Annotated in this window: 45 protein-coding genes and 3 pseudogenes (2 of these 48 only partly in view); 21 read left to right on the forward strand and 27 right to left on the reverse strand. The window is 58.2% G+C overall.

Going from position 1 to position 57,671, the window contains the following annotated elements; translation table 11 throughout:
- Both AC007G_RS12080 and hglS read right to left on the reverse strand, forming a co-directional pair.
- Nucleotides 1–1,392, reverse strand: partial view of a carboxylesterase/lipase family protein gene (locus tag AC007G_RS12080; protein WP_046852586.1) — the 5' portion only. The gene continues 117 nt to the left of window position 1, outside the view; 1,392 of the gene's 1,509 nt are visible here — the first part of the coding sequence; its start codon is at nucleotides 1,390–1,392; its stop codon lies off the left edge, out of view.
- Nucleotides 1,393–1,448: 56 nt separating this feature from the next.
- A complete protein-coding gene (hglS, locus tag AC007G_RS12085) occupies nucleotides 1,449–2,792 on the reverse strand; it encodes a 2-oxoadipate dioxygenase/decarboxylase HglS (protein WP_032687922.1) in 1,344 nt (447 codons plus the stop codon).
- 242 nt (nucleotides 2,793–3,034) lie between these two features.
- Here hglS and pcaH point away from each other — a divergent pair, with 242 nt between their 5' ends.
- The 4 genes and pseudogenes from pcaH to AC007G_RS12105 form a co-directional block, all read left to right on the forward strand.
- A complete protein-coding gene (pcaH, locus tag AC007G_RS12090; protein WP_032687924.1) occupies nucleotides 3,035–3,775 on the forward strand; it encodes a protocatechuate 3,4-dioxygenase subunit beta in 741 nt (246 codons plus the stop codon).
- Nucleotides 3,772–4,392 carry a protocatechuate 3,4-dioxygenase subunit alpha gene (gene pcaG, locus AC007G_RS12095; protein ID WP_049267992.1) on the forward strand — a complete coding sequence of 207 codons (621 nt, stop codon included), beginning with the start codon at nucleotides 3,772–3,774 and terminating at the stop codon, nucleotides 4,390–4,392. The genes pcaH and pcaG overlap by 4 nt, the downstream gene beginning before the upstream one ends.
- A 170-nt stretch (nucleotides 4,393–4,562) precedes the next feature.
- The gene (locus AC007G_RS12100; protein WP_004861430.1) at nucleotides 4,563–5,486 is read left to right on the forward strand and encodes a LysR substrate-binding domain-containing protein; all 924 of its coding nucleotides are present in this window, start codon (nucleotides 4,563–4,565) and stop codon (nucleotides 5,484–5,486) included.
- Between the two features lie 32 nt (nucleotides 5,487–5,518).
- A pseudogene (locus AC007G_RS12105) lies at nucleotides 5,519–5,629 on the forward strand (hypothetical protein); the annotation flags it as partial.
- 926 nt (nucleotides 5,630–6,555) lie between these two features.
- Here AC007G_RS12105 and AC007G_RS12110 read toward each other — a convergent pair.
- From AC007G_RS12110 to cybB (AC007G_RS12125), 4 genes are all read right to left on the reverse strand, one after another.
- Nucleotides 6,556–7,674 carry an S-(hydroxymethyl)glutathione dehydrogenase/class III alcohol dehydrogenase gene (locus AC007G_RS12110; protein WP_032687926.1) on the reverse strand — a complete coding sequence of 373 codons (1,119 nt, stop codon included), beginning with the start codon at nucleotides 7,672–7,674 and terminating at the stop codon, nucleotides 6,556–6,558.
- Between the two features lie 24 nt (nucleotides 7,675–7,698).
- Nucleotides 7,699–7,974, reverse strand: coding sequence for a metal/formaldehyde-sensitive transcriptional repressor (locus AC007G_RS12115; protein WP_004861424.1), 276 nt, complete (start codon nucleotides 7,972–7,974; stop codon nucleotides 7,699–7,701).
- A 105-nt stretch (nucleotides 7,975–8,079) separates the two neighbouring features.
- Nucleotides 8,080–8,553 carry a GNAT family N-acetyltransferase gene (locus AC007G_RS12120; protein ID WP_046852588.1) on the reverse strand — a complete coding sequence of 158 codons (474 nt, stop codon included), beginning with the start codon at nucleotides 8,551–8,553 and terminating at the stop codon, nucleotides 8,080–8,082.
- A 100-nt stretch (nucleotides 8,554–8,653) separates the two neighbouring features.
- Nucleotides 8,654–9,181, reverse strand: coding sequence for a cytochrome b561 (gene cybB / locus AC007G_RS12125; RefSeq protein WP_032687928.1), 528 nt, complete (start codon nucleotides 9,179–9,181; stop codon nucleotides 8,654–8,656).
- Between the two features lie 581 nt (nucleotides 9,182–9,762).
- Between cybB (AC007G_RS12125) and AC007G_RS12130 the strand changes: the two genes are divergently transcribed.
- The 5 genes and pseudogenes from AC007G_RS12130 to AC007G_RS12150 form a co-directional block, all read left to right on the forward strand.
- Nucleotides 9,763–9,906: a YnfU family zinc-binding protein gene (locus AC007G_RS12130; protein ID WP_232640664.1), complete on the forward strand. Its 144-nt coding sequence runs from the start codon at nucleotides 9,763–9,765 to the stop codon at nucleotides 9,904–9,906.
- A 157-nt stretch (nucleotides 9,907–10,063) separates the two neighbouring features.
- Entirely contained in the window at nucleotides 10,064–18,646 is an 8,583-nt protein-coding gene (locus AC007G_RS12135) for a glycoside hydrolase family 94 protein (RefSeq protein ID WP_142631009.1), read from the forward strand.
- 296 nt (nucleotides 18,647–18,942) lie between these two features.
- On the forward strand, nucleotides 18,943–19,119 hold the full coding sequence (locus tag AC007G_RS12140; RefSeq protein ID WP_213084091.1) for a YnfU family zinc-binding protein: 177 nt from the start codon (nucleotides 18,943–18,945) through the stop codon (nucleotides 19,117–19,119).
- A 71-nt stretch (nucleotides 19,120–19,190) separates the two neighbouring features.
- A complete protein-coding gene (locus tag AC007G_RS12145; RefSeq protein WP_046852589.1) occupies nucleotides 19,191–19,463 on the forward strand; it encodes a hypothetical protein in 273 nt (90 codons plus the stop codon).
- A gap of 290 nt (nucleotides 19,464–19,753) precedes the next feature.
- A pseudogene (locus AC007G_RS12150) lies at nucleotides 19,754–20,074 on the forward strand (DUF1294 domain-containing protein); the annotation flags it as partial.
- A gap of 63 nt (nucleotides 20,075–20,137) precedes the next feature.
- On the opposite strand, the gene AC007G_RS12155 reads toward AC007G_RS12150, so the two are convergent.
- Nucleotides 20,138–21,025 carry a LysR family transcriptional regulator gene (locus tag AC007G_RS12155; RefSeq protein ID WP_032687932.1) on the reverse strand — a complete coding sequence of 296 codons (888 nt, stop codon included), beginning with the start codon at nucleotides 21,023–21,025 and terminating at the stop codon, nucleotides 20,138–20,140.
- 97 nt (nucleotides 21,026–21,122) lie between these two features.
- On the opposite strand from AC007G_RS12155, the gene AC007G_RS12160 reads away from it, so the two are divergent.
- Nucleotides 21,123–22,181, forward strand: coding sequence for an SDR family oxidoreductase (locus AC007G_RS12160; protein WP_032687933.1), 1,059 nt, complete (start codon nucleotides 21,123–21,125; stop codon nucleotides 22,179–22,181).
- A gap of 116 nt (nucleotides 22,182–22,297) precedes the next feature.
- Here AC007G_RS12160 and cybB (AC007G_RS12165) read toward each other — a convergent pair whose 3' ends face one another.
- Together cybB (AC007G_RS12165) and AC007G_RS12170 are read right to left on the reverse strand one after the other, a co-directional pair.
- On the reverse strand, nucleotides 22,298–22,834 hold the full coding sequence (gene cybB / locus AC007G_RS12165) for a cytochrome b561 (protein WP_032696309.1): 537 nt from the start codon (nucleotides 22,832–22,834) through the stop codon (nucleotides 22,298–22,300).
- Between the two features lie 30 nt (nucleotides 22,835–22,864).
- Nucleotides 22,865–23,554, reverse strand: a complete 690-nt coding sequence (locus AC007G_RS12170; protein WP_032687936.1) for a VIT1/CCC1 transporter family protein — start codon at nucleotides 23,552–23,554, stop codon at nucleotides 22,865–22,867.
- Nucleotides 23,555–23,710: 156 nt separating this feature from the next.
- On the opposite strand from AC007G_RS12170, the gene AC007G_RS12175 reads away from it, so the two are divergent.
- Nucleotides 23,711–24,619, forward strand: a complete 909-nt coding sequence (locus AC007G_RS12175) for a cation diffusion facilitator family transporter (protein ID WP_142631008.1) — start codon at nucleotides 23,711–23,713, stop codon at nucleotides 24,617–24,619.
- A gap of 186 nt (nucleotides 24,620–24,805) precedes the next feature.
- Here the strand turns inward: AC007G_RS12175 and AC007G_RS12180 are convergent, their stop codons facing one another.
- The 3 genes from AC007G_RS12180 to AC007G_RS12190 all read right to left on the reverse strand — a co-directional run bounded on the left by AC007G_RS12180 (nucleotide 24,806) and on the right by AC007G_RS12190 (nucleotide 27,322).
- Entirely contained in the window at nucleotides 24,806–25,612 is an 807-nt protein-coding gene (locus tag AC007G_RS12180; protein WP_228724098.1) for a M14 family metallopeptidase, read from the reverse strand.
- Nucleotides 25,613–26,002: 390 nt separating this feature from the next.
- Nucleotides 26,003–26,413 (reverse strand): DUF2000 domain-containing protein, encoded by a 411-nt coding sequence (locus tag AC007G_RS12185; RefSeq protein ID WP_032687940.1) that lies wholly within the window; start codon nucleotides 26,411–26,413, stop codon nucleotides 26,003–26,005.
- 54 nt (nucleotides 26,414–26,467) lie between these two features.
- Nucleotides 26,468–27,322 (reverse strand): AraC family transcriptional regulator, encoded by an 855-nt coding sequence (locus AC007G_RS12190; RefSeq protein ID WP_032696313.1) that lies wholly within the window; start codon nucleotides 27,320–27,322, stop codon nucleotides 26,468–26,470.
- 302 nt (nucleotides 27,323–27,624) lie between these two features.
- On the opposite strand from AC007G_RS12190, the gene AC007G_RS12195 reads away from it, so the two are divergent.
- On the forward strand, nucleotides 27,625–28,653 hold the full coding sequence (locus AC007G_RS12195; RefSeq protein WP_032687943.1) for an LLM class flavin-dependent oxidoreductase: 1,029 nt from the start codon (nucleotides 27,625–27,627) through the stop codon (nucleotides 28,651–28,653).
- Between the two features lie 68 nt (nucleotides 28,654–28,721).
- Here AC007G_RS12195 and AC007G_RS12200 read toward each other — a convergent pair whose 3' ends face one another.
- Nucleotides 28,722–29,057 carry a gamma-glutamylcyclotransferase family protein gene (locus AC007G_RS12200; RefSeq protein ID WP_142631006.1) on the reverse strand — a complete coding sequence of 112 codons (336 nt, stop codon included), beginning with the start codon at nucleotides 29,055–29,057 and terminating at the stop codon, nucleotides 28,722–28,724.
- A 250-nt stretch (nucleotides 29,058–29,307) separates the two neighbouring features.
- Between AC007G_RS12200 and gap the strand changes: the two genes are divergently transcribed.
- Nucleotides 29,308–30,306, forward strand: a complete 999-nt coding sequence (gene gap / locus AC007G_RS12205) for a type I glyceraldehyde-3-phosphate dehydrogenase (protein ID WP_032687945.1) — start codon at nucleotides 29,308–29,310, stop codon at nucleotides 30,304–30,306.
- A gap of 66 nt (nucleotides 30,307–30,372) precedes the next feature.
- On the opposite strand, the gene aldA is transcribed toward gap, so the two are convergent.
- The 8 genes from aldA to AC007G_RS12245 all read right to left on the reverse strand — a co-directional run bounded on the left by aldA (nucleotide 30,373) and on the right by AC007G_RS12245 (nucleotide 40,697).
- Complete coding sequence (gene aldA / locus AC007G_RS12210) at nucleotides 30,373–31,812, reverse strand: aldehyde dehydrogenase (protein WP_142631005.1); 1,440 nt, start codon at nucleotides 31,810–31,812, stop codon at nucleotides 30,373–30,375.
- 198 nt (nucleotides 31,813–32,010) lie between these two features.
- Entirely contained in the window at nucleotides 32,011–32,811 is an 801-nt protein-coding gene (locus AC007G_RS12215; RefSeq protein ID WP_047664831.1) for a YdcF family protein, read from the reverse strand.
- A gap of 367 nt (nucleotides 32,812–33,178) precedes the next feature.
- The gene (locus AC007G_RS12220) at nucleotides 33,179–34,615 is read right to left on the reverse strand and encodes an amino acid permease (protein ID WP_099001021.1); all 1,437 of its coding nucleotides are present in this window, start codon (nucleotides 34,613–34,615) and stop codon (nucleotides 33,179–33,181) included.
- Between the two features lie 10 nt (nucleotides 34,616–34,625).
- Entirely contained in the window at nucleotides 34,626–35,621 is a 996-nt protein-coding gene (astE, locus tag AC007G_RS12225) for a succinylglutamate desuccinylase (protein WP_142631004.1), read from the reverse strand.
- Between the two features lie 10 nt (nucleotides 35,622–35,631).
- Nucleotides 35,632–36,972: an N-succinylarginine dihydrolase gene (gene astB, locus AC007G_RS12230; RefSeq protein WP_032687950.1), complete on the reverse strand. Its 1,341-nt coding sequence runs from the start codon at nucleotides 36,970–36,972 to the stop codon at nucleotides 35,632–35,634.
- Between the two features lie 22 nt (nucleotides 36,973–36,994).
- The gene (gene astD, locus AC007G_RS12235) at nucleotides 36,995–38,461 is read right to left on the reverse strand and encodes a succinylglutamate-semialdehyde dehydrogenase (RefSeq protein WP_142631003.1); all 1,467 of its coding nucleotides are present in this window, start codon (nucleotides 38,459–38,461) and stop codon (nucleotides 36,995–36,997) included.
- Nucleotides 38,452–39,474, reverse strand: coding sequence for an arginine N-succinyltransferase (gene astA / locus AC007G_RS12240; protein WP_162180100.1), 1,023 nt, complete (start codon nucleotides 39,472–39,474; stop codon nucleotides 38,452–38,454). The genes astD and astA overlap by 10 nt, the downstream gene beginning before the upstream one ends.
- Before the next feature lie 17 nt (nucleotides 39,475–39,491).
- On the reverse strand, nucleotides 39,492–40,697 hold the full coding sequence (locus tag AC007G_RS12245; protein ID WP_032687954.1) for a bifunctional succinylornithine transaminase/acetylornithine transaminase: 1,206 nt from the start codon (nucleotides 40,695–40,697) through the stop codon (nucleotides 39,492–39,494).
- A 528-nt stretch (nucleotides 40,698–41,225) separates the two neighbouring features.
- Here AC007G_RS12245 and AC007G_RS12250 point away from each other — a divergent pair.
- The 6 genes from AC007G_RS12250 to AC007G_RS12275 all read left to right on the forward strand — a co-directional run bounded on the left by AC007G_RS12250 (nucleotide 41,226) and on the right by AC007G_RS12275 (nucleotide 47,998).
- Nucleotides 41,226–42,500: a Glu/Leu/Phe/Val family dehydrogenase gene (locus AC007G_RS12250; protein WP_004861355.1), complete on the forward strand. Its 1,275-nt coding sequence runs from the start codon at nucleotides 41,226–41,228 to the stop codon at nucleotides 42,498–42,500.
- 249 nt (nucleotides 42,501–42,749) lie between these two features.
- The gene (locus AC007G_RS12255; RefSeq protein ID WP_142631001.1) at nucleotides 42,750–43,181 is read left to right on the forward strand and encodes a MarR family winged helix-turn-helix transcriptional regulator; all 432 of its coding nucleotides are present in this window, start codon (nucleotides 42,750–42,752) and stop codon (nucleotides 43,179–43,181) included.
- Nucleotides 43,181–44,833 carry an MFS transporter gene (locus AC007G_RS12260; RefSeq protein ID WP_032687958.1) on the forward strand — a complete coding sequence of 551 codons (1,653 nt, stop codon included), beginning with the start codon at nucleotides 43,181–43,183 and terminating at the stop codon, nucleotides 44,831–44,833. Before AC007G_RS12255 ends, AC007G_RS12260 begins: the two co-directional genes overlap by 1 nt.
- A gap of 28 nt (nucleotides 44,834–44,861) precedes the next feature.
- Nucleotides 44,862–45,947: an HlyD family secretion protein gene (locus tag AC007G_RS12265; RefSeq protein WP_032696322.1), complete on the forward strand. Its 1,086-nt coding sequence runs from the start codon at nucleotides 44,862–44,864 to the stop codon at nucleotides 45,945–45,947.
- Nucleotides 45,944–47,323 carry an efflux transporter outer membrane subunit gene (locus AC007G_RS12270; protein ID WP_032687960.1) on the forward strand — a complete coding sequence of 460 codons (1,380 nt, stop codon included), beginning with the start codon at nucleotides 45,944–45,946 and terminating at the stop codon, nucleotides 47,321–47,323. The genes AC007G_RS12265 and AC007G_RS12270 overlap by 4 nt, the downstream gene beginning before the upstream one ends.
- Before the next feature lie 15 nt (nucleotides 47,324–47,338).
- Nucleotides 47,339–47,998 (forward strand): O-methyltransferase, encoded by a 660-nt coding sequence (locus tag AC007G_RS12275; protein ID WP_479466602.1) that lies wholly within the window; start codon nucleotides 47,339–47,341, stop codon nucleotides 47,996–47,998.
- 119 nt (nucleotides 47,999–48,117) lie between these two features.
- Here the strand turns inward: AC007G_RS12275 and hrpA are convergent, their stop codons facing one another.
- Complete coding sequence (gene hrpA, locus AC007G_RS12280; RefSeq protein WP_142631000.1) at nucleotides 48,118–52,020, reverse strand: ATP-dependent RNA helicase HrpA; 3,903 nt, start codon at nucleotides 52,018–52,020, stop codon at nucleotides 48,118–48,120.
- Between the two features lie 201 nt (nucleotides 52,021–52,221).
- Here hrpA and azoR point away from each other — a divergent pair, with 201 nt between their 5' ends.
- Nucleotides 52,222–52,827: an FMN-dependent NADH-azoreductase gene (azoR, locus tag AC007G_RS12285; protein WP_032687963.1), complete on the forward strand. Its 606-nt coding sequence runs from the start codon at nucleotides 52,222–52,224 to the stop codon at nucleotides 52,825–52,827.
- 72 nt (nucleotides 52,828–52,899) lie between these two features.
- Nucleotides 52,900–53,067, forward strand: a pseudogene (locus AC007G_RS12290) (NadS family protein); the annotation flags it as partial.
- Nucleotides 53,068–53,096: 29 nt separating this feature from the next.
- Here the strand turns inward: AC007G_RS12290 and paaY are convergent.
- The 5 genes from paaY to paaI form a co-directional block, all read right to left on the reverse strand.
- On the reverse strand, nucleotides 53,097–53,693 hold the full coding sequence (gene paaY, locus AC007G_RS12295; protein WP_032687964.1) for a phenylacetic acid degradation protein PaaY: 597 nt from the start codon (nucleotides 53,691–53,693) through the stop codon (nucleotides 53,097–53,099).
- Between the two features lie 9 nt (nucleotides 53,694–53,702).
- The gene (paaX, locus tag AC007G_RS12300) at nucleotides 53,703–54,629 is read right to left on the reverse strand and encodes a phenylacetic acid degradation operon negative regulatory protein PaaX (RefSeq protein ID WP_479466603.1); all 927 of its coding nucleotides are present in this window, start codon (nucleotides 54,627–54,629) and stop codon (nucleotides 53,703–53,705) included.
- 129 nt (nucleotides 54,630–54,758) lie between these two features.
- Entirely contained in the window at nucleotides 54,759–56,075 is a 1,317-nt protein-coding gene (gene paaK, locus AC007G_RS12305; RefSeq protein ID WP_032700076.1) for a phenylacetate--CoA ligase PaaK, read from the reverse strand.
- 26 nt (nucleotides 56,076–56,101) lie between these two features.
- Complete coding sequence (gene pcaF, locus AC007G_RS12310) at nucleotides 56,102–57,307, reverse strand: 3-oxoadipyl-CoA thiolase (RefSeq protein ID WP_046852603.1); 1,206 nt, start codon at nucleotides 57,305–57,307, stop codon at nucleotides 56,102–56,104.
- Nucleotides 57,307–57,671 carry the 3' portion of a hydroxyphenylacetyl-CoA thioesterase PaaI gene (gene paaI / locus AC007G_RS12315; RefSeq protein ID WP_032687967.1) on the reverse strand. Its footprint extends 58 nt past the window's final position, so only the last 365 of its 423 coding nucleotides appear in the window; its start codon lies off the right edge, out of view; its stop codon occupies nucleotides 57,307–57,309. The genes pcaF and paaI overlap by 1 nt, the downstream gene beginning before the upstream one ends.

The following is a 57,671-nucleotide window of genomic DNA, read 5'->3' on the forward strand; positions in this document are numbered from 1 at the left end:
ATCGCGCCCGCGCAGGCTGGCGGGCCAGCGTACCGCCCCCGGCAGTTCGCTACAGCGATGCCCGGCAAGGCGGGCGAAGTTCGCCCAGTAATCGGCGACCTGGGCGGCAAACGCGCGGTCTTCCTCGTCGGCATAGGTGCGCACCGGCTCGGCCAGGGTGAGCGTGTCAAACACATAGGGCACTTCATCGCCGTGCCACGCCCCGTGCGGACAGGTTTCATCGGCGGCACGGGGAACATAGTCAAACCAGTAGCGCCAGCACGGCTGCCCTACCCGCTGCTGGGCCTGCATCACCACATAGCCCAGCGTGGTGAAGGCCATATCGCGGCACACTTCGCGTCCCAGATTCTCATCCCCCTTCACGCCGGGATAGAGTAGTTTGATCAGGCCGAGGCCAAACCGCCGCTCGCGGCGCAGTTTCTGGATCTGCCCGGCGATATCGACGCCGAATACCGCCATCACGCTGGCCTCGTCGCTGTTAGAGCCAACCATCACCGGCATCGGGTGCTGGCGGCCGGCAAAAAACGCCTCCAGCATCGGCTGCGGTAACACCGCATCGCCGACGATCGGTACCGGTCCGGTATTCAGCGGCGCGGTCAGCGACCAGAATGCCTCCGCGGGAATCGCCCGCAGCTGTGCGGCGCTGGCCTGAGGCAGCGAGAAGTGTTCCGCCAGCAAACGCCCTTTCTCCAGCGCGTTTTCTCGCGGCAGATCCGGCAGCGTATAGCCGCTCTGGATGATGGCCTTATGGAACAGTCCGCGGGATTTCGGCGATACCATTAGTGAGAGCACGCTGCGCGCCCCGGCCGACTCGCCAAACAGGGTGACGTTGGTGGCGTCGCCGCCAAAAGCGTGAATATTATCCTGCACCCATTGCAGCGCGGCAATTTGGTCAAGGAGGGCGAAATTATAGACTCGTTCGCCGTCTTCCCCTTCCAGCGCCGGATGGGCGAAGAACCCCAGATGCCCCAGCCGATAGTTGACGGTCACCACCACCACGTCGCGAGCCGCCAGCGCTTTACCATCGTAAGGGGGCAGGCTGCCGGCGCCAATGGTAAACCCGCCGCCGTGCAGCCAGACCATGACCGGCAGCGGCTGAGTGCGTCCGGCGGGTGCCCAGACGTTAAGGTAGAGACAATCTTCTGAGAAGCGACCGGGATCGCCGCCGCCCAGCTCGCGGCAGTACTCAATATCTTGCCAGCTGGCGGCGGAGAAGGTGTCGGCCTGGCGGACGCCCTGCCAGCGCGCGGGCGGTTGCGGCGCGCGCCAGCGGAGTTCGCCGACCGGCGGCGCCGCAAAGGGAATGCCGCGCCAGAGATGAATGCCCTGTTCAGTGATGCCGGATAACGTCCCCTGCCGGGTTTTGACCAGTGGGGTAGACGGGTTCTGCATGACCTGCTTCCTTTTACTGACTGTCGTCAATGATTCATGTCAGCAGAGTACCGGTTTCAGAGCAGACCGCAACGACGTTTACTGCGCTCCTCGGCCTGTTGATAGAGAGCAAACTCGTCCAGCACCGGGCAACCCAACGCCGTTTCAAAGGCGTCACGGCTGGCATTGCCATGGCTGCGGGCCTGAATGTCATTGCCAAGATTTGACTGGAAAATCCCTGCCGCGCTCACCGGTAAAAAATCTTCATAAATAATCGGTTGCGCCACCACCCAGCCGCGTTCGATTAACGGCTGCGGATCGTCGCCGGGGCCAAAGGCATGACGATGGGCTTCCCCGGCGGGGGTCAGGCGATAGCGGAACCACGCCAGCCCCTGCTGACGCAGCAGGAATTCGCTGTCCGGGAACTGGCTGAACACCTCCTGCAGATGGCGCTGATGGTGGAGGTTGTCTTTCCCGACGCCAGCTTCGTTCAGTAAGCGATCGTACAGCGCCCGGCCTTTCGGCGTCAGCGCAATCCCGCGTTGCTCTATCTCGCCAAAACGCGCGCTGTGGGTCCCCTGGTGCTCCCCGGCAAACACCACCGGTTCTTCGAGGGCCTTAAAACTGGTCTGGCGCAGCAGAATCGGCACCTCACGACGCGGCGGCCCTTCAATTAATGCCTTCGGTACCATCCCGCACTCCGGCATCAGCGCCTGAACCCGGTCGATATCCAGCGTGCGCGGCGTCAGGTGGTTGATATGGCAGCCGGGGAAGCAGACCACATCGGCAATCAGCCGGTGCTCATTATGCAGCGCATAATAGGTGTCGGCGTCCACCGTTGCGTGGCTGTGCCAGCGGAACGTCTCCAGCGCCTGGTGGACAAATTCCCGAGCCTGCGCCGGCGAAAAGTGGCCCTGCTCTTCGTGCACAGCGATGAGCTCACGACAGCGGGGAGTAAAAATATCGCGCCGGGCGAGGATCGCCGCCGCACGCTGGCGCAGCTCAACGTTGGCAATCAGTTCCAGACGCAGCAGCGAGGTAAAAATACGAAACGGATTGCGCGCCAGCGCCGCGTCATCAATCGGGCGAAACGCGGTAGAGTGCACCGGCACGCCGGCCTGCGACAGATCGTAATAGCTGACGGGGAACATCCCCATAATGGCAAACATACGCCGCAGCGTCGCCAGTTCTTCCGCCGTGCCAACGCGGATCGCGCCGTGGCGCTCGACGTTAAGTCGCGACAGCTCATCGGCATTCGCCAGTTGCTCATGCAGTTTAGGATTATGCTCCAGCACCGCCAGATTTACGTCCGCCACCAGCTCCAGTAACGTCCCGTACTGTGGAACTTCCTGCTGGTACATCGCCGACATTGCCTGCGAAAAGTTTTCCCGAATCTCATCAGCCGTGATGGTGTTCGCCATGATGCCTTACCTCCAGTGAATACTTCCTGGAGTGTAGAAAAGGCCCATGGCAACGGCGGGAAGAATTTACAAATTGTGATGCGGATAACCTGCCTCACTCCTCGGTGCCGTCCTGAGCATAACCGTGGGTTATGCAAAACGACCATTAATTTCACTTTAAATTAACAAAGCATTTACACACACTGTTTCTGGCGATATGACAATAAAAAGCCCTCTACCGATAAAAACGGAGCCACTACCCTATGAATGATAAATGGTCACCGCGCGAGGTTGTGCATCGCGACTATAGCAGTCACCCGCCCGCCTTTGCGCCGGGCTACAAAACCAGCGTCCTGCGCTCACCGCGCAATGCACTGATCTCGCTACAGAATTCCCTGTCTGAAATTACCGGCCCGGTATTCGGTCACGACGATCTCGGGCCGCTGGATCATGACCTGATCCTTAATTACGCCAAAGAAGGTCTGCCTATTGGCGAGCGTATTATTGTCCACGGCTACGTGCGCGACGGCTTCGGCCGGCCGATGAAAAACACGCTGGTCGAGGTGTGGCAGGCCAACGCCGGCGGCCGCTATCGGCATAAAAAGGATCAGTATCTGGCGCCCATCGACCCCAATTTCGGCGGCTGCGGTCGGGTACTGACGGATGAAAACGGCTATTACTGCTTCCGCACCATTAAGCCAGGCCCCTATCCGTGGCGTAATCAGGTCAGCGACTGGCGCCCGGCACATATTCACTTTTCCCTCTCCGGGGAGGCGTGGGCGCAGCGCCTGATTACGCAAATGTATTTCGAGGGCGACCCGTTAATTAAACAGTGTCCGATCGTCAAAACCATTAATAACGACGATGCGGTTCGCACGCTGATTGCCGAACTCGACACCCATGCCGCCGTACCGCTGGATTGCCTCGCCTATCGCTTTGATCTTGTGCTGCGCGGCCATCGCGCCACGCTGTTTGAAAATCGTACCCAGGGGGCCGCCCGATGAAAGACTATTTAGCCGAAACCGCCTCGCAGACCGCCGGGCCCTATGTGCATATCGGCCTCGCCCCCGACGCCGCCGGTTTTCATATCTTTGAAAACAATTTCGGCCCGCAGCTCACCACGCCGGACACCGAAGGTGAGCGCATTACTATCGAAGGCCGGGTAATCGATGGTTCCGGAACGCCGGTGCGAGATGTGCTGCTGGAGCTCTGGCAGGCCAACGCCGCCGGGCGCTATCACCACCCCGACGATCGTCAGCAGCACAAAAAAATCGATCCGACCTTTCGCGGCTGGGGCCGCAGCTGCTCGGACTTTTCCTCGGGCATCTGGCGCTTTGAGACCATCAAGCCGGGAGCCGTCGTCGGCCGCGATGGCCGGATGATGGCGCCGCACGTCAATTTGTGGGTGGTGGCGCGAGGCATCAATATTGGTCTCAACACGCGGATGTACTTTTGCGACGAGCAGGAGGCGAACCTGACCGATCCGGTGCTGAATCTGATTGAGTGGGAGGTGCGTCGCCAGACGTTGATTGCCCAACGCGAAGTGCGCGGCAATGAAATCGTCTACCGTTTTGATATTCACCTGCAGGGTGAGAACGAAACCGTCTTCTTTGATATCTGAGTGACTTTCCGCCTGATTTTGCCCCGACCCGGATCGGGGCGTCTGTTTTTTCAGCAAAATAAAAAATTTGTAATACAAGAGAGTGAAATGTTAATAATATTTTGCTATCAGGTTATCAAATTTCAATAACTTCGCTTGTCACCCACAGCGCTCTGTTTTTAACATCAACTATGGAAAAAAATGGTCTTTTTAGTCAGCGCATTCGCTTGCGCCATCTACACACCTTCGTGGCCGTCGCTCAACAGGGAACGCTGGGGCGTGCGGCTGAAACACTCAATCTAAGCCAACCTGCCTTATCAAAAACGCTCAATGAGCTGGAGCAGTTGACCGGTACGCGACTGTTTGAACGCGGGCGGTTGGGCGCTCAGCTGACGCTGGTCGGCGAACAGTTTCTCACCCATGCGGTTAAGGTCCTCGACGCGCTGAATACGGCAGGCCAGGCGCTTAACCGCAAAGAGGGGCTGAATAACGATGTGGTACGCATCGGCGCACTCCCGACCGCCGCCTTAGGTATTTTGCCCACCGTCATCGGCCAGTTTCACAAGCAGCAAAAAGATATCACCCTGCAGGTGGCGACCATGAACAACACCATGCTGCTGGCGGGCTTAAAATCGGGAGAAATCGATATTGGGATCGGCCGCATGTCTGACCCGGAGCTGATGAGCGGCCTCAACTACGAGCTGCTGTTCCTCGAATCCCTGAAGCTGGTGGTGCGTCCCGGCCATCCGCTATTGCAGGAAACCGTAACCCTCAGCCGGGTGATGGAGTGGCCGGTCGTCGTCTCCCCTAAAGGCACCATTCCGCGGCAGAATGCGGAAACGCTGCTGCAAAGTCAGGGGTGTAAAATCCCCGCCGGCTGTATCGAAACCCTCTCCGCGTCGCTCTCGCGTCAGCTGACCGTGGATTATGACTACATCTGGTTCGTCCCTTCCGGCGCGGTCAAAGACGACCTGCGCCGCGGGCTGCTGACCGCTCTGCCGGTGCCCACCCAGGGGGCGGGCGAACCGATCGGCATTTTGACGCGCGTCGATGCCACATTCTCCTCCGGCGCACAAACTTTACTCAGCGCCATTCGCAAATCCATGCCGGCATAATGAACGCCGGAGAGGGCATCTGATACCCTCTCCGGCATTTGTCGCAGTTAGGTATTCCGTGCCAGAAACCGCCGTGCGGTACCCTGTCCGCGGTGGATCTGAAGAGCGGTAAACAGGTGCGGCAGATGCCGATAGGCACCGTAGTACCTTTATCATCAACGCCGGCGGTGCTCATCAGTCTCCGGATCGCGGCGATGGCCTCATTGCCTGTGCGTTACCGGAACAGAAGTAAGCATCAGGGCCCCGGACGGGGTACTGATGACTGGCAACGCATGCGCTTCTGCAATTTGCCCGGCGGCGCTACACTTGCGCGGGCCTACCCGGACCTACCCGGAACAACGCTTACGCGGTCCTGCCGGAACAGCGCTTGCACGGACCTGCCGCGAACAACGATTACGCGGACTACCGGAACAGCGCTTTTGTAGGTCGGGTCAGGCGTCAGCCGCCACCCGACGGAAGCCAGCGCAATCGCTAAACCATTTTATCTCTGCCCCGGACGAGGTCCTGACGGCTGGCAAGGCATGCGCTTTTGCAATTTGCCCGGCGGCGCTACGCTTGCACGGGCCTACCCGGAAACAACGCTTGCACGGGCCTACCCGGAAACAACGCTTGCGCGGGCCTGCCGCGAACAACGCTTACGCGGACTACCGGAGCAGCGCTTTTGTAGGTCGGGTCAGGCGTCAGCCGCCACCCGACGGAAGCCAGCGCAATCGCTAAACCATTTTATCTCTGCCCCAGACGAGGTCCTGATGACTGGCAAGGCATACGCTTCTGCAATTTGCCCGGCGGCGCTACGCTTGCACGGGCCTACAGGAACAGCGCTTACGCGGACTACCGGAACAACGCTTACGCGGGCCTACCCGGACAACGCTTACGCGGACCTGCCGCGAACAACGATTATGCGGACTACCGGAACAGCGCTTTTGTAGGTCGGGTCAGGCGTCAGCCGCCACCCGACGCAGGGGCGTCGCGAACCGCCGCGATGGCTGAGCGGGTATGAAAATCTGCGGCAGAGTCATCTCTGTTTAGCAATAACCCGGGCATGCCCGGGTTATGTTTGGTCTGAAAATCAATTCTCGCCGAAATGAATGACGGTACGAATTGATTTCCCTTCATGCATCAAATCAAAAGCCTCGTTAATCTGCTCCAGCGGCAGGCGGTGGGTGATAAACGGATCGAGGTCGATTTTACCGGCCATCGCGTCTTCAACCATACCCGGCAGCTGGGTGCGCCCTTTCACCCCGCCGAATGCCGAACCGCGCCATACGCGCCCGGTCACCAGCTGGAACGGACGGGTTTTGATCTCCTGGCCCGCACCGGCAACGCCGATAATCACGCTCTCACCCCAGCCTTTATGGCAGCACTCGAGCGCCGCACGCATCACGTTCACGTTGCCGATACATTCGAAGCTGAAGTCCACGCCGCCATCGGTGAGCTCAACGATCACATCCTGAACCGGCTTATCATAATCCTTCGGGTTGATAAAATCGGTCGCCCCCATCTCTTTGGCGAGGGTGAATTTTTCCGGGTTGGTATCCACCGCCAGAATGCGCCCGGCTTTCGCCTGCACCGCTCCCTGGATGACCGCCAGACCAATCCCGCCGAGGCCAAAGACCGCCACGGTATCGCCCTCTTTAACTTTCGCGGTGTTGTGAACGGCGCCGATACCGGTGGTCACGCCGCAGCCCAGCAGACAAACTTTATCCAGCGGCGCCTGCGGGTTCACCTTCGCCAGTGAAATTTCGGCGACCACGGTGTATTCGCTGAAGGTGCTGGTGCCCATGTAGTGGTACACCGGCTCGCCGTTATAGGAAAAACGGGTGGTGCCATCCGGCATCAGGCCTTTCCCCTGGGTGGCACGTACCGCCTGGCAGAGGTTAGTTTTACCGGATTTACAGAATTTGCACTCGCGGCACTCTGCGGTATACAGCGGGATAACGTGATCGCCAGGCTGCAGGCTGGTGACGCCTTCGCCAACTTCGACCACGATACCGCCACCTTCGTGACCCAGCACGGCCGGGAACACCCCTTCCGGATCGTCACCGGAGAGCGTAAACGCATCGGTATGACAGACGCCGGTGTGGGTAATTTTGACCAGCACTTCACCTTTTTTCGGCGGAGCAACGTCAATTTCAACAATCTTCAGCGGCTGGCCTGGGCCAAACGCGACAGCTGCACGTGATTTCATAACCGTCTCTTCCTTCGTGATGATTTATTTTAAATAGGATCGTAGCAGATGACCGACTTCCGCCATTCTGGCCGCTCGCTGATCCGGGGTCGTTTCGCCGCTGACCAGCTCGTCCTGGAGGTGGATTTCCACCATTTCGCCCATCAGGCCGTTGGTCGCCCCGCGGATGGAGGCAATCTGCTGCAGAATCGACATGCAGGATTCGCCGGACTCCAGCGCCCTTTCCAGGGCTTCAACCTGCCCGCGAATGCGACGTACGCGGCTGAGCGCGCGTTTTTTGTCTTCAGGTGAATGTGGCACGATGACGCCCTCAATATTGTATAGGGGGGTATACTATATTTTATTAAGCAAAGTGGCAAACTAAAACGCCGCTTTAAACCGTAGCACAGCGGCGAGCCGTTGAGGTTAGTTGAGCCGGAGCACCATCTCCACGCAGCGTAAATCCGCCTTCGCCAGCTTAGACGGCAGCAGCTTTTCGCGCACGGCGACAAAACCATGGCGCAGATAAAAACCGGCCGCATTCGGCGTCGCTTCCAGCGTCAGGCGCTGGAGATTCCGCCGCCGCGCTTCGGCGATGATGGTCGTCAAAATCATTCCGGCGCAGCCTTTTCCGCCCCATGCGGGCAAGGTAAAGATGGCTTCCACGCTGGCCGCGCGCAGATCAAGATAGCCGGTCGCCACCGGGCGCCCACTCTCTTCCTCAACGACAAAAAAGGGGTTGTCGCGCACCGCATGGCGATACCCTTCCGGCATCGTATCCGGCGTCCAGGCCTCGAGGACCGCGGCTGCGTAGCTCTCACGACAGCCGTTGCGAATGGCCTGATTGCGGATGATCCATAGCGCAGGTGCCTCATCCGGCACGGCAAGTCTGACCTTCATGTTGGGCTCCTTTTTCCTCAGTCCGTCTCAGATCTACCACAGCCAGCGGCGAAAGAATAAAAAAACCCCGCTCGGCAGCGGGGTCAGGGGGTCGAGGTGATTAGCGCTTACGCGGCATCATCCGCAGCAGCGTATTATCTTTCCACAGATAGTGGTGCAGCAGCGCGGCCAGCGCGTGCGCGCCAATGATAAAGTAGCCGGTATTCGCCAGCAGGCTATGTACGCCCTTCAGCGTATCCACCAGCTCGAACTGACTTTGCGCCGCAAACGGCATGGTCAGGCCGAAGGCAAACCACGGATTACCACGGTAATACATCATCACCAGACCGACGATCGGCTGGGCGATAAACAGCAGATAGATAATCAGATGCCCCAGATGGGCAAAACCGGTCATCATCGGCGACGGTTTCGGTACAATCGGCGGCGCCGGGTACTTCAGGCGGACCAGCAGGCGCGCGACCATCAACACAAGGATGGCCACCCCGCAGGAAACGTGAATCATATTAATGACCGGACGGTCGCTGCGGGGAAAAAAACCGCGAAGTTCCATGGTGGCATAGGCGCCAACCACCAATAAAAAGACCAGCCAGTGGATACCTGTTTGCAGGCCAGTGTATTTATCGCGCATGGTAAACCCTTAACAAAACTGTGATGCCGACAACATAACGACCTTTCCTGAGAAATTCATTAACTTTTACGTACTTATAAGAAACAATTGCCGGTAAGCATCTATTTTCAACAAAAGCAATGAGTTACTCGTGTTTCCCGTGGCCTGTGCAAGGTGCTTTGCCGCCATTCAACCGCGCCAAAACCGGCTCCCACTCCCGCTGTTATCGCCAAATCTCCCCCCATGAATAGCGCCGCGCTCTTTTGCTTTATTCCGCAAGATATTGATGTACCGGCAGATTTATCCGTTTCAGGTCATGATCTTGCCGTCAGCCCTGCCCCTTTGACGTGACAACGTCACACATCACGTCACCGTCCGGCTGCTGATGTTACGGTTTTTGCTTGCGATGACGACAGATTGCGATAACGGTCCGCACGGCGGCAATCGAGGAGATGAAAAACAATGCCTTAAGCAAAACCGGCTGCAGAGAAGATCCCTACAGGATGGGGGCACACATTAAACAGATTAAATTTTAGCCATACGTGGTACACTGGCGCACATTCATTGAAAGGTTAATCATCATGTCTTTTCTCGATTACGCAATGAAGTTCATCGGTAGCGCATCCACGTCCACCATCACCTGTCCCGTCTGTGGCTTATCATCAACCCAGTCCACCTCTAAGATTCGCTTAAAACAGGCCATGCTGTGCCCCGGATGCAAGGCCATTTTTGTCTCGACACGCTAGCCAGCTTCTTACGCCGACCCACTTATACCCCGTGTTCTATACTGAATAAAGACCGGCAGCTGTTAAATCCCTGATGCCTCACGCCCATCCTGAGAGAACGTTTCTGAACTGATTTCGCAACTGCTCCTGCGCGTTAATGTCGCATCAGAGCAACGCTATGAAAATGAATCCCCGAGCATGGTTTAGCCGCGCTCACCCCTTTACGAAAATCCCTGGACGGGCGCCATTCCCGGCCAACGACCCGAGCGGTGAAAATAGTCTGCGGCCAGAGCTGTTTTCGGCCCTCCAGATGGAACGTTACGGCCAAAAACTGGCGCATACACATAAGCTGTCGCCGGACAAACTGCCTTACTATCTTCTCAAACGGCTTGGCGATAACGAGGCCGTGATCACCCATAACTGTTATGCGCTCAATGCCGGGAAAAAATCGAGTATTATGCCCGCAGGCGAGTGGCTTCTTGATAATTATTACCTGATTGAGGAGCAGATTCGTATTGTCCGCCAGCACCTGCCGAAAAGCTTTGGCAAAGGTCTCCCCGCCCTGATATCGCCACACCAGTGCCCGCGTATTTACGATATCGCCTCTGAAGCGATTGCCCACGGGGACGGACGCTGGGACGTAGCCAGCCTCACCAGTTATATCGCCGCCTATCAGCAGGTGACGCCGCTGACTTTAGGCGAGGTCTGGGCTTTACCCGGCATGCTGCGTCTGTCGCTGATCGAAAACCTGCGTCGTGTCAGTATCGAAGTGGTAAAAGCCCAGCAAGAGCGCAGCCTGGCGGACACATGGCTCACGCGGATTTTTGAATGTGCGGAGAATACGCCCGCCGATTTAATCATGGTGGTTGCCGACATGGCGCGCGCTCGACCGCCGCTCAGCAGCGCGTTTGTCGCGGAACTGGTACGCCGCCTGCAGGGGCATGGCAATGCGCTGGCGCTGCCGTTGACCTGGGTGGACCAACGTCTTGCTGAACAGGGCGTGACGACCGAGGTTCTCATTCACCGCTTCAATCAACAGCTTGCCGCCAGCCAGCTTTCTGTCAGCAACAGCATCGCGGGTTTACGTTTGCTGAGCGAAACAAACTGGGCCGATTTTGCCGAGACGATCAGCGTCGTGGAGCAGACATTGCGTCTTGACCCAGCCGATACCTATTCCCGGATGCACTTTGATACTCGGGATCATTACCGCCATGTCATCGAGATTCTGGCCAGAGACAGTCGGTTCAGCGAGCCCGAAGTCGCCAGGCGGGTGCTGGCGCTTTCTCAGGAAAACGCGCCCGCCACGCCGGGACATCATGTGGGTTATTATCTGGCAGGTGAAGGCCGCGAACAGCTGGAAGTGCAACTCTGCGCTGACACTCCAGGACTTATCCGGCTGCGGCACAGTTTCAACAAAATCCCCTTGTTGTCATGGCTCGGCAGTCTCAGTTTGTTAACGACGGCCGTAACGGCCGGAATCCTGCACGCCACTGCGCAACAGGGAATGGGCTGGATACTGATCCTTTTGGCGGTGCCGCTGATTGTGGCGGTGAGCCAGTTAATCAGCGATCTGCTCAGCGAAGCGACCACCCGTTTTCGCACTCCCCGGCCTTTGCCACGAATGGATTTTTCCGCGGGAATTCCCGCTGACTGTGCGACGATGGTGGTTATTCCCTGTATGCTGACCAGCCACGCAAGCATCAGTCAGCTCCTCACCAGTCTTGAAGTGTGCTGGCTGGGCAATCAGAATGAACACCTCCGCTTCGCTCTTCTCACTGATTTTGCTGATTCAACGGTTGAAAATCCGCCGGGAAACGCCCTGCTGCTCAGGCAGGCCATCACGGAAACAGAGGCGCTTAACCGACGCTATCCCGGCAACCGCCCACGCTTTTATCTTCTGCACCGTCAGCCTGAATGGATCCCGGCACAGGAAACATGGATGGGTCATGAACGTAAGCGGGGAAAACTGGCATTGTTGAACCACTGGTTGCGCCACCCGGCAAACCAGTTTTCCAGTGTCGCCGGGCTGCCTGCGCACCAGCTGCCGGGCCCGATTAAATATGTCATCACCCTGGACAGCGATACGCTTTTGCCACGCGACACCGCGCATAAACTGGTGGCAACCATGGCACACCCGCTCAACCAGCCAGTGTATGATCCGCTGCGACAGAGGGTCGTCAAAGGGTATGGTATTTTACAGCCCGGACTGGCAGAGGAGATGCCGCGTAACGGACAGGGGCGCTATGCTGCCCTACGCAGCAGCGTACCGGGTAATAATCCCTATTCGATGATGTCTTCGGATATCTATCAGGATCTCTTCGGCGAAGGGTCGTTCGTTGGTAAAGGGATTTATGACGTCGATATCTTTGTCCAGGCCACAGCCAACGCCTGCCCGGAAAATCTGGTTCTCAGCCATGATTTACTCGAAGGGTGCTATGCCCGCTCCGGGCTACTCAGTGAAGTCTTACTCTACGAACAATACCCAAACAACTATCTGTCAGACGTTGCGCGCCGTACGCGCTGGATCCGTGGCGACTGGCAGCTGCTTAACTGGCTCAGCCCATACGTCAGAAAAGCGGATGGAACGCGGGATAAAAATCCGTTATCTCCGCTCTCCTGGTGGAAGTTATTTGATAATTTACGCCGCAGCCTGGTCGCCCCGTCGTTACTGGTACTTCTTTTTTGTTCCCTGCTCTGGGTTCCCAACCCGCTCTACTGGCTTGGCGCGCTGACGCTGGTGTGGTTATTGCCGGCGGCTCTGAGTATCCTTCACGACCTTCTTCATAAACCCCCTCGTCGCCCGTTGCGGCTACATCTTCCGCTGGTCGCCGCCGGCGCGCTGAAGCGGCTCTCCCGGATCGCACTCAATTTTGTTCTCCTGCCGCACGAGGCCGGATATTCATGCTATGCCATTACGGTGACGCTCTGGCGTCTTGCTATCAGTCAGCGCAATCTCATCCAGTGGGCTAGCCACGCGCCGGACAGCCAGCGGTCCCACCTTTCGGTGCTGCGTTTTTATCGGGCGATGTGGCTTAATGTGGTCTCCGGGGTCGCCCTGGCGATGATGACGTATCATTTTGCCCCACCGCTGCTGGCTATCGCCCTGCCCGTTGCAATGCTGTGGTGTCTGGCGCCGCTACTGATGAGCGGGTTAAGCCGCCAGCCTGTGCGTAAGACGATAGCACTGAATCCGGACCAGAAGCAGCTGCTGCGTCAGACGAGCCGCGAAATCTGGGCCTTCTTTGAGACCTTTGCCACGGCAAAAGAAAACTGGCTTCCCCCGGATAATTATCAGGAAATACCGCAGCCCACCGTCGCACATCGCACCTCCCCCACCAATATCGGGCTCTCCCTGATGGCCAACCTGACCGCCTGGGATTTTGGCTACCTGCCCGGGGGCGAGGTGTTGCAACGCGTGACGCTGACGCTCGACTCGCTGGATAAAATGGAACACTTCCGCGGCCACCTCTTTAACTGGTATGACACCCGCACGCTCGCCCCGCTCAACCCACGCTATGTCTCAAGCGTTGACAGCGGCAATATGGCGGGTCATTTACTGACATTACGCGAAGGCCTGTCCGCGATGCGTTATCAGCCGGTGTTGAACAGCGAGCAGCTGCTGGCCGGGCTGAACGACACGTTGATTATTCTGGAAAAATACTGGGGGCAAAACGCGCCAACCGGCCTGCGACTGCTGCGCAAGCACTGTCTGAATGCGGTGTCGTTGCCTGCGGGCCAGCTGTTCGGCGAACTGAAGAAAATGCGCGCCCAATGTAACCATCTGACGACGCAGTGTGCTCAGGAAAACCCGCGGGTGGTGCGCTGGACAGCGCATCTTGAACATCAGCTGGTGCAACTGTGCCATGAATGGTCGCATCTACTGGGCTGGTTACCCCAGACGTATAATGAACCGCAGCTACCGACGCTGAGCTGGCTCGCCAGCGCGAGCTATAGCGGCGAAGGAACGCCTCCGGCATCGGTTACGGCGCTGGCCCGCATGCGGCTGAAGATTCTCACTGAACTTGAACAGCGGTTGAACGATCATGCGAGAATGGATTTTGCCTTTCTGTACAGCGAAGCGACCTGTCTGCTCAGCGTCGGCTATAACTGTGATACCAATACTGCGGATAAAAGCCATTACGATCTGCTGCCCTCTGAAATCCGCCTGACCAGTTTTCTCGCCATCGCGACGAATCAGTTACCGTTAAAAAGCTGGTATGCCCTGGGGCGGCTGTTCACCACCATTGATCATGACACCGCGCTGATGTCATGGAGCGGTTCGATGTTTGAATACCTGATGCCGAATCTGGTGATGCCCACCTGGCCCGGCTGCCTGCTGGATGAAATGAGCCAGTCAGCGGTGAAACGTCAGATACACTGGGGCAAAGAGCGTGGCGTGCCATGGGGGGTCTCGGAGTCCGGCTATCATGCTTTTGATGTTCAGCACAATTATCAGTACCAGGCATTTGGCGTACCGGGCCTCGGTCTGCGGCGAGGACTGGCCGACGATATGGTGATCGCCCCGTACGCCACGCTGCTGGCACTGATGGTCTCCCCGTACAAGGCCTGCGACAATTTGCTCAGCCTGGAAAAAAACGGCGCGCGCGGCGAATACGGTTTTTATGAGGCGCTGGACTATACCCCCTCCCGCCTCGCGACCGGACAACTGTATGCTGTCGTCCAGTCCTGGATGGCGCATCATCAGGGGATGGCATTTCAGGCGCTGGCTCACGTGCTGCTTAACGCCCCGATGACCGAGCGATTCATGTCCAGTACCGCCTTCCGCTCGGCGAGCCTGTTGCTGCAGGAACGCGTCCCGGATGCGGTCGATCTCTACAGCCCGCGCCGTCATTTCGAATCCCATGAAGGGAGAGTCAAACCGGTTCGCTATGAACCGCGTATTTTCAGCGGAGCAGATACCCCGGTCCCTGAAGTGCAGCTGTTGTCCAACGGCCATTACCATCTGATGCTGACCCCTGGCGGCGGCGGTTACAGCCGCTGGAACAATCTTGCCCTCACGCGCTGGCGCAGCGATACGACCCGCGATAACTGGGGAGCATTCTGCTATATCCGCGATTCGCAAACGGAGGAAGTCTGGAGCAACACCTGGCATCCCATCGGCACAGATGCCGATAGCGGCGACGAAGCGATCTTTACCGATGCCGGCGCTGAGTTCCGGCGGACTTTCGGATCGCTGAGCGTCAGAACTCAGATTGTGGTCTCCCCGGAAGATGACATTGAACTGCGGCGGCTCACCCTGGTACACAGAGGACGGCTGCCCCGTGACCTTGAACTGACGACCTATTGCGAAGTGGTGCTGGCGCCCGACGCCAGCGACCGGGCGCATCCGGCATTCAGCAATTTGTTCATTCAGACGGAGATTAACCCCGATCGTGAGGCGATCCTCTGTCATCGCCGCCCGCGCTCGCCGGATGAACAAACCCCCTGCATGCTGCACATGGTGGTCGTGCATGGTAACAGCAGTAAAAGTATCTCGTTTGAAACGGACAGAGCCCGGTTTCTGGGTCGCGGCAGAACCCCTTCAGATGCGCAGACAGCCGGGAAAAATGGCGCGCTCAGCAACACCTCTGGGGCGGTACTGGATCCGATACTGGCGATACGCCACGCGATTACGCTGCTGCCGGGACAACCGGTTACGATTGATATCGTCTATGGCATCGGCGAAAGCCGCCAGCAAAGTCTGGCGTTACTGGAAAAATATCGGGATCACCCCATCGCTGACCGTATCTTTGAGCTGGCGTGGTCCCATAGCCTGGTGGTATTACGCCAGATGAATGCCAGTGAAGATGATGCCACGCTGTTTAACCGTCTCGCCAGTGCGGTGCTTTATCCCTGTCAGGAACTGCGGGCCGACGGCCAGATTATCAGCCGTAACCGACGAGGCCAGTCCGGCCTGTGGGGTTGGGCTATATCTGGCGATCTGCCGATAGTGCTGCTCAGCATCACCAGCGAAGAGAGCATCGCCTCGGTCACTACCCTTGTGCAGGCGCACCGATACTGGCGGCAGAAAGGACTGGAGGTCGACCTTGTGATCCTCAATGAGAGTCCCGGCGGCTATCAACAGATACTGCAAAACCAGATTATGGATTTGATTTATGCCCGCTCTGGAGCCAGCCTGCTGGATAAGTCGGGCGGCATTTTTGTCCGCAATGGCGAACATCTCTCCGCCGAAGATAAGCAGCTTCTGATGAGCGTGGCCTGTTTGTATCTTGATGATCGCGCCGGCGGACTCAGTGAACAGCTTAACCAGCGCATTCATACGTTGACCCCGCCGACCAGGCGATTCATTGCGCACGCGGCGGTACAGAGAAACCAACATGTCGACTGGACACCGGATAGCGGTAAGTTACGCCACTTCAACGGCTACGGAGGCTTTTCAGAGGACGGGCGGGAGTATCAGATTGTCCTCAGCGAAAACCAGCCGACGCCAGCGCCCTGGTCAAATATCCTGGCTAATCCCGGTTTTGGCAGCGTTATCTCGGAGGCGGGACAAGCCTACAGCTGGTATGAGAATGCGCATGAGTACCGGTTGACGCCGTGGGAAAACGATCCGGTAAGCGATCGCAGCGGCGAAGCCTTTTATCTGCGCGATGAAGAGAGCGGCGCATGCTGGTCGCCGACGGTATTGCCGGTGCGCGGACACGGTGATTATCTCACCCGCCACGGGTTTGGCTACAGCGTGTTTTCCCATCGTGAAAGCGGGATAGACAGTGAACTGACGGTACTGGTCGCCGAACAGGCGGCGGTTAAACTGGCGATCCTGACGCTCAGTAACAACTCCGGGCGAACACGGAAACTGTCGGTCACCGGCTATGCTGAATGGACCCTCGGAGATTTACGCACCCGCACCGCCTCCCATATCGTGACGTATCCCGTCACCCTTTCCGCGGGTTGCGGGGTGCTGGCCAATAATTTTTACGCTGCTAACGGCGGCGAGCGCACGGCATTCTTTGCCGTCAGCGGTTCTTACTGCTCGCTGACGGGCGACCGCCGCGAGTTTATTGGACGCAATGGCTCATTGCAAAATCCGCAGGCGATGGCACTGCGCAGGCTCTCGGGTAAAACAGGCGCCGGCCTGGATCCCTGCGCCGCAGTACAATCCGCGGCAACCTTAATTGATGGCGATCAGCGGACCTTTATCTTCGTCCTTGGCGCGGAAGAAAACCATAGCCGCGCTCAGGAGACGCTTGCCCGCTATCTCAATGAAGATACCGTCCGCCAGGAACTGAATAATGTTCACCGCTACTGGCATAACGCGCTCGATAAAATCGTGGTGACGACCCCGGATACCACCGTGAATTTACTGGTCAACGGCTGGCTGCTGTATCAGACGATGGCCTGTCGCCTGATGGCGCGTAGCGGATACTATCAATCCGGCGGCGCATTTGGTTTTCGCGATCAGCTGCAGGATACACTGGCTCTCAGCCACGCCGCCCCGGAAAAAATGCGCGAACAAATTGTACTCTGCGCCTCCCGGCAGTTTATTGAAGGAGATGTGCAGCACTGGTGGCATCCCCCGCACGGTAACGGCGTACGGACACGTTGTTCTGATGATTACCTCTGGCTGCCGTTTGCCGTCTGTCACTATGTCGAAACGATCGGTGACCCAGAAATACTGGACCTGAATATCCCTTATCTGCAGGGGCGTCCGCTCTCCGCTGGCGAAGAGTCGGTTTACGATACCCCGGTCCAGAGCAGTAGCGAAGAGACGCTCTGGTTACACTGCGTCAAAGCCATTGAGCACGGATTACAGTCCGGACAGCACGGTCTCCCGCTAATGGGCGCGGGTGACTGGAATGACGGGATGAACCGGGTTGGCATTGAGGGTAAAGGTGAAAGCGTCTGGCTGGGCTTCTTCCTGTACGATATTTTACAACGCTTCGCTTCACTTGCCGATCGGCGCCAGGATGACGCAGTCGCGTCCCTGTGTCGTCGCGAGGCGCTGCGTTTGCAAAACAATCTCGAAGCCTCCGCCTGGGACGGCGAATGGTACCGGCGAGGATATTTTGACGATGGGACTCCCCTCGGGTCAAAAGCTTCGCAGGACTGCCGAATTGATGCGATTGCCCAGAGCTGGTCGGTGCTCTCCGGCGCGGTCAGCCGGACGCGCAGCGAGCTGGCGATGCAGGCGCTGGATAAGTACCTGGTGGATAACGAGGGCGGATTAATAAAACTATTAACCCCGCCGTTCGACGGCCACGGCCCTAATCCGGGCTATATCCAGGGCTATCTGCCCGGCGTGCGGGAAAACGGCGGGCAGTATACTCACGGCGCCATCTGGGCGGTCATGGCGTTTGCCCGCATGGGGAACGCGGAACGCGCGTGGCAACTATGGTCGATGATCAATCCGATAAACCACGCGCTGGATGCCGATGGCGTGGAAAAATATATGGCGGAGCCCTATGTGATGAGTGCGGATGTCTACAGTGTCTCCCCGCATAGCGGCCGGGCCGGGTGGAGCTGGTATACCGGTTCAGCGGGCTGGGCATATCGTCTGCTGACAGAGGAGCTGCTGGGAATAAAACGCGGCGCGACGTCCTTCACCGTTCACCCGCTGCTGCCGACCAGCTGGCCCTCTTTTGCCCTGACTTATCAATACCGCGATAGTCAGTATCGCATTACCGTCTCACGTGGCGACGGGCAATACCAGGCCACCCTGGATGGCCTGCTCCTCGCCGACGATACCATTCCGCTGCTGGATGACGGACAGCCCCATAGCCTCGATATCATTCAGAACTGATGGCAAACAACCCGCGCATTAACGCCAGTCGTTAATGCGCGAATTATTTTGGCCAATATTCATTGGCGCGCTGCATCGAGAAATTATCCAACTTTTATTTGGCTTAGCTATTTGGCTTAGCCGGTTAACTGCGGTGAGACAATATGATTTCGTTATCAATTTCTCCCCGCCGCGTGCAATTGCGCGAGGATCCGTTAACGGCTCGTCTTTAGCCTCTTCAGCGCAGAAATATAATAAAAAGAATAACCGTCAAGAAAGGCGTATAATAAATAACACACCCCTCAGAGAATAAATTTATGTCTTACACCAGTGGAATCAGACAGTTCAAAGAAAGACCTGTCCATGTCACTTGCCCCGCCTGTTCCTGCATAGCAGACCAGAAGGCCGGTAAATTACGCAAAGATGCGATTCTGCACTGCCCGCAATGCGGATTACACTTCCGCCCCTCAGAATGCTGGTGTATTGGCGGCTGAGCAGCAAGTCAATCTCAACTCTTTAAAAACAGCAACATACCTGTTTTACCACGGCGATAAAGGAAAGGCTTATGAAAACCAGAAAAGATGTTTTTATTGAAGGCGATATTCTTGCCAGCCGTCATCCTGGAGAATCGAACCAGCCTTTCTGCATCCATAGGGTAAGGTTTAGCAATGGTAAATATGCGATTATTCGGGCAGCAACAGGGCGATGCTTCATTCCCGGAGAAATGATCCAACGACAGGGTAACGAATGGTTTTACAACCATGTAAAAATTCGTTTGCTCGGCTTTGAATATCTTGATGAAAAAGAATCCGCCAGACAATTTATTGAGTGTTTTTGATATTCATGAACGCGCTATCAGAAATAACATCTGCGCTGTAAACTCACGTCATTAAACCGACGCTGCGTCCGGCGTTTTTGCCACCCGGTTCACCCGGCGCCCTGGCCTGCCAGTGTGCATAAACCGTTTGAAGCACCTTAACGCGTTGGTGGAAAGGATGAGTCCTGCTTGTCGCGCTGATTTATGTCCGAGGCGCAACGGGCGGCGAAGGCCATCAGCAGATTTTTCTTCCGGTCGCATGGTGAGTATAATTCGCCCTCTACATTCACCGATCGCTGCTGGCTCATGGTATGAATCTCAATCGCTTCTGTTATTTACTCCTCGTTTGCGCGGCGACCGCGAGCCTGTTGACTCCGCATCCTTATGTTACGTGGTTCCTGCTCGTCAGCGTACTGACGCTGGTGATTTACGGCATGGATAAAATGGCGGCGCGCAAGGCCTGGCGTCGGGTGCCGGAATCGACCTTGCTGGTATTCGGGTTTGTCGGCGGATGGCCTGGTGCGATTGTCGGTCAACAGATCTTCCGCCATAAAACGCAAAAACAGCCCTTTAAAACCTACTTCATCATCAGCGTGATAGTGAGTATTCTCGCGACGCTGGCGGTTTATCAGTTCTCTTCGCACTCTGCTTCGACCGTTTCCCGTTCGGTTTTCCCCAACGCGAATGTCTCGCCTTCAGATATTGCCCGTAATGTCAGGCAGTAAGGATTCGATGGCGCTGATAATGCTTCTGACCCTCTGGGGGATAAAGCGGGCGTCGGGATAGACGGCGTAGAGGAAGCGGTCAGGTAAGCGCCACGCGGGTAACACCGGTACCAGCCTGCCGGATTGCACCGCCCTGGCCGCAAGCGGGAGCTGCATACCGCCGATACCGAGGCCGGATTCAATCGCCTGGCGCAGAGCCTCACTGGTATTGGCCCGGAAAACGGTATTCACCTTCACATCGAGAGTATTCTGACCCGAAACCAGGCGGAGCGGTGCTTCCAGCGGGATAGCGCTGAAGCGCACGTGCGGATGCATCGCCAGCTCGCTGACGGAGTGCAGCGGTGTAAAATCAGGTGCCGCAAAGAGCGCCGTTTCAATACGCGCCAGCACGCGCGCCGCGTGCGTTTGCGGTGGCTCATGGCTCAGCCGCAGCGCGACATCGACCCCTTCAGTAACCAGATCGGCGATGCGGTCATCCAGTGACAGCATCAGATGCAAGCCGGGATTCCTTTTCTGCAGCGCCAGCAGGTGGGGCATAAAAATCTGCCCCAGACCGCTCGGCAACTGCACATGTACCCGGCCCTGAAACTGATGATCGGCAGGGTTCAACCGCCTTTCCGCTTCCCTCATGGCCTCGAGCAAAAGCTGCATATCACGCCGGTAGCTTTCCCCCTGTTCAGTCAGCGCCATCACCCGCGTAGTACGATGCAGCAATACCACGCCGAGCTCCTCTTCAAGCGCCGCAATCTGTTGACTGACGGCAGATTGCTTCATCCCGCTCTGGCGAGCGGCCGCAGAAAAAGAACCCGCCTCGGCGACGCGTAAAAAAGTGGCTATCGCATTAAGCTTATTATTCATTTAATGATTCTGCTTATAAGTGCCATCAGTTTCAGGGGATATGTGTGAAAAAAATAATATATCACACTGTTTCTGCCACCTTCCCTGGAGAAACACGATGAATAAGATACAGCAACAGAAAGTCGCGCTGGTCGCCGGCGCCAGCGGTATTATCGGCAGCCAGCTTGTCAAAACGCTTCTGCGTAATGGCTGGGAGGTCATCGGACTGAGCCGCCATGCCCTCTCCCACCCTGACGGCATTCCGCTGGTCGAGGTTGATTTACTCGATGCCGAGGACAGCGCGCGGGCGCTGCGGCCCCTTAGCAATATCACCCATATTTTTTACAGCGCCTGGGTGAATGCCGCAAACTGGACGGAGATGGTTGCCCCGAACGTTACCATGCTGCGTAATCTGGTCAGTCAAATCGAGGACCGGGCTCCGCTGCAAACGGTCAGTCTGATGCAAGGATACAAGGTCTATGGCGCGCATCTTGGGCCGTTCAAAACCCCGGCGCGTGAAAGCGATCCTGGCGTCCCGGGCGCTGAATTTAACGCCGCCCAGCTCACGTGGCTCAGCCATTTTCAGCGTGGAAAAACGTGGCACTGGAATGCCATCCGCCCTGGCGTAGTGGGTAGCGCGGTGGCGGGCAATACCATGAATCTCGCCCTGAGCATCGCCCTGTACGCCTCGCTGTGCCGGGCGTTGAATCTGCCGCTGCGTTTTCCCGGTTCACCACAGACCTGGCACAGCATCGTCGATTTCACGGATGCCGGATTGCTGGCAGAGGCGACCCTGTGGGCGGCAACCTCGCCCGTGGCGCAGAATCAGGCTTTCAATGTCAATAACGGTGACGTCTGGCGCTGGAGCGAACTATGGCCGCAGATCGCACGCTGGTTTGGGCTGGAGGTTGCCCCGCCGGTCAGGCTCTCCTTTCAGCAGTTATTTAAGGACTATCGCGCGCAATGGCGCGACCTTGCCGGGCAGCGGCTGGTGGAGCCGGAACTTTTACGGCTCAGCGACGGCAATTTTGCCGATTTCGTCTTTGGCTGGCATTACGACATGTTTGGCGATGGCAGTAAACTGCGTCGGGCGGGCTTCTCCCGAATGCAGGCAACCGACGAAATGTTTTTCAGTCTCTTCGCGCAGCTGAGAGAGGCACGCATTATCCCCCGATAGCGCGTGGCGCTGAAATACAAACCGGAACGCGCCGGCGTGTTCCGGAGAACGGCCACCGGGGGAGGTTGCGCGCGACGCTCTCCCGGCATGACCCAGGGAGGGGGCAGATTACCGGCTCAGTCCCGATGTTTTCCTGGCATCATTCGGAGTAAGGTGTTGTCACGCCATATATAGTGGTGCATCAGGGCGGCCGCGGCATGTAAACCAACGATAAAATAACCGGTATTGGCCAGGAATTCATGAACGTCTTTCAGGCTGCTTTGCAGCAGACTGTTTTTCACTGCTGAAATCGGCATATTAATAAAAATAAAGCTCCATTCTTTTTGGCCAAAATAGAGCGACAGAACCCCCAGCGCCGGAAGGATAATAAAAAGGCAATATAAAATAAAATGCATCAACGAGGCGCTGAGTTTCTGCCACTGGGGGAGCGCCGGGACCACCGGTGGTTGCGGAGAAAAAAGCCTGACGACCATTCTGACTAACATCAGAATAAATACGCTGACCCCACAACTGTAATGCGCGGTCGCCATCCAGTAACGACCTGGGGAATTTTTAGGGAAGATCCCCTTAAACTCCATCGCCGCGTAAGTGATGACGATGAGCAGCAACACCAGCCAGTGCAGCGCTATCTGACTCCCTGAATATTTTTTCAATTTTATGTTTCCTTATCGCTTAACGGTCATTCAGGCCATCGCCTGACCGGCGAGAGAACCGGCCCCCATGGATAAAGCCATAGCCATTGCGCTCCAGAACGTGATTCTTATTATTGCCTTCAGCGGTGACGCATTCCCCGCAACCGAGGAGATATAGCCAAGAATAACCAGCGAAAAAAGCGTGGCGAGAATCACGAACGGAAAAACCCGCGTTGCCGGCGCTAGCCAGGCGATGATGACAGGCAGCAGCGCGCCGGCGGAAAAGCTAAACGCTGAAAATATCGCGGCCTGCAGCGGCTGCGCCGAATTGGTCTGCGTCAGCCCCAGCTCTTCCCGGGCATGAGCGTCCAGCGCATCCTTCGCCATAAGCTGTTCCGCGACCCGCTGCGCCAGGGCCGGCTCCAGGCCGCGCTGCCTGTACAGCGAAGCCAGTTCCTGCACCTCTTCCTCGTAATTTGCCGCCAGCTCTCTTTTTTCCTGACTGAGCGCCGCGTGTTCGCTATCCGCCTGCGATGAAACGGAAACATATTCGCCGGTTGCCATCGACATGGCGCCCGCAACCAGCCCGGCCACCCCGGCCAGTAAAATACCCGACGGCGAAGTGCCCGCCGCGGCGACCCCGAGAACCAGACTGGCGGTCGACACGATGCCATCATTCGCGCCCAGCACTGCCGCTCTCAGCCACCCTACTTTGCCGATACTGTGTCGTTCCAGATGCATAGTGGTTTTCCTTGTGATCAGGAAATGAGTCATCCTGGCATGACGGATATATATAAATCAGCTCACCCGTAACTTATTCTTTTATCATTAACCTTACATTAAGATTACGCCAGTATAATCCAGTGCCTGATGTTAATTATTTAAACGGACTGTTTTATGCGAAATGATAATGGGTATCATGAACGTTCAGCCATCGCACAAAAAAGCACATTAATCAGCGCCGCGGTTAATATTACCTTGTCATTCATGCAAATTCTTAGCGGTATATTTTATGGCTCTCAGGGTTTAATTGCTGATGGTATTCATTCTCTTTCTGATTTAGTGGCAGATGCGGTGGTGCTGCTGGCAAATAAAAAAAGCCGTAAACCCTCGGACAACGATCACCATTACGGCCACTGGCGATACGAGAACGGCGCGTCATTGATTCTCGGAATGATGCTGGTTGCCGTGGGCGTCGGTATGCTGTGGTCGGCTGCCGGGAAATTGCTGCACCCTGAGTCACTCTCCGAGGTACATGTTACCGCGCTGTGGGTCGCGCTTACCGCTCTCGCGATCAAGGAAACGCTGTTCCGCTATATGCGCAGGGTGGCGATCCGCCTCCAGTCCTCTCTGCTGATGGCCAATGCATGGCATGCCCGTTCTGATGCCGCTTCATCGGTGGTTGTCGCTATCGGTATTACCGGGACGCTGGCCGGCTACCCGTGGTTTGATCCGGCGGCGGCTTTGGTGGTCGGGCTGCTGATCCTGCGCATGGGCTACGCATTCGCGGCTGACGCGATGCACGATCTGATGGACCGCGCGGCGGATAGCGATAAAGAACATGAAATCAAAGCGCTGCTTCTGTCAACACCGGGGGTCGCCGGGCTTCATGATCTGAAAACGCGTAAAGCGGGAGATCTTATCCTTGTCGATGTGCATCTGGAGGTGCCGGAACATCTCTCCGTCCGCGATAGCCATAACATCGCCGTCGCGGCGCGGGAAAGAGTGTTGCAAACAAACGGCATTCTCAATGTCATGGTGCATATCGATCCCTTTTCAGCAAACGCGCCAAATCAGTGCCTGTAGTCCGCTGTTGGGTCTGCTCTTCGCTCGAGGCCGCCGCCGATGGCGCCAGAATGCGCATCGGCGTGATGAGAATGCGGCCAGGACATGACCTGCGCATGCAGCATAAAACGCATCGTCGTTAGCCCAGGGGAAAGGATCGGCAAAACCTGGCGGGCAGAGCGGGCGATATCTGCCCGCTCCGATCACTCAGCGTGATAATGCAAATTCAATGGCCCGCCGGACGGTGACAACCTGCGCCCGGGTACACTCCTGCGGGGAAGTTTTCGCGCTATCGGGATAGACTTCGGTTGTGGTGGTAAACGGCGCGCCGGTTATGGTCGAGCACAGGTGCCAGGCATTATTGTCATACTCAACAATGCCATGACCGATGACCGGATAACCGAGCACGGTCTCCCCAGGCACCGACGGAGCAATGTGCGTCACCTGCGCAACCGCAGAAATCAACGCGCTCTGGAAATCCAGTCTTGAATTGCGCTCGTCGCTGACCAGATAGAAACCGTCAGGAATATTCTCTGGTTTATAGGCCACGCCGTCCCTGGCAGCCCGCGCGGGGCTGAACTCACTTTCGTCCGTATCGGTCGTTTCATGCAAATCAACGTGCACGGCGAAGCGGCCTTGCAGCGGCGAAATGAGCCTCATCAAGGCCTGGGACTCCTCCGCTGTGCCCTCGGGGAAAAATTGCCGGTTAGGGTCGACGGCATCGTAGTTCCAACGGGAAATACGCTCATAGGCCCAGGGGCTGACGCAGGGCGCCACCAATAGATTGATTTTTCCCGCATACTCATCCTGATATTCAGTCAAAAACGTCAGGGCGCCCATCACGCCGCTGGTTTCATAACCGTGGACGCCGCCGGTAACGAGAGCCACCGGCAGAGTATCGTCCCAGTTTTTTGATTTTGCCGCCCTCAACGGATAAACATCATCGGCGTAACGCAATTCGCCATACTGAATGACATCGAACCGCTGCTTCAGGCCATCAAGTACAGCGGACACATCGCGCTGATAGCTCCGGGATCGCCTCTGATTCTGCCGCCAGCGTTGTATTTCGACTGCTGTCCAGGGTTGCCCCGGGGTACCGATTGGATAAAACTGATTCAGGGTCATATTTCACTCAGAGAATAAAAGAGAGTATCGGGTGCGGGAAGAGAGGGATGCAGCGCAACTCCCGGAACCGTCGATGAAAACATGTCGGCAATCAGGCCGTTGGCCAATTGCGCCATCTCTGAATTAAAGCACAGATCGCCGCAAGGACAACAGCGACTGAAGGCAGGTCAATACGCGATTCCCGTCGAAGCAGGATGGTAGATGGGGGCGGACAGGGTTTCTGCCGCCCGAGGCGGCAGCGACCTGGGGCAATCCGCCCTCGTGGCAACGGCAGGCAAACTAACCGTGGAGAGAAAGTCCCTTGATCACTTTATCCACCATTTTTTTCGGGCCACGGATCCCGAGCCCGACCAGATCCAGATTCTCCGCATCGGCGCTGATAAACACCTCACGATTGGCCTCATCGTACCCGGTGGCAAACATGGCGTGAATGTAGGGAATAATGGTCACTTCCCGCTCAAGCGCTTTGCGATGCACAACCTGTAATTTTTCCAGCCCGCCCTCAAATATCAGCATGGGCTGGCCAGACATATTGCCATACTGCCGGCCCAGTGAATCGATATAGGGTTGGCCGAGGATCTCGGGAGCCGCAGAGGCAATCCCCGTCGCCAGAAACGCCACCACATTCAGTCGCTGCCATGTCGCTAAATCATCGCGCACGATATAGGCAATCTTCGTGTCAAAGGTCATCAAAATACTCCTGTCTGTACCGCGAAAATATTATCTTCACGTAAGCCCGGGGCATCAGTATAGAACGTTTGAGCAGCGGCTCTGAAAGGCCACCGGCGAGATCCGGTAAGCGCGCCGGAACCAGCGACCCAGATGGCTCTGATCGGCAAAACCGGTCTCTGCCGCAACCTGCGACACCGCGAGGCCTCCGGCCAGCAGCCGTCGCGCGGTGCGCAGGCGCAGCCTGACCAGATAGGCATGGGGCGTCTGCCCGAAGGCCGCCTTGAATTGCCGGCTCAGGCGGAACCGGTCGATACCGCTGATCTCAGCCAGCTCATCGAGGCCGGTATTCCAGGCGAGATGGTCGTGCAGATACTCGCGGACCCGGTTCATCCTGACCAGTGAATCGGTCATCGCCGTCGCCGGCTTCACGGCAACGTGAGGAGTCAGATGCGCCACCAGACGATCGAGGCTCTCATCACACGCCAACCGACCTTCCCCATGATGAATGGCCGCAAACGCCTGCGAGATGGCCATGATCAAGTCGCGATCGTCGGTCAGCGTATGGCGAAAGGCGGCTTCCACCAGAGAAATATCGCCCATGCCGCGCTGACGCAGACTGTCGGACATCCAGCGCTGCGGGATGTAGAGCATGGCATAGGTGAATCCGCTGGGCTGCGGGGCATGGCCATCATGCACGGCTCCCGGTTCGATAAGGATCGCTTTCCCCGGCGTACTGGTATGCACAGCGCGGTGACAGCTGAAGCGCTGTGAACCCTGTAAAGTGACCCCCAGCAGCAGCTCCTCGTGGTCGTGGCTGTCGTAAGCATGGCCTTTAAAGTGCGCGTTGACACTTTCAATACCCGTAGCGGCATCCCGGCGAAAGTCGACCCAATCGCCGGATGTCGCCGGCGGCGTTTTTTCTGACATCATCACACTCTGACAACGTTGACGGGACAATAAGCTTAACAGGGAACTGAGCGACGAATTGGCCTAAAATGCGCCACATATTATCGGGGTTCAGCGGCGCATCACCCCAGCCACTCTCTCCCGGACGGCGCTACCGGCGCCCCGTTTCAATCAATTTATTTGATGCATTATGTTAAACAAACGTTATTTATTCTCCTCAGGGAATACGTAAAGTAGTGATTATGCCAAACGAGAACCGGCCGGCTTCACCGAGGCCGGCACCCGTCTACTGAACATTCCCTGCAAACCAGGATAAAGACGTCATGAAAAAGATTGGATTTTTGTCATTCGGACACTGGACGCCATCGCCGCAGTCCGCTACCCGCTCTGCCGCTGACGCATTGCTGCAATCCATCGATCTGGCGGTGGCCGCTGAAGAGCTGGGCGCTGACGGCGCCTGGTTCAGAGTGCATCACTTTGCCCGTCAGCTCAGTTCGCCGTTTCCTCTGCTGGCGGCGATCGGCGCCAGAACCCGGCGTATTGAGATAGGTACCGGCGTTATCGATATGCGCTATGAAAACCCGCTGTACATGGCCGAAGATGCCGGCGCCGCGGACTTGATCTCCGGCGGACGCCTGCAGCTGGGTATCAGCCGGGGCTCCCCGGAGCAGGTGATCGACGGCTGGCGCTATTTCGGTTACGTCCCTGGCGAAGGTGAAAATGAATCCGATATGGCGCGCCGGCATTCTGAGGTGTTGCTGGACGTCCTGCGCGGCGAAGGCTTTGCGAAACCCAATCCGCAGCCGATGTTCCCGAACCCGCCGGGTCTGCTGCGCCCGGAACCCTATTCCGCAGGCCTGCGCGAGCGCATCTGGTGGGGCGCCGGTTCGAATGCAACGGCGGAGTGGGCCGCCAGACTGGGAATGAACCTGCAAAGCTCGACCTTAAAAGACGATGAAACCGGCGAACCGTTCCATATTCAGCAGGCGAAACAGATCCGGGCCTATCGCGACGCCTGGGCGCAAGCCGGGCATACGTGGACGCCGCGCGTCTCCGTTAGCCGCAGCATTTTTGCCCTGATGGACGATCGGGACCGGCGCTATTTTGGCTCCAGCCATGACGACAGCGATAAAGTCGGTTTCCTCGACGAGAAGACCCGCGCAATTTTCGGTCGCAGCTATGCCGCCGAACCGGACAAGCTGATTGCGCAGCTGCAGCAGGATGAGGCGATTGCCGAGGCGGATACGCTGCTACTGACCGTGCCAAACCAGCTCGGCGTCGATTACAACGTGCACGTCATCGAGTCCATCCTGCAACATGTTGCGCCGGCGATGGGCTGGCGCGACAAATAAGTTTGCCACGTCCACGCCCTGCCCGCCGCTGGCGGAGCACATGGCCTGGAGCAGCCCGCCGGGATGCGTTATCGGCGGGCTGGCGGCTGAAGCTGATAGATCCACGCGGTCACGCGCTGCTCCTCTGCCATCGTCACCTCCACCGCCACCCGGTCGTAGCCCTCTTCGAACTCATCCAGCATCAGCCAGTGCGCGGCAAGTTTATCCGATATAAAGAGATAACCGTCGACCCGGGGCCCCTGTTTATCGAGGACGATACCCGGGAAATCGGCAGCGGCCCCCCAGCCGCGCGCATAAAACGTGCCGTGCACCCAACCCGGCAGCCACTCGCCGCCGATATTTTCCAGAATGGGGGCATTTTCATGGCCCGGACGCAGCGTGCCGTAAACAAATAAACGTTCCATGATTCCTCGTCGCAAAGTCACTCATGCCCGACGGGCGGTGAAAAGGTTCAAAATACGAGGGAACACCGCGCTTAGCAAGATGCGGGAAACGCGACTAGCCCGCGGCAGAGAATACATTAATTTTTCTGTAGTGTTTTTCAACCGCTTAGCGGATGGCGAGACTTTCCGGGTTGCCGATTCGCCATGAGTAGAGTATGCCTGGAGTGTCTTATACCCTCAACCTCACTCACTATCCTACCGGAGGCTTTAGATGAGCAAACTAGGGATTAATGGCTTTGGTCGTATCGGACGTCTGGTATTACGCCGTTTACTGGAAGTGAACAGCCCGCTTGAAGTGGTGGCGATCAACGATCTTACCTCGCCGAAAGTGCTGGCCTATTTGTTAAAACATGACTCAAACTACGGGCCGTTCCCGTGGAGCGTTGATTTTACGGAAGATGCGCTCATCGTGAATGGCAAAAAAATTACCGTCTATGCCGAGAAAGAGGCCCGGCATATTCCGTGGACAGCGGTGGGTGCGGAACTGATTGTCGAGTGTACCGGCTTCTACACATCCACCGAGAAGGCGCAGGCGCATCTCGATGCCGGGGCGAAAAAAGTCCTGATCTCCGCCCCTGCCGGTGACATGAAGACCATCGTCTATAACGTCAACGACGATACCCTGACCGCCGATGACACCATCATTTCCGTCGCCTCCTGTACCACCAACTGCCTGGCGCCGATGGCCAAAGTCCTCAACGATGCTTTCGGCATTAAGCTCGGCACCATGACCACCATTCATGCCTACACCGGCACCCAGTCGCTGGTTGACGGCCCGCGGGGGAAAGATTTACGCGCCTCGCGCGCGGCGGCGGAAAACATCATCCCGCACACCACCGGGGCGGCGAAAGCCATCGGGCTGGTTATTCCTGCGCTCAGCGGCAAGCTGAAGGGTCACGCCCAGCGCGTGCCGACCAAAACCGGCTCAGTCACCGAACTGGTCTCCATCCTGGAGAAAAAAGTCACCGCCGATGAGGTCAATCAGGCGATGAAGAAAGCGGCGGAGAACAACGAATCCTTCGGCTACACCGAAGAAGAGATCGTCTCTTCTGACATTATCGGCAGCCATTTCGGCTCGATTTACGATGCCACCCAGCTTGAAGTCGCCGAAGCCGGCGACGTTCAGCTGGTCAAAACCGTTGCCTGGTACGATAACGAGTACGGTTTTGTCACCCAGCTAATCCGCGTGCTGGATAAATTTGCCCACTAGCCATCGCGGCGACGCAAAAAAGCGGATAGCCTGGCTATCCGCTTGTTGGTCAGCCGAAACCGGCGCTTAAGACTGTAAATAGACGACCTGGGTTTGCAGATACTCATTCAACCCATGACGACCGTCGGCACCGCCGATACCCGATTTTCGCCATCCGGCATGAAAGCCCTGCATCGCTTCAAAGTTCTCACGGTTAATGTAGGTTTCACCGAACTTCAGCCCCTTTATCGCCTTCATCGCCACGTTCAGATCCCGGGTATAGATCGAGGAGGTCAGGCCATAGTCGCTGTCATTGGCCATCGCCAGCGCCTCATCCAGGGTGTCAAACGCCACCACCGGCAGCACCGGACCAAAGGTCTCTTCATGAATGATGTCCATCTCCTGACGCACGTCCAGCAGCAGAGTCGGCGGATAAAAATAGCCCTGGCCCGCTACCGCGCTGCCGCCCAGCGCCAGACGCGCCCCCTGCGCTAACGCCCTGGCCACTTTCTGTTCGACGCGTTCCCGCGCGGCGGCGTTGATCAACGGCCCCATGGCGATATCGTCGCGGGTAGCCGGGTCGCCAAACTGTACCGCCTTTAAGGCTTCGCCCAGGCGATTCACAAATCGATCGTAAATGCCTTTTTGCACGTAGACCCGCTCCACGCAGTTACATACCTGCCCGCTGTTAATGACCCGGGAATCCACCACCGCTTTTACCGCCAGCTCAAGGTCGGCATCATCCATCACGATAGCCGGCGCCTTACCGCCCAGTTCAAGGCACACTTTGGTGATGTTCTTCGCCGCGGCGGCCATAATCTTCTCGCCCGCGCCGACGCTGCCGGTCATACTGACCATCGCCACTTTGGCATTTGCCGCCAGCTCGTGACCAACGGTTTCGCCGCGGCCCAGCACCAGATTAAACACCCCTTTCGGCAGGCCGATGTCATCGACAATCTGCGCAAATGCGACGGCGTTGTTGGGGGTAAACTCGCTGGGTTTAATGACGATGGTGTTGCCGGTAATTAGCGCTGGCGCCAGCTTGCGGGCGATGAGGAAGAACGGGAAGTTCCACGGCAGAATTCCGGTGGTGACGCCCAGCGCGCGTTTGAAGACGAGGATATTTTCCCCTGGCCGATCGCTCTGGACGATTTCGCCTTCATAGCGACGCGCCCACTCGGCCATATAGTCAAGATAATCGGCGGTAAATGAAACCTCCACCGCCGCCAGCTGCTGGATTTTGCCCCCTTCCGCCACGATCAGCGCGGCAATCTCCTGCGCGCGCTGGCGAATGCCGGCGGCAATTTTTCGCAGCCAGCCCGCGCGCTCAATCGCCGGCAGCGCCTCCCAGGCCGGCTGCGCACGCTCTGCCGCCTCAATAGCCCGCCGGGCATCGTCAGCCGTACCATCGGGGATACGGGAAAGCAGCGCTTCCGTTGCCGGGTTGAGTACATCGATCCAGGCGTCGCCACGCCCAACCACAAACTGACCATCAATATACATCGGGTGCTGAACGGGTACTGTCATGGCCTGCTCCTGTAGATTTAGTGTTTTTAACAAGTAACTTATTTGTTAAAAATCTACCCACGCGCAGCGCCAGAAGCAGACGGTCAGCATGATTTTGTGAAACAGCTCATGAAAACGCGCCGACATCACGGCGATAAAGTTACATATTGGCAACAAAAACTGCCCGTTTGCGAAAAACGCGCCGCAAACGGGCAACACTCATCCGGGAGCGCGGGCGTGCAGCGCTTCACCCAGCAGGTTGTCCTCACTCAACCGTTGTCCGGCTTCGAGGATCCGGGCGGGGATATCCACATGGACGATAAAATCTTTTCCGCGCGGGCCGTATCCCTGGGGGGCATCCAGCAACCGCGGCAGCTCTCCCAGAATCAGCGACAGATAGCGTCCGACCGGCCACAGCCCGGCAGCGTCACCGCGAAAAGCCAGCCCGTTCGCCGTATTGCCCAGCAGCGGCGCACAGCCCGGCGTACTGTACCACTGCGGCGCGACCGTCTCGTCCTGCCAGACGCGGGCAAAGGTCGCCATGGTCCGCCGCTGCATCGTCGGATCCTGGAGCACCACGCCAGCGCGGGGAGCGATTCCCGTCGCCGCCAGCATCTCGCGGGTAAAGCGCGCGTTCTCGCCGCAGTTGGTGGAACGATCCTCAACCACGATCCTGTCTCGGGGGATATGCCAGAAACGGTGGGCGATATCGGCGAGGATATGCGCCTCCGGGCGCCCGTCGACCGGCAGCGACCGATAGCGCGGCTCGTTGCGTATCGCGTCGTAAAGAAAGGCCGTGGAGTGGCCAACCCCGCCGCTAATCAGCAGCGGCACCCCGGCGTCAGCCGCCAGCCGACAGGCGGCGTCAATGGTCGGGATCACCGCGTTGCCCGCCAGCACCACAATATCCACCGCCGGCGTCGGCGCCTGTGCGGTAAAATCATCCAGCGCCAGCCACTGGCCCAGGCAGTTGGCCGCCGCCAGCGTGGCATCCGGCAGGGATGGAAACTGCTCACTCATACTCGCTCCTTTCGTGCCATCTCATCCGTCAAGGACGTCGGCCATATCATAAACCGCCGCCCACGGTGGCGGCGAATAAACGGCAATACGTCACTAAAAAAGAACCCACAATAGCGAAAAACGCTGGCCTGCGCCCGAATCATGGCCGCAATGATGCCATTAACGCGCAGAGGCTCGCTAATAATCATGTTGGCCACGCGAAGATCGATAACAGGCGCTGAGGACGGTCGCGGGGGTATCTGGCAGGAACGGCGGGCTTGTCGACAGCCGCCCTCTTCTGTGGCAGCAGACGGAATACGATGCCTGCGGGCAGGTCATGATTGGCTAAGACCACGCCGACAGCAGACTTGCTGCTGTCGGCGTCAGGTCAGGCGTTCAGCTTCTCCAGCTGCGTTTGCCCTTCCCGCTTCTGTTTTATCTTCCAGAACAACCACAGCGCCACAAACCACAGCGGCGTCGCCATCAGCGCTTTCAGCGTATCCGGATCGAAGATCATGATAAAAATCGAGAAGGCGAAAAACAGCAGGCTGATCCAGCTCATGACAATCCCCGCCGGCATCTTAAACATCGATTGCTGATGCAGATCCGGACGCTTGCGGCGGTACACCAGATAAGCCACCAGAATCATCCCCCAGCTGAATACCACCATAATCGCCGCCAGCGTCGAGACAATGGTGAACAGCGTCATCACGTTCGGCACGAGGAACAGCAGCAGCGTACCGCTGAGCATGCAGAAGCAGGAGAACAGCAGGCTACGCACCGGAATACGCGTGGTGCGCGACAAAATGCGGAACTGGCCGTGGGCATGTTTCTCTACCGACAGGCCGTACAGCATGCGGGTACTGGAGTAGACGCCGCTGTTGGCCGATGACATCGCCGAGGTCAGCGCGACAAAGTTAATCACCGCCGCCGCCGCCGGCAGCCCGGCATTAGCAAACAGTGTCACGAAGGGGCTGGCATCCGGCGAGACGCCAGGCCAGGAAGCTACGGCAATAATCACCACCATCGAGAGCAGATAAAAAATGATAATCCGCAGCGGCAGCGCGTTAATCGCCTTCGGTAAAATCTTCTGCGGGTCACGGGTTTCGGCGGTCATCGTTCCGAGCAGCTCAATTCCGGTAAAGGAGAAGATAGCTATCTGGAAACCGGCAAAGAAGCCGGTGACGCCATGCGGCATAAACACCGTCGGGTCGGTGATGTGGCTCAGCGAAGCTTTCACGCCATCAGGCGAGGTCCAGCCGGTCGCCACCATCCACGCGCCGGTGACGATCAGCGCAATAATCGTAATGACCTTGATCAGCGCAAACCAGAATTCGGCCTCGCCGAACATTTTGACCGACAGCAAATTGAACAGGAACAGAATGCCGAGGGTGCTGAGCGCCGGCATCCAGGCTGACATCTCCGGAAACCAGTACTGCATATAGCTGCCGCACACCACCACATCGGCGATGCAGGTCACCACCCAGCTCAGCCAGTAGGTCCAGCCTAAATAGAAGCTGGCCTGCGGACCGAGATAATCGCCGACGAAATCGGCGAAAGAACGGTAATCAAGCCGGGTGAGCAGCACCTCGCCCATAGCCCGCATCACCATATAGGTAAAAAACCCCACCAGTAGATAAATCACGAGGATTGACGTCCCCGCCACCGCAATATTTCTTCCCGCCCCCATGAACAGGCCGGTGCCGATAGCGCCGCCCAGCGCAATCATCTGAATGTGCCGGGCGCCAAGGCCGCGTTTGAGTTGCGACGGGCACTCCCCGTCGATGGCAGGATTCACCTGCCCCTCGCGTTGATGTTGAGTCATGTCGATTCCTTCAAGCAGGCAAAGAAAGGCATGGCGCGGCTGACTTCAGCAACAAACCGGCGCGTTGCCCGGTTGCCACTCCCGCATTCGGAAATAAGATGTACGGCGCGTGAGCCGGAACAACCCACGTTTTATCCGGCTGGCGGGCAATTTCATACCCGGCAGGCAGCGCGGTGAAGTTGTCAATTTTCGGGTCAAGGTTGAGCGTAAAATCGCTGTCGCTCTTGATGATGCTCTCCTGCACCAGAAAATAGTCCGCCGGCGCTTTGGTCCGCGCAGGTAGCGCAGCGTCGGCAATCAGCGCGCGCACCGTGGCGTCGGTCCCGGCAAACAGACGGAGGTCGTTTTCGCCAAAAGCCAGCACCTTGCCCAGCTCCAGGGTGGCACTTTGCGCGCCGAATTTTTCGCTGGTGTAGTGCGTAAAGGTGCCGCCCGGTTCGGTATGACGCACTATGGCATCCATATCGCTGGCCTGCAGCAGCGCGTAAAACCCGGCGTCATACTCGCCCTCGCGGGCCGGGAGCAGCGCAAACTGGCGGTAGCGCGAACCGCGTATCGCGGTATGCAAATCCAGATGCAGACGGCGCACCTGGCCCTGGCGATCCGCGGTCGCAAAGAAGGCCGCGACCGCCCCCTCCAGCTCCGCCGCACGCCGGGACTCATTCCCCGGCGCCACCGCGAAATGCCGCCCACCGAACAGGCGGTTCAGGTCGTTATGTAAATAGCGGCGACCGGCGCGAATGGCCGGCAGATTGCCGAACACCAGCAGCAGCGCATGGCTGAGCGGCTGTTTACCCTCGCTCAGCGCCTGCATGATCTGCAGCAGGATCTCAATCGGCGCGGTTTCGTTGCCATGAATCCCCGCCGACACTACCGTAGCCTGCGTCCAGGGCGTCTGCGGCAGCAGTTGCAGCACGCCATCGGCTAACCAACTGGCCTCCATCGCCGCCGGAAAAGGCCAACTGCTCAGCTTGCAGTGGAGTAAATCATTGACTGTATTTTCCATTCCCGGCCCCTTAGCGCTGGAAGTCATAGACCGAACCCAGACCTAAAATCTGCGTCAGTTCATCAAGGGCCTGGTAAACCTCGCTCAACAGCTGCGGGTCGCCGAGGTCGCTGGCATGCAGACGGTCGCGGTAATGTTTTTCAACCCAGCCGGTCAACTGCTGATAGCGTTCGTCATTCATCAGGCTACGTGGATTCACCGCCGCCAGTTCGTCATGATTCAGCACGACACGCAGGCGCAGGCACGCCGGGCCGCCGCCGTTACGCATGCTTTCTCGCAGATCAAAGACCGCCACTTCGTTGATCGGCGAAGCGCCGCTGCTGACCAGTTCATTCAGGTACTGCCAGACATTACTGCGCTGGCGACACTCTTCCGGCACCACGATCAGCATCGAACCATCCGCTTTACTGAGCAGCTGACTGTTGAACAGATAGGAGGCCACGGTATCGTCGAGACTGACCTGCGCCTGGGGCACTTCGACGCTGGTAAACGGGATATCCAGCCGTGCGGTTTTCTCCCGCAGCGTGTCCAGCACCGCCTGCTGATTTAAAAAAGCATGCTGATGATGGAACAGCACGTGGCGGTTGCTGACCGAAATCACATCGTTATGGAACACGCCGTGGTCGATGGCCGCCGGATCCTGCTGGGCGAATACGGTATATTCCGGATTCAGCCGATGCAGCCGCGCAATCGCCTGGCTGGCTTCGAGGGTCTGGCGGGCCGGATATCTCGACGGCGCCACGCCGCCGCTGGCGCGCTTACCGTAGACAAAAAACTGTACCCCCTGGCGGCCATAGTCGGTGCAAAAGCGGTTATGGTTCGCCGCCCCTTCGTCGCCTAAATCGCCATGCTGCGCCAGCGCGTCGTGGTGGCTAAAACGGGTCTCATCGGCAAAGGTGGCGCGCAGAATCGACGCTGTGGTCGGCGCCTCCTGAGAACGATGCAGCTTGTTGTTCAGGTTGGCGACCGTGAAATGCAGCTTCCCGTCGGCGCTGTCGGCGGAAGGCGATACCGTGGCGGCGTTAGCGGTCCACATCGACGACGCAGAGCTAAATGCGGACAGCAGGTGCGGCGCTTCGACTGCGGCCTGCTGAATCACCTGCGCATCGCTCCCCTGAAAACCCAGTCCGCGCAGAGCGGAAATATTCGGCCGCGGCTGCGGCGGTAAAATACCCTGAACGAAGCCTTTATCGGCCAGGGTTTTCATTTTAAACAGCCCCTGCAGCGCCGCTTTCTTCGGGTTGGATAAGCCGTCGCGGTTGTTTTGCGAGGCTTCGTTGCCGACCGAGAGACCGGCATAATGGTGCGTCGGCCCAACCAGGCCGTCAAAATTAGCTTCAAAACCAGACATGGTGTCCTCACAGAATCCGTTATCAGAATGACAGGCCAGGCGAGAGGGTCGCCGGTAGCGTCAGCGTTTCGCTGACCAGGGAGGCCATTGGCCACGCGCAGTAATCGGCGGCATACCACGCCGAAGCGCGATGGTTGCCGGAAGCCCCCACGCCGCCAAAAGGCGCTTTACTGGAGGCGCCGGTCAGCGGCTTGTTCCAGTTAACGATCCCGGCGCGTGCCTCGTCGGCAAGCTGTGCAAACAGCGCCGGATCGGCGGAAATGAGCCCTGCGGCCAGCCCATAACGGGTGTGGTTAGCAATGCGGATCGCCTCATCAAAGGTGTCATAGCGGATCACGGTCAACAGCGGGCCGAAGTACTCTTCATCGGGAACATCCAGGCCGGTGACGTCGATAATGCCCGGCGTTAAGACCGTGGAGCGAGGATCCGGCTGACGCAGGCGCAGCAGGATATTGCCGCCCAGTTCTTCCAGTTTGTCCTGCGCCGCCAGCATCCCCTGCGCCGCCTGAAGCGAGATCACTCCGCCCATAAACGGCTGTGGTTCGGCGTCCCATTTTCCGCTGCGAATCCTCGCGCTGGCCTCAACCAGCCGCTGCAGCAGCGCATCGCCTTCGGCGCCGCGTTTGACCAGCAGCCGACGCGCGCAGGTGCAGCGCTGTCCGGCAGAGATAAAGGCGGATTGAATAATCACGTTCAGCGCCGCGTCGCTGTCGATCACGTCGGCGACGATCAGCGCGTTGTTGCCGCCCATCTCCAGCGCCAGCATTTTCTCCGGCTGGCCGCTGAGGTAGCGATGGAAATGGAACCCGGTAGAAGCGCTGCCGGTAAACAGCACGCCGTCGATATCCCGGTTTTCCAGCAACGCCTGGCCGGTCTCTTTCCCCCCTTGAATCAGGTTGATAACGCCGTCCGGGATCCCGGCCTGCAGCCACAGCTGCACCGTCAGTTCGGCGGTGGCGGGGGTCAGCTCGCTCGGCTTAAACACCACGGTATTCCCGGCAATCAGCGCCGGAATAATGTGTCCGTTCGGCAGGTGACCGGGGAAATTGTAGGGGCCGAAAACGGCCATCACGCCGTGCGGCTTGTGGCGCAGCAGCGCTTTACCGTCCGGCATCGCCGTTTCGCGCTGGCCGGTACGCTCGCTGTAGGCTTCAATCGAGATGCCCGCTTTGCCAATCATCGCCTGCACTTCGGTCCGGGTTTCCCACAGCGGCTTGCTGGTTTCCCGGGAGATAAGCGTCGCCAGCGCCTCTTTTTGCGCTTCCAGCAGGGCCGCAAATCGCTGAATGCAGGCGATGCGCTCCGCCAGCGGTCGGTGGGACCAGGCATAGAATGCGCCGCGCGCCGCCGCGCAGGCCGCCTGCACCTCCGCCGCACCGGCGCTGGCCGCCTGCCACAGGACGGATTGATCTTCCGGAGCCAGTTTGGTCAGCGTTGCGCCGCTCCCCTGCTGCCACTGCCCTGCGATTAACTGTGCATTTATCGCCATGATGTTCTTGCCTCCGGATGTAAAGTCACCGCATGAACCCGGTCGGTTTCATTCACCGCCAGTGCGTCCAGCGCGGCCTGATTAAGTTGCGGTTGATCGTCCGGCGATATCAATACCGCGCGGAACTGTTCGAACTGGTTGTTGGCGACGATAAGCGGCGTCGAGCGCTCCGTCATCAGCTGCATGGCCGGAATAAACTGGCTCTCGCTGATGGCCCTGATGGCGTCAGTTTCGGCTTCCAGTACCGGGCCGGCATCAAAAATGTCGACCGAACCGCGCCAGCTGAATCCCTCTTTCTCGAGAATCGCCCGCGCCGGCGAGGTATTGGCATGCACCTGGCCTATCGCTTCGCGGGCGTCATCCGGCAGCAGCGACACGTAAATCGGGTACGCCGGCATCAGTTCGGCAATAAAGGTTTTCATTCCCGTACCGGTCAGCCGGTCGGCATCGGCAAACGGAATGTCGAAAAAGTGATGGCCCAGCGCGTCCCAGAAGGGGGAATTGCCCTGCTCATCGCTACGCCCGCGCAATTCAGCAAACAGATGCGGTGAAAACAGCTCTCTGAAGGCGGCGATAAACAGGAAGCGCGCCTTCGACAAAAACAGACCATTACGGTTTTTCTGATATTCCGGGTCAAGGAACAGCGTGCACAGCTCGCTGTGTCCGGTATGGTCGTAGCTGAGGTTCAGCAACTCCTGATTTTTATATACCCCCAGCTCTTTCGAGGCGCGGACGGTACGCTGCAGGCGGAAATTATAAAACGGCTCATCGAGGCCCACGGCGACTTCAATGGCGCTGACCCCCACGACCCGCGCCAGGCGGGTATCTTCCAGCACAAAGAGGAAGCCCTGCTGGCCGCGCGGCAGCTTACCGGCAAAGGTCTCGACGCTGCGCTGGATCCGCGCGGCCAGCCGCGCGGGGTCGTTGGGTAACGAGGTCATGCCGACCCCCGCCCGCGACGCGAGGCGGATAATATCGTCGAGGTCATCTTGCCGAACGGGACGAAATAGCATCATAAACCGTCTCCCGATTAGCGCGTCAGGCGGGCGACGGCGCGTTCAAGGCGCACGAAAGCGTCCTCAATGTCCGCCAGCGGAATATTGAGCGCCGGTGCAAAGCGCAGAACATCGGGACCGGCAATCAGCGCAATGAGACCCTCTTCCGCTGCCAGATTGGTCAGGGTTTTGGCCTGGCCGCGCAGATGGCTGGCCAGCTCCGCGCCGATCAGCAGCCCCATACCGCGTACCGCACTAAAGAGATCGTAGCGGGCGTTCAGCGCATTCAGCTTCTCGACGATAAGGTCATGCCGCCGGGCGACGCCGGCCAGCAGCTGGTCATCCAGCTGTGCCAGAACGGTATTGGCGACCGTCGCCGCCAGCGGATTGCCGCCGAAGGTGGTGCCGTGGGTGCCTGGCTGGAAAACCTGAGCCCAGGCCTCTTTGGCCAGCATCGCCCCGATCGGGAAACCGCCGCCGAGTCCTTTAGCGCTGGTGAGAATATCCGGCACCACGTTGTAGTGCTGGTAGGCATACAGCGTGCCGGTACGTCCGGCGCCGGTCTGGACCTCGTCAAAAATCAGCGCCGCATCGTGCTGGTCGCACAGTTCGCGCAGCGCCTGCAGGAACGCCGGGTCGGCAGGCATCACGCCGCCTTCGCCGATAATCGGTTCGACGATCACCGCGCAGGTGCGGTCCGATATTGCCGCTTTGACCGCCGCGATATCGTTATAGGGCAGATGGGTAATATCCTGCGGCAGCGGCGCATAATCGCATGAGTATTTCGGCTGCCCGCCAACCGTCACGGTAAACAGCGTGCGGCCGTGGAAAGCGTTCTGGAAGGCGATGATTTCGCTTTTTTCGCCGCCGGACTTATCGTGGGCATATTTTCGCGCCAGTTTCAGCGCCGCTTCATTGGCTTCCGCCCCGGAGTTACAGAAGAACACCTTATCGGCAAAGGTCGACTCCACCAGCGTTTTCGCCAGCTGCAGCACCGGTTCATTGGTGTAGCCGTTGCCGATATGCCAGAGGTTATCAAGCTGAGATTTCAGCGCCGCAACCAGCGCCGGATGGGTGTGCCCGAGAGAGTTAACGGCAATACCGCCCGCTAAATCGATATATTCTTTACCCTGCTGATCCCAGACTTTCGAGCCCGCCGCCTTCACTGGAATAAAGGGCGCAGGGGCAAAACAGGGAACCATGTAAGAATTAAAATCTTCACGAGTCATAGAGCCTGACATAACAATTCTCCGGAACGAATATTGGCATTATTCAGTGGGCCAATCATGGTGAGTCGACATTAACAATTCCCCGCTCCTTGTTTTACGGGCGAACGAGCCCGTTGCGATGAAGGCAAATTCACCACAATAAAACAAAGCCTTTTTATATTTATGGGTATTTGTTAACTCTCAGTTAATACCTTGTGTATTGCGTGCCCTCATGCTGGGCCCTGTCGCGTAACAAAGTCAATACCGGAACTGTCATTTTATTCACTTTTTGAAGATCATCAAGATAATGATAAATATGAAAAAATTATTTTACCATTCACTAAAGTGCATAAAATATGCATACAAATGCACAACATGACCGCGTTTTTCGGTGCGTAGTTATGCAATCAAAAAACCAAATTTCTAACAAAAATTTAAAATTCGGAATGCCCGTCAAATACCGGTTTATAAAATTGGTGATAACATTCATTGCACAGAGTTTACTGCTGTACCTATTCCACGGTTTCACACGACATAAATAACATTGAGAACAGGACTCTTATGGAAAAGTTATCTTACGCATCTGAAAGTAGTACATCTCCATGGACAACCTACCTGCGCCAGATCGACCGCGTCGCGCCTTATCTGGGCGATCTCGCCTACTGGGTGGAAACTCTGCGTCACCCCAAACGCGCGCTGATTGTCGACATTCCGGTGCAGATGGATGATGGCACCATCCGCCACTTTGAAGGTTACCGCGTACAGCACAATCTATCGCGTGGACCGGGTAAAGGTGGTGTTCGCTACCATCCAGACGTTGACCTGAACGAAGTGATGGCACTTTCTGCCTGGATGACCATTAAGTGCGCCGCGGTCAATATTCCATACGGCGGCGCCAAAGGCGGCGTTCGCGTCGACCCGTTCAGCCTGTCAGAAGGCGAGCTGGAACGTCTGACCCGCCGCTATACCAGCGAAATCGGTCTGATTATCGGGCCGCAGAAAGATATTCCGGCCCCGGACGTCGGCACCAACGGTAAAGTGATGGCGTGGATGATGGATACCTACTCCATGAACCATGGCACCACCATTACCGGCGTGGTGACCGGCAAGCCGATTCACCTCGGCGGTTCGCTGGGACGTGAAAAAGCGACCGGGCGCGGCGTCTTTATTACCGGCCGTGAAGTCGCCGGTCGTTCCGGAATTGAAATTGAAGGCGCGAAAGTGGCGCTGCAAGGTTTCGGTAACGTCGGTAGCGAAGCCGCACGCCTGTTCGCCGAAGTGGGCGCGCGGATCGTGGTGATTCAGGACCACACCGCCACCCTGTATAACGAAGGGGGCATTGATATGGCCGCCCTGACAGCATGGCAGGCTGAGAAGAAACAGATTGCCGGTTTCCCGGGCGCCCGTGAAATCGACAAAGATGCCTTCTGGACCACCCAGATGGACATTCTGATCCCTGCCGCGCTGGAGGGCCAGATCACTCGCGAGCGCGCGGAAAAACTGACCTGTAAGCTGGTGCTGGAAGGAGCGAACGGCCCGACCTATCCGGAAGCGGATGATGTCCTTGCCGAACGCGGCGTCGTCGTGGTTCCTGACGTTATCTGTAACGCCGGCGGCGTGACCGTCAGCTACTTCGAATGGGTCCAGGACATGGCGAGCTTCTTCTGGAGCGAAGAAGAGATCAACGCCAAGATGGACCGCATCATGACTGACGCGATCATTCACGTTTGCGAGAAGGCCGCGGACAAAGAGTGCTCTCTGCGTACCGCAGCCTATATCGTCGCCTGTGAACGCATTCTGATGGCGCGTAAAGATCGCGGTATCTATCCAGGTTAAGGATGCCGCAATCACCGCCCGGGCTATAGCCCGGGCTTTTTTTTGCCCGCGCCCGGGCATGCCACCAGCCGCGCCCTTTCCCGGTCCGTTCCTCCCCCTCCCTGCGTGTCTGGTTGTGACGTCTCCCCCCCTGATAAGCGCAGGTAGTGTTAACAACTTTTTAGCATCTGCCCTTGAATTTGGTTTTCCATCAGGAATAGAATCGTTAGAGCTCTAATGATTTTGTCAGGATCGGATACGAAGAAGACTATGGATAACCGCCAGCTTACCTTTTCCCATTTGTTGTATCTCACGGGCCACCACTGGCGGCTGGCGGTCAATCGCCGGCTGAAAGACCTCGGAATGAGTCAGGCCAGCTGGGTCGCGGTGGCGGCCATTGCCCGCAACGCCGAGCCGCTGTCGCAAATTGAGCTGGCCCAGGAACTGGGCGTGGAAAGCGCCACCATCGTTCCACTGGTCAATCGCCTTGTCGGGCTGGGGCTGGTCGAGCGGGTTATCACCGAGCGCGATAAACGCAAACGGCTGCTGGTCGCCACTGAGAAGGGGCTTGAGGTCTATCAACAGGTCAAAACCGTGGCCGACGCCCTGCGTGAAGAGATCCTCAGTTCCATCAGCGCCGAGGAGCGCGAGCACACTCAGCGGGTGCTGGAAAAACTGCTGCGCGAGCTGGAGAAAAAATAATGCCGCGCCGCGAGAGTAATCCCTATCGCCCTCATGACTGGGCGCCGCATGAGAAACCCGCGCTGCTCGGCTCGCCGTCCACGCCGATTCACAGTCCTCCGAAGCGCATCGCCTATGGTATCGTCGGGCTGCTGGTGTGCCTGACCGGCGCGCTGGGTAATGCGGTCGTGACCGCCAACCTGCAAAACCTGCAGGGGACCTTTGCCGCGTGGTCCACCGAAATCGCCTGGCTGCCCGCAGTGTACGTGATGACCAACGTGTCGATTAACCTGCTGCTGGTGAAATTCCGCCAGCAGTTTGGCCTGCGCGCCTTTACCGAAGGCTTCCTCGTGCTCTATGTGCTGGTGACCTTTTTCCACCTCTTCGTCAACGATCTCAGCTCGGCGATGATGGTCCGCGCCGCCCACGGCATGGTGGCGGCAGCGCTCAGTTCTTTGGGTATCTATTATCAGGTGCAGGCGTGGCCCGCTCGCCATCGTTTGAAAGCGTTGACGATTGGTATTACCGGCTCTTCTCTGGCGATCCCCATTGCCCGCCTGTTCTCCACCGAACTGTTACAGCTTGACGAATGGCGCGGACTCTACTTCTTCGAACTGGGGCTGGCGCTGATCTCCCTTGCCTGCGTTATCGTGCTCAAGCTGCCGCCCAGCGATCGGAAAAAGGTGTTCGAGAAAAAGGATTTCATTACCTTCATGTTGCTGGCGCCTGGGATGGCGCTGGTCTGCGCGGTCCTGTCGCTTGGCCGTCTCGACTGGTGGTTTGAAGCCCCGTGGATTGGCTGGTCGCTGGCGGGCGCGGTGGTGTTAATTGTCTCGGCCATTGTTTTTGAGCACAACCGCAGCAACCCGCTGCTCAATACGCATTGGCTTTCCAGCGGCAGTATCCTGCGCCTGGGGCTGATTATGCTGCTTATTCGCATCGTCCTGGCGGAGCAAAATACCGGGGTTATCGGCTGGCTACAGTATGCGGGGCTGCAAAACGAACAGATGGGCACCCTGGCCTGGTCGATTTTCGCCGGCATCCTCAGCGGGATTGTCGCCAGCTGTCTGACCCTCAATCCGCAGCGGCTCTACTGGCCGATCGCCACCGCGCTGGCCTGCATTATGATAGCCTCGCTGCTCGACAGTCAGTCCACCATCCTGACTCGCCCGGAGCAGCTGATGTTCAGCCAGTTCTTACTCGGCTTCGGCAGCGCCTTTTTCCTCGCTCCGGCGATGCTCGCCGGGATCGGCGGCGTCATTGCCGACCCGCGCAACCTGGTCAGTTTTTCGGTGCTGTTTGGCATGAGCCAGAATATCGGCGGCCTGCTGGGTTCGGCTATTCTCGGCACCTTCCAGACCTGGCGTGAGAAGTTCCACTCCAGTCAGTTGGCCGATCAGCTCACCACCCTGAACCCGTTAATTACCGAGCGCCTGCAGCAGTACAGCCAGCTGTACCAAAGCCAGATTGGCGACAGCACCCTGCTGAACGTGCAGGCCAGCACGCTACTGCAAAACGCCGCGACGCTGCAGGCCAATATTCTTGCCTACAATGACACCTATCTTCTGACCGCGGCGATTTCCGCCGGGACGCTGATCTGGGTGTTCTGGCGGTTGATAAGACTGCGTGTTACCGCCCGTATCGCGCTGAAACGCGCGACGGGCAGCAAATAACATTGATAATTTTTACTCTGGAGTCGTTATGAGTCAGCAGGATGCGGCCAGGCAACAGGCCAACACCCGCAATAATATCCGCGTGGTATCTATTTTTACCGCCGCCGCCATCGGCCTTATCGGCGTACTGGCGATTTTGTACGCCTGGCAACTGCCGCCGTTTACCCGGCACAGTCAGTTCACCGATAACGCCTATGTGCGCGGACAGACCACCTTTATCAGTCCGCAGGTCAGTGGCTATGTCACCGCCGTCAACGTGCAGGATTTTGATAATGTCAAACCGGGACAGGTGCTGTTCCAGATTGATGACCGTATCTATAAACAGCGCGTTCACCAGGCGCAGGCGACGCTGGCGATGAAACAGGCGGCGCTGAAAAATAACCTGCAGCAGCGCAAAAGTGCCGAGGCGGTCATTCAGCGTAACGAAGCGGCGCTGCAAAACGCCCGCGCGCAGAACCAGAAAAACCAGGCGGATTTAAAACGCGTGCAGGATTTGACAGCCGACGGTTCACTGTCCATTCGCGAACGCGATTCTGCCCGGGCCAGCGCGGCGCAAGGTTCCGCCGATATCGAACAGGCAAAAGCAACGCTGGAAATGTCGCGCCAGGATCTGCAATCAACCATCGTAAACCGCGATGCGCTGGCCGCCGACGTCGCCAGCGCCGGCGCGGCGCTGGAGCTGGCGGAAATCGATCTGAACAACACGCGCATTGTCGCCCCCACCGCCGGTCAGCTCGGACAAATATCCGTGCGCCTCGGCGCCTACGTTAGCGCCGGTACCCACTTAACCTCGCTGGTGCCGCCGCAGCATTGGGTGATCGCCAATATGAAAGAGACCCAGCTGGCACAAATTCGCATCGGCCAGCCCACCACCTTTAGCGTTGATGCGCTGAACGGCGAAACATTCAGCGGTACCGTACAGAGTATCTCGCCGGCGACCGGCGTTGAGTTCAGCGCCATCTCCCCGGATAACGCCACCGGCAACTTCGTCAAAATCGCCCAGCGCATTCCGGTACGCATTGCCGTGAATGACGGACAGAAGAACAGTTCGCGACTGCGCCCGGGGATGTCGGTGCAGGTCACCATCGATACACGCGAGGGAGCGCAGCCATGATCCGCCCGCTGACTCTCGCGCTGGCCCTGGTCCTGATCGGCTGTCAATCGGCGGACGTTCAGCGGGCCGGGCCGTCATTACAGATCCCGGCCGCCTGGCGTGCCGCTGTCGGGCCGACCAGCCCGGTGGAAGGCGTATGGTGGCGCAACTTTCACGACAGCCAGCTCAATCGCTATGTCGACCAGGCGCTACGCTACAACAGCGATGTCCTGATCGCCCGTGAACGGGTCAATGAGTATCAGGCCCGGGCCTACGCCGCCGACAGCACCCTCTTTCCAGCGCTGGATGCCTCATTGACCGGCTCCCGCGCGCGGGCGCAGTCCGCCGCAACCGGCCTGCCCGTGCACAGCACGGTCTACAAAGGCGGATTAACCGCCAGCTATGATGTGGATATCTGGGGCGCCAACCGCAGCGCGGCCAGCGCCGCGCAGGCGAGTCTGGAGGCGCAAAAAGCCGCCGCCGCCGCCGCCGATCTCACCGTCGCCACTTCGGTGGCCGCGGGGTATCTGACGCTGCTCTCGCTGGATGAACAGCTGCGGGTCACCCGGCAGACGCTGAAATCGCGCCAGGACGCGTACAACCTGGCTAAACGTCAGTTTGAGACCGGCTATACTTCGCGCCTGGAGCTGATGCAGGCAGATTCCGAACTGCGTTCAACGCGCTCGCAGATCCCGCCGCTTCAGCACCAGATAGCTCAGCAAGAGAACGCCCTGAGCGTCCTGACCGGCAGCAACCCTGGCAGCATTCAGCGTCAGGATTTCGCCCGACTGACGCCGCTCGCACTGCCGTCCCAGCTGCCCTCCACGCTGCTGAACCGCCGTCCGGATATCGTTCAGGCCCAGCGGCAGCTGATTGCCGCCGATGCCACGCTCGCCTCATCGCAGGCGCAGCTCCTGCCGTCGATCAATTTGACCGCCACCGGTAGCCTGCAGGATCGGACGCTGCCGGACCTGCTCGATAACCCGCTGCGGCTGTGGAGCCTTGGCGGCAGTATTCTCGCCCCGTTGCTCAACCGCCAGGCGCTCAATGCGCAGGTGGATGTGTCGATGGCGCAGCGCAACCAGGCGCTGTACGGTTATGAGAAGACGGTGCGCGGCGCGTTTCAGGAAGTGAATGACAGTCTTGATGCCATCGCCCGCTATGGCGAGCAGTTAAATGAACTCCTCAGTCAACAGGAGGTGGCGCAGGAAACCTTGCGCATTGCGCAGAATCGCTACCGTAACGGCTACTCCTCCTATCTTGACGTACTGGACGCCCAGCGCACGCTGTTCGCTACGCAGATTAGCGTTGTGCAGGTGAAAAACAATCTGCTGCTGGCGCAGGTGGATTTATACCGGTCGCTGGGAGGCGGCTGGTCTGACTCATCAGGGACGTAACGCGGGAAATCGCCTATGCAACAACAATGGTCTGCCGTAGACAGTTATCTGATTGATACTTTAATTCCCCACGATCCGCTGCTCAGCCAGGTGCTGGCGAACAATCAGCGCGCCGGGCTGCCCGCTTTTGACGTCGCCGCGAATCAGGGGCAGTTTCTGGCGCTGCTGGTGCGCATGGTGCGGGCGCAGCGGGTGCTGGAAATCGGTACACTCGGCGGATACAGCACCATCTGGATGGCTCGTGAGCTGCCGGAAGATGGCGAGCTGCTGACCCTGGAGGCCGATCCGCACCATGCCGCGGTGGACCGAGAAAATCTGCGCCTGACAGGGGTCGATAAGCAGGTCACGCTGCGGGAAGGTCCGGCGCTGCAGACCCTCGAATCCCTCGGCGATCGCCCGCCTTTTGATCTGATTTTTATTGATGCCGACAAACCCAGTAACCCCGACTATTTACGCTGGGCCTTGCGCTATTCCCGAGCGGGAACATTGATTATCGGCGATAACGTGGTGCGCGACGGCGAGGTGGCGAACCCGCACAGCGAGGACGATCGCGTGCAGGGGGTGCGACGCTTTATCGAGATGATGGCCGACGATCCGCGTCTGACGGTCACGGCGCTGCAAACGGTAGGCAGTAAAGGCTGGGATGGGTTTACGCTGGCGTGGGTGAACGGCTAATCATTCGCGACGCTGCCCGGACAGCGGCGCGACGCCGTTATCCGGGTAAGCAGGTCAAGCGATTGTTTAAACCCCGTCGCCCGCGTCAGCAGGAACGTCCGCAGCTTGCAAATCGTCGCTTACGCGACGATTTGTTCCATAGCCTGCAGCACCCGCTTGTCGGAGATGGGATATGGCGTTCCGAGCTGCTGGGCGAAGAAGCTGACGCGCAGCTCCTCAATCATCCAGCGAATCTCCTGCACATCCGCATCCCCACGCCGCCCCGGAGGTAGCTTATTCAGCCACTGCTGCCAGGCCTGCTGGATACTCTCCACTTTGAGCATCTGCGCCCGGTCGCGGTGCGGATCGATGGCCATTTTCTCCAGTCGTTTTTCAATCGCCTGCAGATAGCGCAGGGTATCCCCCAGTCGGCGGAAACCGTTGCCGGTCACGAAGCCGCGATAGACCAGCCCGCCCATCTGCGCCTTAATATCCGACAGCCCCAGCGCCATGCTCATGTCGACGCGCCCTTTCAACCGCTTATTGATGTTAAACACCGCGGTCAGAATCTGTTCGACCTGTTTGGCTATCTCCACCACGGTCTCATTCAGTTCGGCGCGCACCTTATCGTGCAGTTTCGCGAAATCCTCCTCGCTCCACACCGGGCCGCCCGCCTCATCGATAAGTTTATCGACGCCACAGGAGATACAGTCATCAATCAGATCCAGCACTTTGCCGTAAGGGTTAAAATAGAGCCCCAGCTTGGCTTTATTCGGCAGCTTCTCATGCAGATACTTAATCGGCGACGGGATATTGAGCAGCAGCAGACGGCGCAGCCCCTGCCACATCGCCTGCTGCTGCTCCAGCGGATTATCAAACAGCTTAATCGCCACGCTGTCGCGTTCATCCACCAGCGCCGGCCAGGCTTTCACCTTATAGTTGCCGCGTTTTTGCTCGTAGCTCTCCGGCAGTTGACCGAAACTCCAGATATGCAGCCCGCTCTGCTCGATACCATCGTCGGCAACGGCAGAAAGCGTCTCCTGCACTTTGCCCTTCAAGGCCTCTTTTAACTCCTGCAGCGAGCGCCCTTCCGCGAGCTTTTTGTTCTGGTCATCCACCACCCGGAAGGTGATTTTCAGATGATCGGGCACCTGTTCCCACTGCCAGGCTTCGCGATCGATGGTCACGCCGCTCATACGCCGCAGCTCGCGCTCCAGCGAATCCAGCAGCGGCAGCTCCAGCGGCGTCGCGCGGCCTAAAAACGCCTCGGCGTAGTTCGGCGCCGGCACGAAATTACGCCGCACCGGTTTTGGCAGCGATTTGATCAGCGCGATAATCAGCTCACGGCGCAGACCGGGAATCTGCCACTCGAATCCGGCCTCTTCGACCTGGTTGAGCAACGGCAGCGGAATATGTACCGTCACCCCATCGGCATCAGCGCCCGGTTCAAACTGATAGGTCAACCGCAGCTTCAGGTTGCCCTGATGCCAGAAGTTCGGATAGTCCAGCTTGCTGACCTGCTCCGCCCCCTCTTTGATCAGCATACTCTTTTCAAAGTTGAGCAGATCCGGCGTGTCGCGGCTGGCCGCTTTCCACCACTTATCGAAGTGGCGGGCGGAAATAACGTCGTGGCTGATACGCTGGTCATAGAAATCGAACAGCGTATCGTCATCCACCAGAATGTCGCGGCGGCGCGATTTATGCTCCAGCTCTTCAATTTCCGTGCGCAGCCTGTTGTTGTCGCGGAAGAAGGCGTGACGCGTCTGCCAGTCCCCTTCCACCAGCGCATGGCGGATAAACAGCTCGCGGCACAACGCCGGGTCTATCTGGCTATAGTTCACTTTACGGGCGGCGACGATCGGCAGACCGTAGACGGTCACTTTCTCCGTCGCCATCACCGCCCCCTGCGCCCGCTCCCAGTGCGGTTCGCTGTATGACCGTTTAAGCAGGTGCTGCGCCACCGGTTCTATCCATTCCGGGTCGATGCGGGCGGCAATCCGTCCCCACAGGCGGCTGGTTTCCACCAGTTCGGCGACCATCGTCCACTTCGGCGGTTTCTTGAACAAACCGGATCCCGGGAAGATAGAGAAACGCGCATTGCGCGCCCCGGTAAACTCCTGCTTATCGTTATCTTTCATCCCGATGTGCGACAGCAGACCGGTCAGCAGCGCGGTATGGATTTCGCGATACTCCGCCGGCTCGCTGTTAATCGGCAGCCCCAGCTCTTTCACCACCTGGCGCAGCTGGGTGTAGATATCCTGCCATTCACGCACCCGCAGATAGTTGAGAAAATCGGTGCGGCACTGGCGACGGAACTGGTTCGAGGAGAGCACCTTTTGCTGCTCGCCGAGGTAGTTCCACAGGTTCACAAACGCCAGGAAGTCGGACTCTTTATCGTGGAAACGGCGATGTTTCTCATCGGAGGCCTGCTGCTTGTCCATCGGGCGCTCGCGCGGGTCCTGAATCGACAGCGCCGAGGTGATGATCATCGCCTCGCGCACGCAGCCGTGTTTTTGTGCTTCCAGCACCATCCGCGCCAGGCGCGGGTCAACCGGCAGCTGGCTGAGCTGACGGCCCATCGGCGTCAGCTTATAGGCGGTCTGCTGCTCGTCGGTGGTAATCGCCCCCAGCTCCTCGAGCAGACGCACGCCGTCCTGGATATTGCGCTTATCCGGCGCTTCAACGAACGGGAACGCGGCAATATCACCGAGGCCCAGCGCGGTCATTTGCAGGATCACCGACGCCAGGTTAGTACGCAGAATTTCCGGGTCGGTAAATTCCGGGCGCGAGAGGAAATCGTCTTCCGAATAGAGACGAATACAGATCCCTTCAGACACACGGCCGCAGCGGCCTTTACGCTGGTTAGCAGAGGCCTGAGAAACCGGCTCAATCGGCAGACGCTGCACCTTGGTACGATAGCTATAGCGGCTGATGCGCGCGGTACCGGGATCGATAACGTACTTAATGCCCGGAACGGTCAACGAGGTTTCGGCGACGTTGGTCGCCAGCACGATCCGCCGCCCGCTGTGGGACTGGAAGACGCGGTTCTGTTCGCTGTTCGACAGCCGCGCATACAGCGGCAGGACTTCGGTATGGCGCAGATTGAGCTTATTGAGCGCATCGGCGGTATCGCGAATTTCGCGCTCGCCGCTCATAAAGATCAGGATATCGCCGGGACTTTCACGTCCCAGTTCATCAACGGCATCGAAGATCGCCTGCAGCTGATCGCGTTCGGTATCGTCGGCATCTTCAACGATTGGCCGGTAGCGCACTTCCACCGGGTAAGTTCGGCCGGACACTTCGATAATCGGCGCGTGGTTAAAGTGGCGCGAAAATCGTTCCGGGTCGATGGTTGCCGAGGTGATGATAATTTTCAGGTCCGGGCGACGCGGCAGCAGTTCCCGTAAATAGCCGAGCAGGAAGTCGATGTTCAGGCTACGTTCGTGCGCTTCATCGATGATGATGGTGTCGTACTGCATCAACAGCCGATCCTGCTGGATTTCCGCCAGCAGAATACCGTCGGTCATCAGCTTGACCATGGTGTTGTCGCTAACGTGGTCGCTAAAACGGACTTTATAGCCGATGCAGCCGCCCGGTTCGCTTTGCAGCTCTTCGGCGATACGGTTGGCCACGGTGCGCGCCGCCAGACGACGCGGCTGCGTATGGCCAATCAGCCCTTTCACCCCGCGCCCCAGCTCCATGCAGATTTTCGGCAGCTGGGTGGTTTTACCGGAGCCGGTCTCCCCTGCCACGATAACCACCTGATGGTCGCGAACCGCCTGCAAAATCTCCTCTTTTTTCTGGCTGACCGGCAGATTTTCCGGGTAGGTAATCGTTGGGCGCGAGGCTTCACGCAGCAGGACTCTCCCTGCGGCTTGTTCGATCTCCTGCGCCATCTCCTGAAGAATGGCCTGCTGGGCTTCAGGATTTTTAACCTTCTTCACGCCATGCAGGCGACGGGAAAAGCGTGACTTATCACGCAGCATCAGGCCATCAAGCCGTTGGAATAGCTGAGAGAAGGTGAACTTTTGTTGTTCTGTCATAGCGTTATCGGGCAGTGCACTGCCGGGAAAAATCTCTTGTGATGTATTGCTGTATATTACCACATCTGCGAATCGCATGCCTTGTTCAAAAAAATTGAATACAGGGTTCGATTTATTGCGCTTTCTCTGTGGCATGATTGTGAATACAGTGTCAACAAGCACCAGGGCATCGACCCGTCAATCTCATATAAGGAAACACCCATGAGCAAAGTATTAGTACTGAAATCCAGTATTCTGGCAGGGTACTCACAATCCGGTCAGCTGTCCGACTATTTTGTTGAACAATGGCGCGAACAGCACGCTGATGATGTTATCACCGTGCGTGACCTGGCAGCCAATCCGATTCCGGTACTGGATGGTGAACTGGTTGGCGCGCTGCGTCCGAGCGATGCCCCGCTGACGCCGCGTCAGCAGGAAGCGCTGGCGCTGTCCGACGAACTGATCGCCGAGCTGAAAGCGAATGACGTGATTGTCATCGCGGCGCCGATGTATAACTTCAACATCCCGACCCAGCTGAAAAACTACTTCGACCTGGTGGCTCGCGCCGGTGTGACCTTCCGCTACACCGAAAAAGGGCCAGAAGGTCTGGTTACCGGTAAACGTGCGGTTGTGCTGACCAGCCGTGGCGGTATCCATAAAGACACCCCGACCGACCTGGTCACGCCGTACCTGTCTACCTTCCTCGGCTTCATCGGTATCACCGACGTGAACTTTGTCTTCGCAGAAGGTATTGCTTATGGTCCGGAAGTCGCAGCCAAAGCGCAGTCCGATGCCAAAGCGGCCATCGACAGCGTGGTTGCAGCATAAGATTTCCACTCCCACCGCCCGGTGGGAGTGTTTTTTTCACCCTCTCCCCATTTCCCTTACGCACCGCCTCGTAGAGCGCAGCTGAAGGCGTCTCCGACGAAAATGGCGCAAGCGCTGGAAAGCAGCGTGGATAGCATTAAAAGCCGGTAATCCAGGCGACGTAACCCCATGGAACTTGCGGCAAAAGTGCTGGCGGCGATTCAGGCGCACCCGGCACTCTTTCGCGAGCGGGCTAAATATCAGGCCCCCCAATGCCCGAGGGCTCTTGTTCAGGATGATGATTTCGGCCGCAGGTTCTCGTCAAACTCCAGCCGTTTTCTCTCCGGCTCGGCTTCTTTTAACGGCTCCACCTGATGCAGCGACTGCTTGCAGCGCTCCACCAGCACCTGGTATTCCCGCGTCCCCTGTTTTTTCCACGCGATTTCCTGCTCGCTTAAGGTGCGGATCGCTTTTGCCGGACTGCCGACAATCAGATGGTTGGCCGGCATCTCCGCTTTCGCCTTCACAAACGCCGATGCGCCGACAATGCTGTTCTCACCGATGGTCGCGCCGTCGATAATCACCGCGCTCATTCCCACCAGCGCGTTGCGGCCAATGACGCAGCCGTGAAGAATTGCCCCGTGGCCGATATGCCCGTCCTCCTCCACCACCGTATCCTGACCGGGGAAGCCGTGCATCACGCAGTTATCCTGAATGTTAGCGCCGTCTTTAACCACAATCCGCCCAAAATCGCCGCGCAGGCTGGCATTAGGGCCAACGTACACGCCTTTCCCGAGGATCACATCGCCAATCAGTACCGCCGTGGGATGCACGTAGCTTTCATCCGGCACAACGGGAGTCATACCGTCAATCTGATAAATCGGCATCAAGCCTCCTTAGGCGCCTGGCAAACCGCCAAAACGCTGATAATAGAGCGGCCCCGGCGCAGGCAGTTCCCCCACCGAGCTTTCCCCTTTTTCGCCGACGAAGGTCAGCGCGCCGGGAGCGACCCGCTGGTAAATATTGATGCACAGCTGGCGCGCGGTTTGTCCGGCCCAGTGCGCAGGCAGTAGCTCCTCCGGCAACAGCGGATCTTTGAGCACCACGCGACGATAGAAATGGATCAGCAGCAGCTGGATCTGGAAGCAACGTTGCGGCGTTAACTCGTCGGCATCGGCATCGCGCAGCAGCGGTAGCAGCGGGCGAAACAGTGCAATAAAGGTGTCGTACATCGTGTTCTGCTCGGTCAAATGCCAGCACTCTTCCACACGGGCGCGCAGCGCCGCCTGGGAGAGCGCCAATGGCGAATGGGCTTCAAAACAGATCAAGTTTTCCGCCACGCCCGCTTCGTGCAGCAGCGACTGGACATCGGCCATTTTTTGCGATGGCGAGGCAAGCAGACTCGGTGCCAGGGCGCCAAAGCCTTGCCACAGCAGCTGCTTTTTCACTTCCGCCAGCTGATTTTTCTCCAGCCCTTCCGACAGCAGCAGCAGCCAGGTCCCGTCCCATTCCGGCGCGCTGGCGCGGTAGATTTTATGCTCCGCCCGGCGCGTCAGACGCAGCCCTTTGTCGCTCAGACGATAGAAACTGCGTCGGCCGATGCGTACCACATCCAGCCACTCCTCTTTGTTCAGCCGGAACAGCGCCGTGCGCACGAACCGTTCGCCAAAGCCCAGCCCTTCCAGCAGCGCGGCCACGCTGCCGAGCCACACTTCTCCACCGCGCTGTAGCAAGGAATCTCCGTACAGCGAGGCGATCAGCGAAGTGCCGCTGATTGGCATCGCTTCGACCGCCTGTTGAATAAAAGTATCGAGTTTACTCATTTGATTCATTCTGTTGTTATTGTTGTCCTTTCTGAATCATAGCACAGGAAAATCCCCGGTAGCGCAGGCTTACCGGGGATCGGGTCTGGTGCCCGGGTCGGCGCAAGCCGCCACCCGGGAAGACTCGGCTTAACCGTTGGCGACGATTTTGCGCAGGTCGGAGACGCGGCAGGCCTTGCCTTCCGAGCGAGGGATACTTCCGCAGTTGACGATGCTAATATCCGTCGAGATCCCGACCATCGACTTAATTCGGTGACGCAGCTGATGGCAGATCTGGCAGCGCTGCTCATGACTCAGCGACAAGCTGCTCTCTTTCAACTCGACGCGGACCGAAAGTGAATCAAGATGGCCGCGACGATTGACTTCCAGCTGATAGTGCGGCGACAGATGCTCGACTTTCAGAATCTCCTCTTCCAGTTGCGACGGGAAGACGTTGACCCCGCGAATAATCAGCATATCGTCACTGCGCCCGCTGATGCGATCCATCCGGCGCATGGTGCGCGCGGTGCCCGGCAGCAGGCGGGTCAGATCGCGAGTACGGTAGCGAATCACCGGCAGCGCCTCTTTGGTCAGTGTGGTAAACAGCAGCTCGCCGTGTTCGCCATCCGCCAGCGGCGTACCGTCGTTGGGGTTAACCACTTCCGGGAAGAAGTGATCTTCCCAGATAGTCGGACCGTCGGCGGTTTCCAGACACTCCATCGCTACCCCCGGCCCCATCACTTCCGACAGGCCGTAAATATCCAGCGCGGAGATCCCCAGCCGACGCTCAATCTCCCCCCGCATCGCCAGCGTCCACGGCTCGGCGCCGAAGACGCCGACCCGCAGCGAGCAGCGGCTGGCGTCGCCGCCCATCTGGCGCTCCAGCTCTTCAATCAGGTTCAGGCAGTAGGAAGGCGTCACCATAATCATGTCCGGCTGGAAATCGCGGATCAGCTGTGCCTGTTTTTCCGTCTGGCCGCCGGACATCGGGATCACCGTGGCTCCCAGGCGCTCTGCGCCGTAGTGCGCGCCGAGACCGCCGGTGAATAGCCCGTAGCCGTAGGCAACATGAATTTTATCTTTTGCCGTACCGCCGGCGGCGCGCAGCGAACGGGCAACGATATTGGCCCAGGTGTCGATATCATTCTGCGTATAGCCCACCACCGTCGGTTTGCCGGTGGTGCCGGAAGAGGCATGAATACGCACAATTTGTTCCATCGGTACCGCAAAGGTATCAAACGGATAGTTATCGCGCAGATCCTGTTTGGTGGTACACGGGAATTTGCTCAGGTCGCTCAGTTCGCGAAAATCCTCAGGATGGACGCCCGCCGCGTCAAATTTACGCCGGTACATCGGCACATTGTCATAGGCATGTTTCAGCGTCCATTTCAGGCGCTGGGTTTGCAAAGCTTGTAATTCGTCACGAGAAGCAGTTTCAATCGGATCTAATTTTGTATTAGTTATCATTTTAGGGTACTCGCAGGTAAAGTCGCTCACACTCGCTCAAGGATCATGGCAATGCCCTGACCCACGCCAATACACATCGTACACAGCGCATAGCGCCCGTTCCGTCGCTGCAGCTCCAGGCTGGCGCTCAATGCCAGCCGCGCGCCGCTCATTCCCAAGGGATGACCTAAGGCGATAGCACCGCCGTTGGGGTTAACATGCTCCGCATCGTCCGCCAGCCCCAGCTGCCTGAGCACGCCCAAGGCCTGCGCAGCAAAGGCTTCGTTCAGTTCGATAACATCCATATCGTTAATATTCAGTCCGGCGCGCTCCAGCACTTTGCGTACCGCCGGCACCGGCCCCAGCCCCATAAACCTGGGCTCCACGCCCGCGGTCGCCATCGCCACAATTCGTGCACGTGGGGTTAACCCCTGCGCCCGCGCCTGCTGTTCGCTGGCGATAATCAGCGCGGCGGCGCCATCGTTCACCCCGGAGGCGTTTCCGGCGGTGACCACGCCGCCTTTGCGAAACGGCGTTTTTAGCCCGGCCAGCTGTTCAAGGGTGGTCTCCGCCCGCGGGTGTTCGTCCTCGCGAACCGCGCTCACCGCCCCTTTCTTGCCAATAATTTGCACCGGCACGATTTCCTGCGCCAGAATCCCCGCCCGCTGCGCTTTCGCCGTCAGCTGCTGGCTGCGAAAAGCGAAGGCATCCTGATCGGCCCGGCTGATGTTTAACAATTCAGCTACATTCTCTGCCGTTTCCGGCATACTGTCAGTGCCAAATTGCTGCTGCATGAGCGGGTTCACAAAACGCCAGCCGATGGTGGTATCAAACAGCTCGGCCTGGCGCTGGAACGGCGCGCTGGCTTTGCCCATCACAAACGGCGCCCGCGACATCGATTCCACGCCGCCGGCAATCAGCAGATCCGCGTCGCCGGCTTTGATGGCGCGTGCGGCAAAGCCGATCGCATCCAGGCCGGAACCACACAGCCGGTTGATGGTGGTGCCGGAGACCGTCTGCGGATATCCCGCCAGCAAGGTCGCCATATGCGCCACGTTGCGGTTATCTTCCCCGGCCTGGTTCGCACAGCCGAAAATCACATCATCGATGACCGAGGGATCGAGACCCGGGTTACGGCTCAGCAACTCTCGCAGTGGAATGGCGGCTAAATCATCGGCGCGAACGCTGGCCAGCGCCCCGCCGTAACGACCAATCGGCGTACGAATCCCATCACAGATAAAGGCGTCACGCATCAGACTTCTCCCGTTATTGTGCCGCCGATGCGGTGCGATTTGCCGCGAAACAGGGCCACAATCTTTTGTTGTTGATTAACAATTTCAATGTCGTAGACGCCGGTCAGTTTCCCCTGCTGCTTCACCCGCGCCGTGGCGACCAGCCGGTCGCCGGCAAACGCCGGACGCAGGAAGTCGATACTGGCGGCAGATGCCACCGCCGCCAGCCCCTGGCTGTTGCAGGCGTAGGCAAAGGCGGTATCGGCCAGCGAAAACAGCTGTCCGCCGTGACAGGTCTGATGGCCGTTAAGCATGGCTGGCGAGACGGTCATGCTCATCTGCGCATAGCCGTCATCCATTTCAATCATCTCGATGCCCAGGGTTC

Source organism: Klebsiella sp. CSG-1 (assembly GCF_056521145.1).

Coding starts and splice junctions, on each gene's coding strand:
- hglS (WP_032687922.1), bottom strand. CDS start 2,792: ATGGCGAACACCATCACGGCTGATGAGATTCGGGAAAACTTTTCGCAG.
- pcaH (WP_032687924.1), top strand. CDS start 3,035: ATGAATGATAAATGGTCACCGCGCGAGGTTGTGCATCGCGACTATAGC.
- pcaG (WP_049267992.1), top strand. CDS start 3,772: ATGAAAGACTATTTAGCCGAAACCGCCTCGCAGACCGCCGGGCCCTAT.
- AC007G_RS12100 (WP_004861430.1), top strand. CDS start 4,563: ATGGAAAAAAATGGTCTTTTTAGTCAGCGCATTCGCTTGCGCCATCTA.
- AC007G_RS12110 (WP_032687926.1), bottom strand. CDS start 7,674: ATGAAATCACGTGCAGCTGTCGCGTTTGGCCCAGGCCAGCCGCTGAAG.
- AC007G_RS12120 (WP_046852588.1), bottom strand. CDS start 8,553: ATGAAGGTCAGACTTGCCGTGCCGGATGAGGCACCTGCGCTATGGATC.
- cybB (WP_032687928.1), bottom strand. CDS start 9,181: ATGCGCGATAAATACACTGGCCTGCAAACAGGTATCCACTGGCTGGTC.
- AC007G_RS12130 (WP_232640664.1), top strand. CDS start 9,763: ATGAAGTTCATCGGTAGCGCATCCACGTCCACCATCACCTGTCCCGTC.
- AC007G_RS12135 (WP_142631009.1), top strand. CDS start 10,064: ATGAAAATGAATCCCCGAGCATGGTTTAGCCGCGCTCACCCCTTTACG.
- AC007G_RS12140 (WP_213084091.1), top strand. CDS start 18,943: ATGTCTTACACCAGTGGAATCAGACAGTTCAAAGAAAGACCTGTCCAT.
- AC007G_RS12145 (WP_046852589.1), top strand. CDS start 19,191: ATGAAAACCAGAAAAGATGTTTTTATTGAAGGCGATATTCTTGCCAGC.
- AC007G_RS12155 (WP_032687932.1), bottom strand. CDS start 21,025: ATGAATAATAAGCTTAATGCGATAGCCACTTTTTTACGCGTCGCCGAG.
- AC007G_RS12160 (WP_032687933.1), top strand. CDS start 21,123: ATGAATAAGATACAGCAACAGAAAGTCGCGCTGGTCGCCGGCGCCAGC.
- AC007G_RS12170 (WP_032687936.1), bottom strand. CDS start 23,554: ATGCATCTGGAACGACACAGTATCGGCAAAGTAGGGTGGCTGAGAGCG.
- AC007G_RS12175 (WP_142631008.1), top strand. CDS start 23,711: ATGCGAAATGATAATGGGTATCATGAACGTTCAGCCATCGCACAAAAA.
- AC007G_RS12185 (WP_032687940.1), bottom strand. CDS start 26,413: ATGACCTTTGACACGAAGATTGCCTATATCGTGCGCGATGATTTAGCG.
- AC007G_RS12190 (WP_032696313.1), bottom strand. CDS start 27,322: ATGTCAGAAAAAACGCCGCCGGCGACATCCGGCGATTGGGTCGACTTT.
- AC007G_RS12195 (WP_032687943.1), top strand. CDS start 27,625: ATGAAAAAGATTGGATTTTTGTCATTCGGACACTGGACGCCATCGCCG.
- AC007G_RS12200 (WP_142631006.1), bottom strand. CDS start 29,057: ATGGAACGTTTATTTGTTTACGGCACGCTGCGTCCGGGCCATGAAAAT.
- gap (WP_032687945.1), top strand. CDS start 29,308: ATGAGCAAACTAGGGATTAATGGCTTTGGTCGTATCGGACGTCTGGTA.
- aldA (WP_142631005.1), bottom strand. CDS start 31,812: ATGACAGTACCCGTTCAGCACCCGATGTATATTGATGGTCAGTTTGTG.
- AC007G_RS12215 (WP_047664831.1), bottom strand. CDS start 32,811: ATGAGTGAGCAGTTTCCATCCCTGCCGGATGCCACGCTGGCGGCGGCC.
- AC007G_RS12220 (WP_099001021.1), bottom strand. CDS start 34,615: ATGACTCAACATCAACGCGAGGGGCAGGTGAATCCTGCCATCGACGGG.
- astE (WP_142631004.1), bottom strand. CDS start 35,621: ATGGAAAATACAGTCAATGATTTACTCCACTGCAAGCTGAGCAGTTGG.
- astB (WP_032687950.1), bottom strand. CDS start 36,972: ATGTCTGGTTTTGAAGCTAATTTTGACGGCCTGGTTGGGCCGACGCAC.
- astD (WP_142631003.1), bottom strand. CDS start 38,461: ATGGCGATAAATGCACAGTTAATCGCAGGGCAGTGGCAGCAGGGGAGC.
- astA (WP_162180100.1), bottom strand. CDS start 39,474: ATGCTATTTCGTCCCGTTCGGCAAGATGACCTCGACGATATTATCCGC.
- AC007G_RS12245 (WP_032687954.1), bottom strand. CDS start 40,697: ATGTCAGGCTCTATGACTCGTGAAGATTTTAATTCTTACATGGTTCCC.
- AC007G_RS12250 (WP_004861355.1), top strand. CDS start 41,226: ATGGAAAAGTTATCTTACGCATCTGAAAGTAGTACATCTCCATGGACA.
- AC007G_RS12255 (WP_142631001.1), top strand. CDS start 42,750: ATGGATAACCGCCAGCTTACCTTTTCCCATTTGTTGTATCTCACGGGC.
- AC007G_RS12260 (WP_032687958.1), top strand. CDS start 43,181: ATGCCGCGCCGCGAGAGTAATCCCTATCGCCCTCATGACTGGGCGCCG.
- AC007G_RS12265 (WP_032696322.1), top strand. CDS start 44,862: ATGAGTCAGCAGGATGCGGCCAGGCAACAGGCCAACACCCGCAATAAT.
- AC007G_RS12270 (WP_032687960.1), top strand. CDS start 45,944: ATGATCCGCCCGCTGACTCTCGCGCTGGCCCTGGTCCTGATCGGCTGT.
- AC007G_RS12275 (WP_479466602.1), top strand. CDS start 47,339: ATGCAACAACAATGGTCTGCCGTAGACAGTTATCTGATTGATACTTTA.
- hrpA (WP_142631000.1), bottom strand. CDS start 52,020: ATGACAGAACAACAAAAGTTCACCTTCTCTCAGCTATTCCAACGGCTT.
- azoR (WP_032687963.1), top strand. CDS start 52,222: ATGAGCAAAGTATTAGTACTGAAATCCAGTATTCTGGCAGGGTACTCA.
- paaY (WP_032687964.1), bottom strand. CDS start 53,693: ATGCCGATTTATCAGATTGACGGTATGACTCCCGTTGTGCCGGATGAA.
- paaX (WP_479466603.1), bottom strand. CDS start 54,629: ATGAGTAAACTCGATACTTTTATTCAACAGGCGGTCGAAGCGATGCCA.
- paaK (WP_032700076.1), bottom strand. CDS start 56,075: ATGATAACTAATACAAAATTAGATCCGATTGAAACTGCTTCTCGTGAC.
- pcaF (WP_046852603.1), bottom strand. CDS start 57,307: ATGCGTGACGCCTTTATCTGTGATGGGATTCGTACGCCGATTGGTCGT.